This window comes from Burkholderia sp. MSMB1826, assembly GCF_001526325.1.
Classification (GTDB): domain Bacteria; phylum Pseudomonadota; class Gammaproteobacteria; order Burkholderiales; family Burkholderiaceae; genus Burkholderia.
This window is the reverse complement of the sequence record NZ_LOYN01000013.1, coordinates 113574-169263: the sequence shown is the minus strand read 5'-3', so window position 1 is coordinate 169263 and position 55690 is coordinate 113574. Positions and strand designations below refer to the sequence as shown.

53 protein-coding genes, 1 tRNA gene and 1 pseudogene (2 of these 55 only partly in view) are annotated in these 55690 nt (G+C 68.4%); 25 read left to right on the top strand and 30 right to left on the bottom strand.

Features of this window, described 5'->3' with window-relative positions; translation table 11 throughout:
* Positions 1 to 432 carry the 3' portion of a TetR family transcriptional regulator gene (locus tag WS95_RS06705; protein WP_059822925.1) on the top strand. The gene continues 210 nt to the left of window position 1, outside the view, so the window shows 432 of its 642 coding nt (coding positions 211–642); the start codon falls outside the window, past its left edge; its stop codon occupies positions 430 to 432.
* A 35-nt stretch (positions 433 to 467) separates the two neighbouring features.
* Here WS95_RS06705 and WS95_RS06700 read toward each other — a convergent pair whose 3' ends face one another.
* Positions 468 to 1133 carry a cysteine hydrolase family protein gene (locus tag WS95_RS06700; RefSeq protein WP_034208269.1) on the bottom strand — a complete coding sequence of 222 codons (666 nt, stop codon included), beginning with the start codon at positions 1131 to 1133 and terminating at the stop codon, positions 468 to 470.
* A 150-nt stretch (positions 1134 to 1283) separates the two neighbouring features.
* Here WS95_RS06700 and WS95_RS06695 point away from each other — a divergent pair, with 150 nt between their 5' ends.
* A complete protein-coding gene (locus WS95_RS06695; RefSeq protein WP_034208270.1) occupies positions 1284 to 2285 on the top strand; it encodes a helix-turn-helix domain-containing protein in 1002 nt (333 codons plus the stop codon).
* A gap of 51 nt (positions 2286 to 2336) precedes the next feature.
* Here the strand turns inward: WS95_RS06695 and WS95_RS06690 are convergent, their stop codons facing one another.
* From WS95_RS06690 to WS95_RS06665, 6 genes are all read right to left on the bottom strand, one after another.
* Positions 2337 to 3044: a CoxG family protein gene (locus WS95_RS06690; RefSeq protein ID WP_059780566.1), complete on the bottom strand. Its 708-nt coding sequence runs from the start codon at positions 3042 to 3044 to the stop codon at positions 2337 to 2339.
* A gap of 28 nt (positions 3045 to 3072) precedes the next feature.
* On the bottom strand, positions 3073 to 3432 hold the full coding sequence (locus tag WS95_RS06685; protein WP_059780565.1) for a DUF427 domain-containing protein: 360 nt from the start codon (positions 3430 to 3432) through the stop codon (positions 3073 to 3075).
* Between the two features lie 129 nt (positions 3433 to 3561).
* Positions 3562 to 3990 (bottom strand): carboxypeptidase-like regulatory domain-containing protein, encoded by a 429-nt coding sequence (locus WS95_RS06680; protein WP_059780564.1) that lies wholly within the window; start codon positions 3988 to 3990, stop codon positions 3562 to 3564.
* 103 nt (positions 3991 to 4093) lie between these two features.
* Positions 4094 to 5578: a DegQ family serine endoprotease gene (locus tag WS95_RS06675; protein WP_034208274.1), complete on the bottom strand. Its 1485-nt coding sequence runs from the start codon at positions 5576 to 5578 to the stop codon at positions 4094 to 4096.
* A 126-nt stretch (positions 5579 to 5704) separates the two neighbouring features.
* Positions 5705 to 7051, bottom strand: a complete 1347-nt coding sequence (locus WS95_RS06670) for an ATP-binding protein (RefSeq protein WP_059822924.1) — start codon at positions 7049 to 7051, stop codon at positions 5705 to 5707.
* Positions 7052 to 7054: 3 nt separating this feature from the next.
* The gene (locus tag WS95_RS06665; RefSeq protein ID WP_006481728.1) at positions 7055 to 7717 is read right to left on the bottom strand and encodes a response regulator; all 663 of its coding nucleotides are present in this window, start codon (positions 7715 to 7717) and stop codon (positions 7055 to 7057) included.
* 187 nt (positions 7718 to 7904) lie between these two features.
* On the opposite strand from WS95_RS06665, the gene dacB reads away from it, so the two are divergent.
* The 3 genes from dacB (at position 7905) to WS95_RS06650 (ending at position 11961) form a co-directional block, all read left to right on the top strand.
* On the top strand, positions 7905 to 9437 hold the full coding sequence (dacB, locus tag WS95_RS06660; protein ID WP_059822923.1) for a D-alanyl-D-alanine carboxypeptidase/D-alanyl-D-alanine endopeptidase: 1533 nt from the start codon (positions 7905 to 7907) through the stop codon (positions 9435 to 9437).
* 367 nt (positions 9438 to 9804) lie between these two features.
* Positions 9805 to 10719: a sterol desaturase family protein gene (locus WS95_RS06655; protein ID WP_059780561.1), complete on the top strand. Its 915-nt coding sequence runs from the start codon at positions 9805 to 9807 to the stop codon at positions 10717 to 10719.
* Positions 10720 to 10815: 96 nt separating this feature from the next.
* The gene (locus WS95_RS06650; protein WP_034208278.1) at positions 10816 to 11961 is read left to right on the top strand and encodes an SGNH/GDSL hydrolase family protein; all 1146 of its coding nucleotides are present in this window, start codon (positions 10816 to 10818) and stop codon (positions 11959 to 11961) included.
* An 81-nt stretch (positions 11962 to 12042) separates the two neighbouring features.
* Here WS95_RS06650 and WS95_RS06645 read toward each other — a convergent pair whose 3' ends face one another.
* The 6 genes from WS95_RS06645 to pyk form a co-directional block, all read right to left on the bottom strand.
* Positions 12043 to 13071 carry an L-threonylcarbamoyladenylate synthase gene (locus WS95_RS06645; RefSeq protein ID WP_059822921.1) on the bottom strand — a complete coding sequence of 343 codons (1029 nt, stop codon included), beginning with the start codon at positions 13069 to 13071 and terminating at the stop codon, positions 12043 to 12045.
* Positions 13072 to 13082: 11 nt separating this feature from the next.
* Complete coding sequence (locus tag WS95_RS06640) at positions 13083 to 14279, bottom strand: 5-(carboxyamino)imidazole ribonucleotide synthase (RefSeq protein ID WP_059780559.1); 1197 nt, start codon at positions 14277 to 14279, stop codon at positions 13083 to 13085.
* Between the two features lie 90 nt (positions 14280 to 14369).
* Complete coding sequence (gene purE / locus WS95_RS06635; protein WP_034208281.1) at positions 14370 to 14891, bottom strand: 5-(carboxyamino)imidazole ribonucleotide mutase; 522 nt, start codon at positions 14889 to 14891, stop codon at positions 14370 to 14372.
* A gap of 65 nt (positions 14892 to 14956) precedes the next feature.
* A complete protein-coding gene (locus tag WS95_RS06630; RefSeq protein ID WP_034208282.1) occupies positions 14957 to 15847 on the bottom strand; it encodes a phosphoribosylaminoimidazolesuccinocarboxamide synthase in 891 nt (296 codons plus the stop codon).
* A 233-nt stretch (positions 15848 to 16080) separates the two neighbouring features.
* Positions 16081 to 17145, bottom strand: coding sequence for a class II fructose-bisphosphate aldolase (fba, locus tag WS95_RS06625; RefSeq protein ID WP_006481730.1), 1065 nt, complete (start codon positions 17143 to 17145; stop codon positions 16081 to 16083).
* 317 nt (positions 17146 to 17462) lie between these two features.
* On the bottom strand, positions 17463 to 18899 hold the full coding sequence (pyk, locus tag WS95_RS06620; RefSeq protein ID WP_034208283.1) for a pyruvate kinase: 1437 nt from the start codon (positions 18897 to 18899) through the stop codon (positions 17463 to 17465).
* On the opposite strand from pyk, the gene WS95_RS35610 reads away from it, so the two are divergent.
* Entirely contained in the window at positions 18898 to 19026 is a 129-nt protein-coding gene (locus WS95_RS35610; RefSeq protein ID WP_023476234.1) for a hypothetical protein, read from the top strand. The two genes, pyk and WS95_RS35610, sit on opposite strands and share 2 nt — an antisense overlap.
* Positions 19027 to 19183: 157 nt before the next feature.
* On the opposite strand, the gene WS95_RS06615 is transcribed toward WS95_RS35610, so the two are convergent.
* From WS95_RS06615 to WS95_RS06605, 3 genes are all read right to left on the bottom strand, one after another.
* Entirely contained in the window at positions 19184 to 20380 is a 1197-nt protein-coding gene (locus WS95_RS06615; protein WP_034208284.1) for a phosphoglycerate kinase, read from the bottom strand.
* Between the two features lie 280 nt (positions 20381 to 20660).
* Positions 20661 to 20984, bottom strand: coding sequence for an AzlD domain-containing protein (locus tag WS95_RS06610; RefSeq protein ID WP_034208285.1), 324 nt, complete (start codon positions 20982 to 20984; stop codon positions 20661 to 20663).
* Positions 20981 to 21736 (bottom strand): AzlC family ABC transporter permease, encoded by a 756-nt coding sequence (locus tag WS95_RS06605; protein ID WP_059822919.1) that lies wholly within the window; start codon positions 21734 to 21736, stop codon positions 20981 to 20983. Before WS95_RS06605 ends, WS95_RS06610 begins: the two co-directional genes overlap by 4 nt.
* A 208-nt stretch (positions 21737 to 21944) precedes the next feature.
* Between WS95_RS06605 and WS95_RS06600 the strand changes: the two genes are divergently transcribed.
* The 6 genes from WS95_RS06600 to WS95_RS06575 all read left to right on the top strand — a co-directional run bounded on the left by WS95_RS06600 (position 21945) and on the right by WS95_RS06575 (position 26503).
* The gene (locus WS95_RS06600; protein WP_027785311.1) at positions 21945 to 22868 is read left to right on the top strand and encodes a branched-chain amino acid transaminase; all 924 of its coding nucleotides are present in this window, start codon (positions 21945 to 21947) and stop codon (positions 22866 to 22868) included.
* 50 nt (positions 22869 to 22918) lie between these two features.
* A complete protein-coding gene (locus tag WS95_RS06595; protein ID WP_006482499.1) occupies positions 22919 to 23113 on the top strand; it encodes a zinc-finger domain-containing protein in 195 nt (64 codons plus the stop codon).
* A 139-nt stretch (positions 23114 to 23252) separates the two neighbouring features.
* On the top strand, positions 23253 to 24290 hold the full coding sequence (gene waaF, locus WS95_RS06590; RefSeq protein ID WP_034208288.1) for a lipopolysaccharide heptosyltransferase II: 1038 nt from the start codon (positions 23253 to 23255) through the stop codon (positions 24288 to 24290).
* A 115-nt stretch (positions 24291 to 24405) separates the two neighbouring features.
* Complete coding sequence (locus tag WS95_RS06585) at positions 24406 to 24852, top strand: nuclear transport factor 2 family protein (RefSeq protein ID WP_006477934.1); 447 nt, start codon at positions 24406 to 24408, stop codon at positions 24850 to 24852.
* Positions 24853 to 24885: 33 nt separating this feature from the next.
* Positions 24886 to 25923: a hydrolase gene (locus tag WS95_RS06580; protein ID WP_059780555.1), complete on the top strand. Its 1038-nt coding sequence runs from the start codon at positions 24886 to 24888 to the stop codon at positions 25921 to 25923.
* Positions 25916 to 26503: a DUF2946 family protein gene (locus WS95_RS06575; protein WP_034208290.1), complete on the top strand. Its 588-nt coding sequence runs from the start codon at positions 25916 to 25918 to the stop codon at positions 26501 to 26503. Before WS95_RS06580 ends, WS95_RS06575 begins: the two co-directional genes overlap by 8 nt.
* 58 nt (positions 26504 to 26561) lie before the next feature.
* On the opposite strand, the gene WS95_RS06570 is transcribed toward WS95_RS06575, so the two are convergent.
* Positions 26562 to 28256, bottom strand: coding sequence for a M48 family metalloprotease (locus tag WS95_RS06570; protein WP_059822918.1), 1695 nt, complete (start codon positions 28254 to 28256; stop codon positions 26562 to 26564).
* A gap of 269 nt (positions 28257 to 28525) precedes the next feature.
* Between WS95_RS06570 and moaC the strand changes: the two genes are divergently transcribed.
* Positions 28526 to 29014, top strand: coding sequence for a cyclic pyranopterin monophosphate synthase MoaC (gene moaC / locus WS95_RS06565; protein ID WP_027789220.1), 489 nt, complete (start codon positions 28526 to 28528; stop codon positions 29012 to 29014).
* A gap of 354 nt (positions 29015 to 29368) precedes the next feature.
* Here the strand turns inward: moaC and WS95_RS06560 are convergent, their stop codons facing one another.
* From WS95_RS06560 to recA, 9 genes are all read right to left on the bottom strand, one after another.
* Positions 29369 to 29719 (bottom strand): TonB family protein, encoded by a 351-nt coding sequence (locus tag WS95_RS06560; RefSeq protein ID WP_059780552.1) that lies wholly within the window; start codon positions 29717 to 29719, stop codon positions 29369 to 29371.
* Positions 29720 to 30188: 469 nt separating this feature from the next.
* Entirely contained in the window at positions 30189 to 31967 is a 1779-nt protein-coding gene (locus WS95_RS06555) for a PglL family O-oligosaccharyltransferase (protein WP_059822916.1), read from the bottom strand.
* A 154-nt stretch (positions 31968 to 32121) separates the two neighbouring features.
* Entirely contained in the window at positions 32122 to 32718 is a 597-nt protein-coding gene (locus WS95_RS06550) for a pilin (RefSeq protein WP_059822915.1), read from the bottom strand.
* A gap of 102 nt (positions 32719 to 32820) precedes the next feature.
* Positions 32821 to 33525 carry a TerC family protein gene (locus WS95_RS06545; RefSeq protein ID WP_034208295.1) on the bottom strand — a complete coding sequence of 235 codons (705 nt, stop codon included), beginning with the start codon at positions 33523 to 33525 and terminating at the stop codon, positions 32821 to 32823.
* 157 nt (positions 33526 to 33682) lie between these two features.
* Positions 33683 to 34564, bottom strand: a complete 882-nt coding sequence (gene sucD / locus WS95_RS06540; RefSeq protein WP_006477916.1) for a succinate--CoA ligase subunit alpha — start codon at positions 34562 to 34564, stop codon at positions 33683 to 33685.
* 68 nt (positions 34565 to 34632) lie between these two features.
* A complete protein-coding gene (gene sucC, locus WS95_RS06535) occupies positions 34633 to 35799 on the bottom strand; it encodes an ADP-forming succinate--CoA ligase subunit beta (protein ID WP_034208296.1) in 1167 nt (388 codons plus the stop codon).
* 68 nt (positions 35800 to 35867) lie between these two features.
* Positions 35868 to 36476: a DUF2889 domain-containing protein gene (locus WS95_RS06530; RefSeq protein WP_034208297.1), complete on the bottom strand. Its 609-nt coding sequence runs from the start codon at positions 36474 to 36476 to the stop codon at positions 35868 to 35870.
* A gap of 145 nt (positions 36477 to 36621) precedes the next feature.
* Positions 36622 to 37485 (bottom strand): recombination regulator RecX, encoded by an 864-nt coding sequence (gene recX, locus WS95_RS06525; protein ID WP_059822913.1) that lies wholly within the window; start codon positions 37483 to 37485, stop codon positions 36622 to 36624.
* Positions 37485 to 38555: a recombinase RecA gene (gene recA / locus WS95_RS06520; protein ID WP_034208299.1), complete on the bottom strand. Its 1071-nt coding sequence runs from the start codon at positions 38553 to 38555 to the stop codon at positions 37485 to 37487. Before recA ends, recX begins: the two co-directional genes overlap by 1 nt.
* A 188-nt stretch (positions 38556 to 38743) precedes the next feature.
* Between recA and WS95_RS06515 the strand changes: the two genes are divergently transcribed.
* The 6 genes from WS95_RS06515 (at position 38744) to WS95_RS06490 (ending at position 46778) form a co-directional block, all read left to right on the top strand.
* Positions 38744 to 39472 carry a response regulator transcription factor gene (locus WS95_RS06515; protein ID WP_006497347.1) on the top strand — a complete coding sequence of 243 codons (729 nt, stop codon included), beginning with the start codon at positions 38744 to 38746 and terminating at the stop codon, positions 39470 to 39472.
* Between the two features lie 17 nt (positions 39473 to 39489).
* Entirely contained in the window at positions 39490 to 41037 is a 1548-nt protein-coding gene (locus tag WS95_RS06510; protein WP_059822912.1) for a sensor histidine kinase, read from the top strand.
* A 227-nt stretch (positions 41038 to 41264) separates the two neighbouring features.
* Positions 41265 to 42923, top strand: coding sequence for an MFS transporter (locus WS95_RS06505; RefSeq protein ID WP_059822910.1), 1659 nt, complete (start codon positions 41265 to 41267; stop codon positions 42921 to 42923).
* 159 nt (positions 42924 to 43082) lie between these two features.
* A tRNA-Met gene (locus WS95_RS06500) sits at positions 43083 to 43159 on the top strand.
* A 510-nt stretch (positions 43160 to 43669) separates the two neighbouring features.
* Positions 43670 to 45862 (top strand): hypothetical protein, encoded by a 2193-nt coding sequence (locus WS95_RS06495; RefSeq protein ID WP_156444442.1) that lies wholly within the window; start codon positions 43670 to 43672, stop codon positions 45860 to 45862.
* A gap of 142 nt (positions 45863 to 46004) precedes the next feature.
* Positions 46005 to 46778: a hypothetical protein gene (locus tag WS95_RS06490; RefSeq protein WP_059780544.1), complete on the top strand. Its 774-nt coding sequence runs from the start codon at positions 46005 to 46007 to the stop codon at positions 46776 to 46778.
* 97 nt (positions 46779 to 46875) lie between these two features.
* Here the strand turns inward: WS95_RS06490 and WS95_RS06485 are convergent, their stop codons facing one another.
* Together WS95_RS06485 and WS95_RS06480 are read right to left on the bottom strand one after the other, a co-directional pair.
* Positions 46876 to 47847 (bottom strand): LysR family transcriptional regulator, encoded by a 972-nt coding sequence (locus tag WS95_RS06485; protein ID WP_034208303.1) that lies wholly within the window; start codon positions 47845 to 47847, stop codon positions 46876 to 46878.
* 175 nt (positions 47848 to 48022) lie between these two features.
* Entirely contained in the window at positions 48023 to 48997 is a 975-nt protein-coding gene (locus WS95_RS06480) for a GlxA family transcriptional regulator (RefSeq protein WP_034208304.1), read from the bottom strand.
* Between the two features lie 118 nt (positions 48998 to 49115).
* On the opposite strand from WS95_RS06480, the gene WS95_RS06475 reads away from it, so the two are divergent.
* The 4 genes and pseudogenes from WS95_RS06475 (at position 49116) to WS95_RS06465 (ending at position 53686) form a co-directional block, all read left to right on the top strand.
* Positions 49116 to 49799: a DJ-1/PfpI family protein gene (locus WS95_RS06475; RefSeq protein WP_059780543.1), complete on the top strand. Its 684-nt coding sequence runs from the start codon at positions 49116 to 49118 to the stop codon at positions 49797 to 49799.
* Positions 49800 to 49858: 59 nt separating this feature from the next.
* Positions 49859 to 50170, top strand: coding sequence for a cupin (locus tag WS95_RS06470; RefSeq protein WP_059822932.1), 312 nt, complete (start codon positions 49859 to 49861; stop codon positions 50168 to 50170).
* 30 nt (positions 50171 to 50200) lie between these two features.
* Positions 50201 to 50338 (top strand): annotated as a pseudogene (locus tag WS95_RS35605) (LysR family transcriptional regulator); the annotation flags it as partial.
* A 240-nt stretch (positions 50339 to 50578) separates the two neighbouring features.
* The gene (locus tag WS95_RS06465; protein ID WP_059822907.1) at positions 50579 to 53686 is read left to right on the top strand and encodes a transglycosylase domain-containing protein; all 3108 of its coding nucleotides are present in this window, start codon (positions 50579 to 50581) and stop codon (positions 53684 to 53686) included.
* 15 nt (positions 53687 to 53701) lie between these two features.
* On the opposite strand, the gene WS95_RS06460 is transcribed toward WS95_RS06465, so the two are convergent.
* A complete protein-coding gene (locus tag WS95_RS06460; RefSeq protein ID WP_059822905.1) occupies positions 53702 to 54073 on the bottom strand; it encodes a GFA family protein in 372 nt (123 codons plus the stop codon).
* Positions 54074 to 54221: 148 nt separating this feature from the next.
* Between WS95_RS06460 and WS95_RS06455 the strand changes: the two genes are divergently transcribed.
* On the top strand, positions 54222 to 54467 hold the full coding sequence (locus tag WS95_RS06455) for a DUF1272 domain-containing protein (RefSeq protein ID WP_059780572.1): 246 nt from the start codon (positions 54222 to 54224) through the stop codon (positions 54465 to 54467).
* Positions 54468 to 54495: 28 nt separating this feature from the next.
* Here the strand turns inward: WS95_RS06455 and WS95_RS06450 are convergent, their stop codons facing one another.
* Positions 54496 to 55179 (bottom strand): FadR/GntR family transcriptional regulator, encoded by a 684-nt coding sequence (locus tag WS95_RS06450; RefSeq protein ID WP_034208310.1) that lies wholly within the window; start codon positions 55177 to 55179, stop codon positions 54496 to 54498.
* Positions 55180 to 55325: 146 nt separating this feature from the next.
* Here WS95_RS06450 and dgoD point away from each other — a divergent pair, with 146 nt between their 5' ends.
* Positions 55326 to 55690, top strand: partial view of a galactonate dehydratase gene (gene dgoD, locus WS95_RS06445; protein WP_059780571.1) — the beginning only. 784 nt of this gene lie beyond the right edge of the window; the window shows 365 of its 1149 coding nt (coding positions 1–365); the start codon lies at positions 55326 to 55328; its stop codon lies beyond the right edge, outside the window.

Below are 55690 nucleotides of genomic sequence, written 5' to 3'. Positions count from 1 at the left end.
GACGAACTGAAGCGGATACCGCTCGACGCGCCGGGCGGCAATCCGCTCGACAAGGTGCGCCAGATCCTGATCTGGTGCCTGCTCGGCGTGCAGCGCGACCCGCAGCTGCGGCGCGTGTTCAGCATCCTGTTCATGAAGTGCGAGTACGTCGCGGACATGGAGCCGCTGCTGCAACGCAACCGCGCGGGGATGAGCGAGGCGCTGCACATGATCGACGCCGATCTCGCGGTGGCCGTGGAGCGCAAGCTGCTGCCGGAGCGGCTCGATACGTGGCGCGCGGCGCTGATGCTGCACACGCTCGTCAGCGGGTTCGTGCGCGACATGCTGATGCTGCCCGACGAAATCGACGCCGAGCAGCATGCGGAAAAGCTCGTCGACGGCTGCTTCGACATGCTGCGCTACAGCCCGGCGATGCTGAAGGACCGCGACTGACCGTGGCGTAGGGCGCGCCCGGTCGCCGTGCCGGGTCAGGCCGCCTTCGCGCGATGCGCGCGAGCCCGCCGGTTCGACGCGGCCACCGAATCGCGCGCCGGCATCGGCGCGCCGGCCAGCCCCGCGATCCACGCGTCGGTCGACATCACGGCCGCGAAATTCGACTGGAACACCACCGCGTATGCGCGGTGAATCTCCTCGGCGCTCGCCGCGCCCGCTTCGTTCTCGTAAGGCAGCGCGCCCGTCGCATCGTCCAGGTACTCGACCTTCAGCCCCGCATGCGCCGCGTGATAGACCGTCGACGCATTGCAGTTGTGCGTCATGTAGCCGGCCACCGCGAGCGTGTCGATGCCGTGCGCGTCGAGCCACGCGGCGAGATCGGTGCCGGCGAACGAGCTGGCCTGCGCCTTCTCGATCCGATGCGCGTACGGCCGGCTGGCGACCACCGCGTGCAGCGCGACGCCGTCGGTGCCGGGCGCGAAGATCGGCGCGCCGGCCGGCGCGACGTGCTGAACCACGATCACCGGCACGCCGGCCGCGTGCGCGGCGTCGATCGCGCGGCCGATGTTCGCGAGCGACACGTCGAGCGGCGGATATTCGATCGGCAGGTTGCCCGTCACGTATTCGTTCTGCACGTCGATCACGATCAGTGCGCGGCGGAAAGCGGGACGGGAAGCGGAATGCGGGACGGCGTTCGACATGGCGGGCTCCTGATCGGCGGCGCTGCCCCGCCCCGGAGCGGGGCGGCCAGCAGTGCGATGCGACGCATTGTCGGGCCGCGTGGCGGGCGCCGATAGTGGCCCGATAGCCATTCTTCGATAAAATCGGGCCATCGCTTTTCCGGAGCCGCCATGCTCGCCGCCGCGTCGCCCGCCCCATCCGTTCCGACCGTCGTCGCCGTGATCGCGTACGACGGCATCAGCCCGTTCCACCTGTCGGTGCCGTCGGTCGTGTTCGGCAAGGAGCGCGACGCGGACGCGTCGCCCGCGTTCGCGTTCCGCGTCTGCTCGGCCGAGCGCGGCCCGCTCGCGACGACGGGCGGCTTCACGATCGCCGCGCCGTACGGGCTCGATGCGCTCGACGATGCGGACATCGTCATCGTGCCCTCCTGGCGCGACCCCGACGAAGCGCCGCCCGACGCGCTGCTCGATGCCGTGCGCGCGGTCGCCGCGCGCGGCGCCGAACTCGTCGGCCTGTGTCTCGGCGCTTACGTGCTCGCCGCGGCCGGCCTGCTCGACGGCCGCCCGGCCACCACGCACTGGGCGTGGGCCGACGATTTCGCCCGGCGCTTTCCGCGCGTGAAACTCGATCCCGACGTGCTGTACGTGGACGACGGCAACCTGACGACGTCGGCCGGCACCGCCGCGGGGCTCGACTGCTGCCTGCACGTCGTGCGGCGGCGTTTCGGCTCGGACGCCGCGAACCGGATCGCGCGCCGCCTCGTGATCCCGCCGCACCGGCAGGGCGGCCAGGCCCAGTACGTGCCGCAGCCGGTCGCCGCACATCCGCGCGATGCGCGGCTCGCGGGCCTGCTCGACTGGGTGCGCGCCCATCTCGACGCCGCGCACAGCGTCGATTCGCTCGCCGAGCGCGTGCTGATGAGCCGGCGCACGTTCACGCGCCACTTCCGCCAGGCGACGGGCACGACCGTCACCGCGTGGCTGCAGGCCGAGCGGCTCGCGCGCGCGCGGCATCTGCTCGAAACCACCGGACAATCGATCGACGCGATCGCGCAGGCGGCCGGCTACGGCTCGAGCGTGTCGCTGCGCCAGCATTTCGCGGGCGCGCTCGGCACGTCGCCGTCTGCGTATCGAAGGGAATTTCGCGGCGCTGGAGCCGGCGCCGGACGGTGACGCCCGCCGCGCGGGCGGCGGGCAGGCCGCGACGCGGAGCCGGGCGGCCGGTCAGCCGCCGTTGAACCAGCGTGCCGCGTAAAGCAGCAGCGCGACGAACACGATCATCGCCGCCCAGGCCCACACGGGTATCGTGCCGGAATCGCGATGCCGGAGCGCGCTCGCCGCCCGCCCGCTCAGCGCGCCGCCGAGATGCGGCGGCAGCGCACGCTTCGTCGCGGCCACCAGCGATGCCGGCCGCAGAAATACGTGCTGGCGTCGCTGCGCGGATGAGTTCGCGCGATTCGGCGCGAGGCCGTGCTTCGCCTGCACGACCGCCCCGAACTCGCGGAAGAACGTGTCGGTCCATTCGCGCAGCGCATTGTCGATCTGCCGCCCCGGCAGTTCGGCGAGCGGCCCGCTCGCCGTCGCCCAGACCACGTACTCGATTCGCGTGGCGCTCGCATCGTCATCCGGCATCAGTGCGAGTTCGACCTGGCCGCGCAGTGCGCCGAGGCCGTCGGCCCGCGCCTTGAAGTTGAGCACGCGGCGCGGCCGCCCTTCCGCGTCCCCCTGCTCGGCGGCCGCATGCGCGCGCACGTCGTAGCGCGCACGCAGCGGACCGAGCGGCACCGTGATCGTCAGCGCGAACTCGCCGTGCGCGAGTTTCACGAACGATTCGCAATGGTCGAAGCTCGCCCGCAACAGCGCGAGATCCTCCAGCGCATCCCGCACGACAGGCGGCGCGAGCGGTACGCGTAACGTGTCGTTCAGTTCCATGACGCCTCCCCGATGAACGCGCGCCGCATCAGGACGTCTCGACGAGACTGTCGACCCGTGCGACATCGAAGGCGACGTAGTGCGCCAGCACGGCCGCCGCCTCGTTCGGTTCTTCGTAACTCCATGCGGCGTTCTCGATCACGCCGTCTTCCGTCTGCAAGTCGAAATGCACGGCCTGCCCCCTGAACGGGCAGGCCGACGTGACGCCCGATTTCACGAGCCGGCGCATGTTGACGTCGCTGCGCGGCAGGTAATGGATGTCCGGGAGCCCCGCTTCACGCACGGTCAGCGCGCCGTGCGAATCGGCATAGGTGATGCCGCGATGAATCACGCGCACGCGATGGCGGTTCGGCACGATTTCGAGTCGAGGGTCGGCTGCATCGGACATCGTTTCTCCTTCGGGCGGCCGCCAGGCCGGGGCAGGAAACGAAAAAGCCACGGCACGCATGCCGTGGCTTTCATTATGGGCGAAACTTCGTCCGAGTGCGCGCCCGGGCCCCGGGCCGCGCGCGGCGGGCTACTGCGCACTCCACTGGAACGCGGCTTTCGCGCCGCCCTTCGCGCCGACCGTGACGGCGCGCGATTCGTCGCTGCCCTGGTACGACGCATGCACCGTATAGCGCCCCGGCGGCAGCTTCACCAGCATGTACGGCCCGCGCGCGTCGGTCGCCAGCACCTCGGTGCCCTTGCCGTCGACGATCCGCACATGAACGTCGGCCAGGAACTCGCCGCCCTTGCCGGTGAAGCGCAGCGCCAGCGGCCACGACGCCTCGTTACGCTGGAATGCCGTCGACTGGTCCTTGCCGATACCGCCCGACACGTAGCTGACATCGCCTTGCTGGCTCGCGGCGGGCAGACCGTCCGACTGCGCGTACGCGCCGGTCGCGAGGCCGGCGGTCAGCGCCGCGGCGACGGCAAATCGGGACACGTTGCGTAGATATTGCATGGCTCTCTCCTTGGGGTCGGAACACATACGGGCGCAGCGTCACGCGGTCGCACGGCGACGGCGCCCGCCGCGGCCGGCCAGACCGGCCGTCGGCCGTGGCCGGTCAGCTCAGGTCGACCGGCACGAAGATCTGTGCATTATCGCGCTGGATCAGCAGAGCAAGACTGTTGCCCGCGCCCTTCACCGCGTCGCGCAACTGCTCGGGGCTCGTGACCGGGCGGCCGTTGACCGCGAGGATCACGTCGCCCGGCTGGATGCCCGCGTTGGCGGCCGGCCCGCCGGCCTGCTGCACGATCAGCCCGTGCGACAGGTTGCTGGCGCTGCGCTCCTGCGGCGACAGCGGACGCACCGCGACACCCAGGCGGCCCTGTTCGACCGGCCCGCCGTCGTTCGACGCGAGCTTCGCATCGGACATCGCGCCGAGCGTCACGCTGATCGACTTCTTCGACTTGTCGCGCCAGATCTGCAGGTCGGCCTTCGAACCCGGCTTCAGGTTCGCGATCTGCGCGGGCAGCGACGTCGAATCGGCGACCGGCGAACCGTTGACCGACAGAATCACGTCGCCCGGTTGCAGGCCGGCCTTCGCGGCCGGACCGTTGGCGTCGACCGAGCTGACGAGCGCGCCGTCCGGCTTCTGCAGTCCGAACGAACTCGCGAGCGTCTGGTTCAGCCCCTGCACGGCGACGCCGAGGCGGCCGCGGCTCACGTGGCCCGTCTTCACGAGCTCGTCCTTCACCTTGATCGCCTCGTTGATCGGGATCGCGAACGACAGGCCCTGGAAGCCGCCCGTCTGCGAGTAGATCATCGAGTTGATGCCGATCACCTCGCCCTGCAGGTTGAACAGCGGGCCGCCGGAGTTGCCGGGGTTCACCGGCACGTCGGTCTGGATGAACGGCGTGTAGTTCTCGTCCGGCAGCGCACGCGACTTCGCGCTGATGATGCCCGACGTGACCGTGTTGTCGAAGCCGTACGGCGAGCCGATCGCGACGACCCACTGGCCGACCTTGCTCTGCGCCGGGTCGCCGATCTTCACGGTCGGCAGGCCGCTCGCGTCGATTTTCAGCACGGCGACGTCGGACTGCTTGTCGGAGCCGACGACCTTCGCCTTGTATTCGCGCTTGTCGGTCAGCTTGACCGTGACGACGTTCGCGCCGTCGATCACGTGTGCATTGGTGAGAATGTATCCGTCGGAACTGACGATGAAGCCCGACCCGAGACTCGCGCTCGGCTGGTCGTCCGGCTGCGCGTCGCCGCCCATGCCCGGCACCTGGCCGTAGAAGTGCTTGAAGAACTGGTAGAACGGGTCGCTCGGATCGATCGGCAGTTGCGGTTGCGGCGCGCGCCGCGACACCTGCTTCACGACATGCTTCGCGCTGATGTTCACGACCGCCGGGCCGTAGGTCTCGACGAGCCCGGAGAAATCGGGAATGCCGGTCTTGGCCGCGGCTTCGGCCGGCATCAATGCGGCCGCCTGCGCGGGCGTGATGATCTGCGGATCGGCGCGGCGGGTGCCGGCGAAATAGCCGGCCGACAGGGCAGCCGCCACGGCGACCGCGACGGTGCCGCGCGCAAGGAATCGGGTGTTCATCGTAGGACCTCCTCTTTGTTAGGACGCAGCGTAACGACCCTGACTTAAAGGAGGCTTAATCAGCCTTAAGCGGGGCTTAAGCGGCTGCCGGCACCCGGCCCGCGCCGCCCTCGCCGGACGCCCCCTTCAGACGGATTCGGAAGGCTGCGGCGCCGGGGCCGGCATCTCGGCATCGCGGAACACGACGCTGACGAGCAGGCCGCCCGCGGCCGCATCGCCGAGCGACACCGTCGCGCCCTGCTGCGCGGCCACACGCTTGACGATCGCGAGCCCGAGCCCGCTGCCCGACACGTCGGTGCGCGCGCGCGCCGTGCTGTCGCGATAGAAGCGGTCGAACACGCGCTCGCGCTCGGCCGCCGGAATGCCCGGCCCGCTGTCGGCGATCTGCACGCAGGCGCGGCCGGCCGCGTCGCGCGTCAGCGACACGTCGATGCGGCCGCCGTCCGGCGTGTACTTCACCGCGTTGTCGAGCAGGTTGCCGAACATCACGCGCAGCGCGCCGACGTCCGCGACGACGCTCGCCGCACACGTTTCCTCGAAGCCGAGATCGATGTCGTGCCGCTGCGCGAGCGGCGCATGCGCGGCCACGCATTCGGCGAGCAGCGCCTGCAGGTCGACCGGTTCGCGCATCGTCGCGCCGTCCGGCTCGGCGCGCGCGAGCGCGAGCAGTTGCTCGGTGAGACGCGTCGCGCGCGACACGCCGTCCTGGAGATCCGCGATCGCCTCGCGGCGCGACGCATCGTCCTTCGCACGGGCGACGAGCTGCGCCTGGATCTGCACGGCCGCGAGCGGCGTGCGCAATTCGTGCGCGGCGTCGGCGACGAACGCCTTTTGCGTGTCGAGCGCCGCCGACAGCCGCGCGAGCAGCCCGTTCAGCGCGCGCACGAGCGGCTGCACCTCGAGCGGCAGGCGGCCGTCGGGCAGCGCATCGAGCGCTTCCGGCCGGCGCGCCTCGACCGCGCGCGTCACGCGGGCGAGCGGCGCGAGCCCGCGCCCGACGATCCCCCACACGGCCGCGCCGAGGAACGGCAGCAGCACGATCAGCGGCCACAGCGTGCGCAGCGCGACGTTCGCCGCCAGCCGGTTGCGCACCGACAGCGGCTGCGCGAGCTGCACGACGTTGTCGCCGACGATCGCGCCGTACACGCGCCATTCGCCGCGATCGGTGCGCTCGGTCGAGAAGCCGAGCTCCGCGCGCGGCGCGATCGGCGCGCGCGGATGCGAGAAGTACATCAGCACGCCGTTGCGATTCCAGATCTGGATCACGATGCCTTCGTCGCCGTTGGTGCGCGAACCGAACACCTGCGAGAACGGCTCCGACGGCAGCGCCGCGGCGATTTCCTGCAACTGGTAGTCGAACAGCTCGTTCGCTTCGGCGAGCGCCTGCCGGTAGATGAGCCAGCCCGCCATGCCCACGCCCGCGACGACGATCGCGAGCAGCCAGATCAGCAATTGATGACGAATCGACCGCACGCGTCAGCTTTCCTTGACGACCATGTAGCCGAGCCCGCGCACGTTGCGAATCAGGTCCGAGCCGAGCTTCTTGCGCAGCGCGTGGATATAGACCTCGACCGTGTTGCTGCCGATCTCCTCGCCCCAGCCGTACATCTTCTCCTCGAGCTGGCTCTTCGACAGCACCGCGCCCGGCCGCGCGAGCAGCGCCTCGAGCAGCGCGAACTCGCGCGCGGACAGCGCGACGGGCGCGCCGTCGAGCGTCACCTGGTGCGACGCGGGATCGAGCGTGAGCGCGCCGTGGCGGATCAGCGACTCGCTGCGCCCGGCCTGGCGGCGGATCAGCGCGCGCATGCGCGCGCCCAGCTCGTCGAGATCGAACGGCTTGACGAGGTAATCGTCGGCGCCGGCGTCGAGCCCCTTCACGCGATCGGCGACCGCGTCGCGCGCGGTGACGATCAGCACCGGCAACGCCAGCCCGCGCCCGCGCAGCGTGCGCAGCACGTCGATGCCGTCGCGCTTCGGCAGGCCGAGATCGAGCAGCAGCAGATCGTACGTCTCGCCGCCGAGCGCCGTGAGCGCGGCGTCGCCGTCCTGCACCCAGTCGACCGCGAAGCCGTCCGAGCGCAGCGCCTTGCGCACGCCTTCGGCAATCATTCGATCATCTTCGACAAGCAGAATCCGCATCGGGACAGGCATCCATGGGCGAGTCAAACACGGCGACCATTGTAGCGCCGCGCATCGCGTGCGCGGCACCGTGCAATGCAACAGTAAGGCGGATTGCAAGGGGCCAGCCCCGACTTGTCTCTACAATGTGCGCTTCGGCGCCCCCCGCGCGTCCTGCCCGAGCCCCCTGCTTTTCCCGTATTCGCCCATGCCGATTTCCGATCTTTCCGCCCGGTTCGTCCCCCGCGCCCGCGTCTGTCTGCGGGCGGCCGCCGTCGTCGCCACGTGCACGGCCCTCGCGTTCGCGCCGTCCGCGCAGGCCCGCAAGAAGTCCCACAAGGAAGCGCGCAAGACCGCCGTCGTGTCGCCGGCCGCGCGCGCGGCCGGCCTGCCGGCAACCGTGCTCGTCGCGCTGCAGCGCGCGAAGGTGCCGGCGTCGGCGATGAGCGTCGTCGTCGAGCGCGTCGGCGATCCGCAACCGCTGATCGCATGGAATGCGAGCCGGCCGATGCTGCCGGCCTCGACGATGAAGCTCGTGACGACCTTCGCGGGCCTGTCGATCCTCGGCCCCGACTACCGCTGGCGCACGACCGCGTACACGGACGGCACGGTCGACCCCGACGGCACGTTGCAAGGCAACCTGTACATCAAGGGCACCGGCGATCCGAAGCTCGTGCCCGAAGAACTGATCGACCTCGTCGACAAGCTGCGCAAGGCGGGCGTCAAGCGCGTGGCCGGCGGCCTCGTGCTCGACAAGAGCTATTTCGCTGCGTCGACGCGCGACCTGCCGTCGTTCGACGACGATGTCAGCGCGCCGTACAACGTCGGCCCCGATCCGTTGCTGTATGCATTCAAGGCCGTGTCGTTCACGGTCACGCCGGGCGATGACGGCAAGGTCGCCGTCGACGTGCTGCCGCCGCTCGCGAACCTGTCGATCGACAACCAGCTCGTCGAAGGCTCGGGTTCGTGCAGCGCGGCCGCCGCGGCTGCGCGCCCGACGCTGACGGCCGGCGGCGGGATCATGACCGCATCGTTCGCCGGCGACTACCCGCTGCGCTGCGGCGCGCACACGACCAACCTCGCGATCCTCGATCACACGACGTTCTTCGCACGCGGCTTCCTCGCGCTGTGGCAACAGGACGGCGGCACGATCGCGGGGCCCGTGAGCGAAGGCAAGGTGCCCGTCACCGCGCGGCCGCTCGCCGTGCATCACAGCCCGGTGCTCGGCAGCATCGTCTACGACATCAACAAGTTCAGCAACAACGTGATGGCGCGCAACTTGTTCCTCACGATCGGCGCGGTCAGCGGCAAGCCGCCCGCGACGCCCGAGCAGTCGAGCCGCGCGATCCAGGCGTTCCTGCAGAAAAACGGCATCGCGATGCCCGACCTCGTGCTCGAGAACGGCTCGGGGCTGTCGCGCGAAGAGCACGTGAGCGCGCTGTCGCTCGCCGCGCTGCTGCAGGCCGCGAACGCGAGCCCCGTCGCGCAGGCGTTCGTCGATTCGCTGCCGATCGCGGGCATCGACGGCACGATGAAGAACCGCCTCACCAACGCGGGCGTGCTCGGCAACGCGCACATCAAGACCGGCACGCTGCGCGACGTGCGCGCGATCGCCGGCTACGTCGCCGGTGCGGACGGCCAGAGCTACGTCGTCGTCAGCTTCATCAACAACGATCACGCGGAAGGCGCGCGCGCCGCGCACGACACGCTGCTCGAGTGGATCTACGCGGGCGCGCACTGACGATCCGTGCGGCGTGCAACGTGCGGCGTGCAACGTGCGGCATGCAGCGCGCAGCGGGCCGTCGCGACAGGGCGACCTACGCGCCCCACGCACCGCGTCGCCCGCGAAAATCTCGCGCCGCGCGGTTTGAAACGCCCGCGCCACCGTCGCGCGACGCCCCGTGCGCGCGCCGCGCCCGCAAAACGGGGCCGCACCGCCCGGCCCCGTGCAGTACGGGTTCCGTAGAAACCCTATCCTCTGAGGGAACCCTCTACGCTGCCCCCTCGCCTAGCGCGTGGCGATTGCGTAGGCTGTTGGCCTGACCGATATCTACAACGGGCCACACGCCCGGCCTCATGGCTTGCAGGGGAACGAAGGAGACACGCCCATGCGATTCGACGTCGAATTGCTTCTGCTCGCGCTGGCGCCCGTCTTCCTGCTCTGCATCGCGTGGGAGGCCTGGCACTTCGCCCGCACCCGCGCGCAGGACCGCATCTATGCGTGGCGCGACACGCTGTGCAACGCGGCGCTCGCGCTGATGCACCAGGGCGCCGACAAGATCGCCTGGTTGTTCGTGATTCCCGTCTATGCGTACTGCTACCGCCACTATCGCGTCTACACGTGGCACGACGGCTGGCTGTCGTTCGCGGTGCTGTTCGTCGCGCAGGACTTCCTCTACTACGTGTTTCATCGCGCGAGCCATCGCGTGCGCTGGCTGTGGGCCGCGCACGTCGTGCACCACTCGTCCGAACGGATGAATTTCTCGACCGCGTTCCGCCAGAGCCTGATGTACCCGATCGCGGGCATGTGGCTGTTCTGGCTGCCGCTCGCGTTCGTCGGCTTTCCGCCGCAACAGATCGTCGGCATCGTGCTGATCAACCTCGCGTTCCAGTTCTTCGTGCACACGCAGGCGATCGGCAAGCTCGGCTGGCTCGAATACGTGCTGAACACGCCGTCGATCCACCGCGCGCACCATGCACGCAACGCGCGCTACATCGACCGCAATTACGCAGGCGTCCTCGTGATCTGGGATCGCCTGTTCGGCAGCTATGTCGAGGAAACGCCCGACGATCCGCCGCGTTACGGAATCGTCGAGCGGCTCGGCTCGAACAACCCGCTCGTCGCGACGTTCCACGAGTGGGCGGCGATGGCGTCCGACGCGTGGCGCGTCGGCGGATGGCGCAACAAGCTGCGCGCGATTTTCGGCCCGCCCGAATGGGCGAGCGCTTATCATGCGCAGGTCGCCGAGGCCGCGAACCCGGATCCGCGCACCGTGCCGCAAGCGGTTGCGCGCGACCGATAAACCGTTTCAGCCAACGGCCGCCGCGCAGCCCGGAACCGAGCAGGCACGCGGCAGATGAGAAACACATCAGGGCCATATCTACGAGGAGATCGAACGATGCAGACACAACAACACGCACCTTCCCGCACGCGCCGGCGCATGCTGCGCACCGCGCAAGTCGCGATCGCCGGCGCCGCGCTCGCGCTGCTCGCCGCATGCGGCGGCGGCGACGACAACAACGGCAGCAGCGCGTCGAACACGCCGCCGTCGGGCGTGAAGATGCAGATCGTGTCGTTCGGCGACAGCCTGTCCGACGTCGGCACCTACTCGCAGATCAAGCTCGGCTTCGGCGGCGGCCGCTTCACGACCAACCCGGGCCAGGTCTGGACGCAGGACGTCGCCCAGTACTACGGCGACACGCTGCAGCCCGCGAACCAGGGCGGCTTCGGCATTCCGCTGCAGGCGACGGGCGGCCTCGGCTACGCGCAAGGCGGCTCGCGCGTGACGCTGCAGCCGGGCATCGGCCATGCGGACGCCAGCGTGCCGAACCCCGACTACGCCCAGGCGACGACGACGCCGATCGCCGACCAGGTCAAGCAGTACCTGACGCAGCACGGCAGCTTCAACGCCGGCCAGATCGTGCTGATCAACGGCGGCGCGAACGACATCTTCTACCAGGCCCAGGTCGCGCAGGCGCAAGGCAACACGCCGGCCGCGCAACTCGCGGCGGCGCAGGCGATCGGCCTGGCCGCGCAGCAGCTGGGCGGGATCGTCCAGCAGATCGTCGCGGCGGGCGCGACGCACGTGTTCGTCGCGAACGTGCCGGACATCGGCGGCACGCCGCTCGCGCTGCAAGGCGGCGCGAGCACGCAGGCCGCGTTCACGCAACTGTCGGGGCTGTTCAACAAGACGCTCGTCGGCACGCTCGCCGCGCTGAAGGTCGACCCGACGAAGTACGTGGTGGTCGATTCGTTCACGTGGCAGGACGGCATCGCGGCCAACTACCAGGCGAACGGCTTCAGCGTGTCGAATACGGACACCGCGTGCAACCTGAAGGCGATGGTGCAGGCCGCCACGCAGTACGGCGTCGCGAATGCGACCGCGTTCGGCTCGTCGCTGTTCTGCTCGCCGCAGACGTACACGGTCGCGAACGCGGACCAGACCTACATGTTCGCCGACACGGTCCACCCGACGACGCACCTGCACGCGCTGTTCGCGCAATACGTCCAACAGCAGATCGCGAAATCCGGCGTCGGCAAGTAAGCCGCCGGCCACGCACCCAAACGAAAACGCCCGACCGGTTCGCCGGTCGGGCGTTTTTCATTCGGCAGGCGCCTGCGTGCGTCAGTCGCGCGCTTCGAATGCCGCCGCCGCGCGGCCGAGGCGATCGTTGACCGCGATCCATTCGACGGTCTCGGGCAGCTTTTCGACGAGGATGCGCGCGACCTGCGCGCGATCGAGCGCCCGCAGCATCCCGTACAGGTCGCGTGCATAGGCCTGCGGGTCTTCCGGTGCCGCGACGAAATGCACGCCGTCGGCCTGCGCCCAGTGTCCTGCCCGCGACGCGCGGGCGACGAGCGCGACGCGCTCGCCGTCGGTTTGCGCGGCCGCGAGCAGCGGCTCGAGTGCGTCGAACGGCAGCAGCGCGAGCGGCGTGCGCGGCGCGTAATGCGCTTTCAGCGTGCCCGACGCGCGCGGCGCGGTCGCGTCGCTGCCGTCCGGCAGCTTCGGCGCGCGGCCGAGCACGTCGGCGATCTGCCGAGGCGTCACGTGGCCCGGGCGCAGCAGCGCCGGGAAGCCGCGCGACAGATCGAGGATCGTCGACTCGATGCCGACTTCCGATGCGCCGCCGTCGAGCACGTGCACGGTATCGCCGAATTCGTCGCGCACGTGTTGCGCGGTCGTCGGGCTCACGTGGCCGAACCGGTTCGCGGACGGCGCGGCCACGCCGCCGTGGCCGCCGCGCCGCGCGCTGAACGCGGCCAGCAACGCCTGCGCGACCGGATGCGACGGACAGCGCAGCCCGACCGAATCCTGCCCGCCGCTCACGGCATCCGGAATACGCGCATGACGCTTCAGAATCAGCGTGAGCGGCCCCGGCCAGAACGCATCGATCAGCGCGTGCGCGTCGGCCGGCAGATCGTCGGCCCAGTAGCCCGGATCGCCGCCGGGCGGCAGATGCACGATCACCGGATGGTTCGCGGGCCGCCCTTTCGCCGCATAGATGCGCGCGACGGCCTCGGGATTCGCCGCGTCGCCGCCGAGCCCGTAGACGGTTTCGGTCGGAAACGCGACGAGCTGGCCCGCGTCGAGCAACGCGGCGGCCGCGTCGATCTGCGCGGGCGTCACGTGCTTCGGGAGATCGATGGACATCGGCCCGCGCCTCAGTCGAGCGGCACGCGCAGCAGTTGCGCGCACGCGTTGGCGGCAGCGACGGCTTCGTCGCGCGTCTCGGCCGTGAAGTTCACGTGGCCCATCTTGCGGCCGACGCGCGCTTCTTCCTTGCCGTACAGGTGCAGGTGCGCGGCCGGCATCGCGGCGACCGCGTCCCACGGCGGCGTGACGGCATCGGCTGCCGCGCCGTCGGGAAACCACACGTCGCCGAGGATGTTCAGCATCGCGGCCGGCGAATGCTGGCGCGGGTTGCCGAGCGGCATGCGCGTCATCGCGCGCACCTGCTGCTCGAACTGGCTCGTTGCGCACGCATCGACCGTGTAGTGGCCGGAGTTGTGCGGGCGCGGCGCCATTTCGTTCGCGACGAACGAGCCGTCCTCCAGCACGAAGAACTCGACGCACAGCACGCCGACGTAGCCGAGCGTATCGGCGATCCGCACGGCCGCCTGCTGCGCCTCTTCGACGCGCGCGGCATCGGCCGCCGGCGCCGGCACGACCGTCAGCGCGAGGATGCCGTCGTGATGCACGTTCTGCGCGAGCGGGAAGGCGGCCGAGCGGCCGTCCGCGCCGCGCGCGATCAGCGCCGACACCTCGTATTTCAGCGGCAGGCGCTTCTCCAGCACGCACGGCACGCCGCCGAGCGCGGCATGCGCGTCGCGTGCTTCCTGCGCGGTGGCGACGCGCACCTGGCCCTTGCCGTCGTAGCCGAGGCGGGCCGTCTTCAGGATGCCCGGCAGCACCGCGTCGAGCGCGGCATCGTCGAGCGCGGCGAGCGCCGCCGCCGATTCGATCACGACGTGCGGCGCGACCGGCACGCCCGACGCCTCGATGAAACGCTTCTCCGCGATCCGGTCCTGCGCGACCGCGACGCAGCGGCCGGCCGGCGCGACGAACGTCGTGCGCGCGAGGAAATCGAGGCTCGCGGCCGGCACGTTCTCGAATTCCGTCGATACGGCCTCGCACAGGTCCGCCAGTTCGGCGAGTGCGGCTTCGTCGTCGTACGCCGCGCGCAGATGGCGATCGGCGACCGCGCCGGCGGGGCTCGCCGGATCGGGATCGAGCACGGCGACGCGATAGCCCATCGACTGGGCGGCAAAGCAGAACATGCGGCCGAGCTGGCCACCGCCGACCATGCCCAGCCACGCGCCGGGCAGGATCGGGGAAACGGAATCAGGAGTTGCGGTCATGTCAGTGGTCGGTCGCGGCGGAACGCGGAAATGCCCGCCGCAGTAGGAAAATCCGGCGCCGGCCGCATCGTGCGGCCGCGCGCCATGCCGTCATGCCAGCGGCGGCAGCACCATCGCGTGCGCGGCTTCGTTCTGGCGCACGCGGAACGCCGCGAGCCGGTTCGCGTAGTCGACCGAGTTGCCGGACAGGATCGACACCGCGAACAGCGCGGCGTTCGCGGCGCCGGCCTCGCCGATCGCGAACGTCGCGACGGGCACGCCCTTCGGCATCTGCACGATCGAGTGCAGCGAATCGACGCCCTTCAGGTACTTGCTCGCGACCGGCACGCCGAGCACCGGCACCGTGGTCTTCGCGGCCAGCATGCCGGGCAGGTGCGCGGCGCCGCCGGCGCCCGCGATGATCGCGCGCAGCCCGCGCTCGCGCGCCTTCTCCGCATAGTCGAACATCTCGTCGGGCATCCGGTGCGCGGACACGACCTTCGCTTCGTACGGCACGCCGAATTCCTGCAGGATCGCAACCGCGTTCTTCATCACGTCCCAGTCGGAACTCGAACCCATCAGCACGCCGACGAGCGGCGCGCTGTGCGTGTGGGCAGTTTGCTTTTCATTCATTTCGTGTGTTCCTGTCGACCGGAGCGAGTGCTTCAGCACTGACTCCGGTCCCATGCAAAGCTCCGTCAGGCGAGCGCCTGGCCCGTGATGCGCTCGAGCGCTTCCTGGTACTTCGCGGCCGTCTTCTCGACGACGTCGGCCGGCAGAGCCGGCGCCGGCGCCGTCTTGCCCCACGGCTGCGCCTCGAGCCAGTCGCGCACGAACTGCTTGTCGAACGACGGCGGGTTCGTGCCGACTTCGTACTGATCGGCCGGCCAGAAGCGCGACGAATCGGCGGTCAGCACTTCGTCCATCAGGTACAGCTTGCCGTGGTTGTCGAGGCCGAATTCGAACTTCGTGTCGGCGATGATGATGCCGCGCGTCGCCGCGTAATCGGCCGCTTCCTTGTACAGGCGAATCGAGATGTCGCGGATCGTCGCGGCCAGCTCGGTGCCGATGCGGCGCTCGGTTTCCTCGAACGTGATGTTCTCGTCGTGCTCGCCCATCTCGGCCTTCGCGGCCGGCGTGAAGATCGGCTCGGGCAGCTTCTGCGCGTTCTGCAGGCCTTCCGGCAGCTGCACGCCGCACACGGCGCCCGACGCCTGGTATTCCTTCCAGCCGCTGCCGGCCAGGTAGCCGCGCACGACCGCTTCGATCATGATCGGCTCGAGACGCTTGACGACCACGCCGCGGCCCTTCACCTGCTCGACCTCGTCGGCCGCGACGACCGCTTCCGGCGCGTCGCCCGTCAGGTGATTCGGCACGATGTGCGCGAGCTTGTCGAACCAGAAGTTCGCCATCTGGTTCAGCACGCGGCCCTTGTTCGGAATCGGCTCGCCCATCACCACGTCGAAGGCCGACAGGCGATCGGTCGTGACGATCAGGAGCTTGTCGTTGCCGACCGCGTAGTTATCGCGAACCTTGCCGCGACCGAGGAGCGGCAGCGAGCGGAGCGTGGATTCGTAAAGGGTAGACATCGTCTTTTCGCAGATAAGGAGCCAAACAAAAAGGGAAACGCCGTTCCCCGCGGCAGGCGGGAACGGCGGTCTTGCAATACGTCGGCGAACCGGCGGGCGCAGCGCCCGGACGGCTGCCGGCCGGCCCTCGTTCGGCCGGACGGAACGGCTGCCGGGGCCGGACCGGATCCGGCCGGCCTGGCGGCCCGCCCATGCCCGGCGGCAGAACCGGGCGGGGCAATCGTACTACAGTCTCAGCGCACGACCTGTGCGAGCGCGCCCGACTTGTACTGCTCGGCGATCTTGTCGAGCGACACCGGCTTGATCTTGCCGGCCTGGCCTTCGCAGCCGAACGCGAGGTAACGGTCGACGCAGACCTTCTTCGCGGCTTCGCGCGCGGGCTTCAGGTAGTCGCGCGGATCGAACTTGCCCGGATTCTCGAACAGGTAGCGGCGGATCGCGCCGGTGATCGCGAGACGCAAGTCGGTGTCGATGTTGATCTTGCGCACGCCGTGCTTGATGCCTTCCTGGATTTCCTCGACCGGCACGCCGTAGGTTTCCTTCATGTCGCCGCCGAATTCGCGGATCTCGGCCAGCAGTTCCTGCGGCACCGACGACGAACCGTGCATCACGAGGTGCGTGTTCGGGATGCGCGCGTGGATTTCCTTGATGCGCTGGATCGACAGGATGTCGCCCGTCGGCTTCTTCGAGAACTTGTACGCGCCGTGCGACGTGCCGATCGCGATCGCGAGCGCATCGCACTGCGTGAGCTTCACGAAGTCGGCGGCTTGCTCCGGATCGGTCAGCAGCTGCTCGCGGGTCATCGTGCCTTCCGCGCCGTGGCCGTCTTCCTTGTCGCCCTTCATCGTCTCGAGCGAGCCCAGCACGCCGAGCTCGGCTTCGACCGTCACGCCGATCGAGTGCGCCATCTCGACGACCTTGCGCGACACGTCGACGTTGTACTCGTACGACGCGACCGTCTTGCCGTCGGCTTCGAGCGAACCGTCCATCATCACGCTGGTGAAGCCGCTGCGGATCGCGGCCGTGCAGACCGCCGGCGACTGGCCGTGATCCTGGTGCATCACGACCGGAATGTGCGGATACGATTCGACCGCCGCTTCGATCAGGTGGCGCAGGAACGGCTCGCCCGCATACTTACGCGCGCCGGCCGATGCCTGCATGATCACGGGCGCGCCGACCTGATCCGCCGCCGCCATGATCGCCTGGACCTGCTCCAGGTTGTTCACGTTGAAGGCCGGCAGGCCGTAACCGTGCTCTGCCGCGTGGTCCAGCAATTGACGCATTGATACGAGAGGCATTGTGGAACTCCTTGGAATGAAAACCGGTGCGCCCTGACGCCGGCGCGGCGCTCGCTCCCGGTCCAGACCGGGGCGGCACGGCGCGGCTGAGCGTCGAATAGCCGCATTTTATCGCGAAGCGCCTCCGATTCCGACCGCCCGGTAGCGCCCGCTCGCAATTTGTTACGTTCGCACGGCACAATCCGGCCAAAAAGGAGAAAAAAAGCCGCGCGGGGCTTCGGACCCCGCGCGGCTTTCGCGCAAAAAACGGTGCCGGATCGATTCCGGCCGAGCCGGGCCGCAGGCCGCGAGCCGGCTCGATGCGGCTCGGGCGACGCTCAATAATGCTCGCCGACCCGCACGATCTTCAGCGTGTTGGTGCCGCCCGCCTGCCCCATCGGCTCGCCGACGGTCAGCACGACCATGTCGCCGTGCTGCACGTAACCCTGCTTGACGACGATCTCGAGCGCCGCCTGCAGCGCCGAATCGCGGTCGCTGTTGAAGTCGACGTGCAGCGGCGTCACGTTGCGGTACAGCGCCATCGTGCGCTCGCTGCCGACGCGCGGCGTCAGCGCGAAGATCGGCACGTGCGTGTAGTGGCGCGACATCCACAGCGCGGTCGCGCCCGATTCGGTCAGCGCGACGATCGCCTTCGCGCCGAGGTGATACGCGGTGAACAGCGCGCCCATCGCGATCGACTGGTCGATCCGCGTGAACGTGCGGTCGAGGAAATCCTTGTCCAGCTCGACGTGCTCCGACTTTTCCGCCTCGACGCATACGGCCGCCATCGTCTCGATCGTGACGACCGGGTACTTGCCGGCGGCCGTCTCGGCCGACAGCATCACCGCGTCGGTGCCGTCGAGCACCGCGTTCGCGACGTCCGACACTTCCGCGCGGGTCGGCACCGGTGCGTAGATCATCGATTCCATCATCTGCGTCGCGGTGATCACGAGCTTGTTCGACTCGCGCGCCATCCGGATCATCCGCTTCTGCAACGCCGGCACGGCCGCGTTGCCCACTTCCACCGCGAGGTCGCCGCGCGCGACCATGATGCCGTCGGATGCGTCGAGGATGCTCTGCAGCGCCGGAATCGCTTCCGCGCGCTCGATCTTCGCGATCATCTTCGGCTTGATGCCGTACGGCGCACCCGCGATGTTCGCGAGCTGGCGCGCCATTTCCATGTCGGTGGCGTTCTTCGGGAACGACACGGCCACCAGGTCCGCGCCGAGCGACATCGCGGTGCGGATGTCCTCCATGTCCTTCGCGGTCAGCGCCGGAGCCGACAGGCCGCCGCCCTGGCGGTTGATCCCCTTGTTGTTCGACAGCTCGCCGCCCACCTTGACGGTCGTGTGAATCTCGTCGCCGAGCACGCGCTCGACGGTCAGCACGATCAGCCCGTCGTTCAGCAGCAGCAGGTCGCCCGGCTTCAGATCGCGCGGCAGTTCCTTGTAGTCGAGGCCGACGCGCTCGTCGTTGCCGAGTTCGCAGCCCGCATCGAGGATGAACGGCTGCCCCGGCACGAGCGTGGTCTTGCCGTTCTCGAACTTGCCGACGCGGATCTTCGGGCCCTGGAGGTCGGCCATGATCGCGATCTCGCGGCCGACCTTGCGGGCGGCCTCGCGCACCATTTCGGCGCGCTGGCGGTGATCGTCGGCCGTGCCGTGCGAAAAATTGAGCCGCACGACGTCGAGGCCCGCCTGCATCATCTGCAGCAGAGTCTCCGGCGAACTGGAGGCCGGGCCGATCGTGGCGACTATCTTGGTGGCGCGCTGCATGAAACTCCTCATCTGGATCAAGGTGGATGCGCTGGGTGAAACGCTGCGAGAGCCGGAAGCGGCAGGCCCAGCGGCGGCCGCTCCGGGGAGCGTGCCGGTGCTTGCGCCCGGCATCGCTTTGTTCTGAATCTCGTGGTGCTGCACGGCCGCGTCGCCGGCGGCCGCCGGTGCGCGCGGGGCGGTGTTCGCCCGCGCGGGCGCGCGTTTGCGCTTGCCCGCGCCGGCCGGCTGCTCCGCTTTCGCGGAGCGCGCGGCCTTCGTCGCCCCTGCGCGCGTCGCCACGCTCAGGCCGCCCGCGTTTCGAGCACTTCCACCGCCGGCAGCTTCTTCCCCTCGAGGAACTCGAGGAAGGCGCCGCCGCCCGTCGAGATGTAGCTGACCTGGTCGTGGATGCCGTACTTCGCGATGGCCGCGAGCGTGTCGCCGCCGCCCGCGATCGAGAACGCGGACGACTTGGCGATCGCTTCGGCGAGCGTCTTCGTGCCGTTGCCGAACTGGTCGAACTCGAACACGCCGACCGGGCCGTTCCAGACGATCGTGCCGGCCTTCTCGAGCTGGCTGGCGAGTGCCTTGGCCGTATCGGGGCCGATGTCGAGAATCATGTCGTCCGCTTCGATGTCGGCGACCTGCTTCACCGTGGCCGCGGCCGTCGGCGAGAACTCCTTGGCGGTGACCACGTCGGTGGGGATCGGCACCGACGCGCCGCGCTCGCGCGCTTCGTCGATGATCGCCTTCGCCTCGGCGACGAGATCGGCTTCCGCGAGCGACTTGCCGATCGACAGGCCGGCCGCGAGCATGAACGTGTTCGCGATGCCGCCGCCGACGATCAACTGGTCGACCTTGCCGGCCAGCGACTTCAGGATGGTCAGCTTGGTCGACACCTTGGAACCGGCGACGATCGCGACCAGCGGGCGCGCCGGGTTGCCGAGCGCCTTGCCGAGCGCGTCGAGTTCGGCCGCCAGCAGCGGGCCCGCGCACGCGACGGGCGCGTACTTCGCGATCCCGTGCGTGGTCGCTTCCGCGCGGTGCGCGGTGCCGAACGCGTCGTTCACGTACACGTCGCAGAGCTTCGCCATCTTTTGCGCGAGCTCGTCCGAATTCTTCTTCTCGCCCTTGTTCACGCGGCAGTTCTCGAGCAGCACGACCTGGCCCGGCGCGACGTTCACGCCGTTCTCGACCCAGTTCGACACGAGCGGCACGTCGCGGCCGAGCAGTTCGCCCAGACGCTTCGCGACCGGCGCGAGCGAGTCTTCCGGCTTGAATTCGCCTTCGGTCGGACGGCCGAGGTGCGACGTGACCATCACGGCCGCGCCGGCGTCGAGCGCGGCCCGGATGGCCGGCACGGACGCGCGCACGCGCGTGTCCTCGGTGATGTTGCCGTGATCGTCCTGCGGGACGTTCAGGTCGGCACGGATGAACACCCGCTTGCCGGCGAGCTGGCCGGCGGCGATCAGGTCGGTGAGACGCTTGACTTGGCTCATGTTGAACAGATTGAAGTAGTGGATGGGGAAAGGGGGTTCACGCTGGACGTGCGCGGGCTGCCGCGAAAGGGCGCCGGATGCGGCCGTGGCTGGCGGTTCGCATGACGCGCACGGGTAAAAAATCTCGAACGGGCATTCTAGCCGATCCATCCGGCAGACTGACCCGTGCGGCGGCGAATTCCGCCTATTTGGGATCGCGTGCGACCGGCGCCATGATGCTGCGACGCAGCAACGTCCGGGCCGCTCCAGTCGGCGCGCGGCCGGCCCGGGCGGCGAATCGTCAGAAGATCAGGCGCAGCGCGGTGAACACGAGCATGCCGACGACGATCGTGCCGAGCATGCTGCGCCGCCACAAAAACCAGCCGAGGCCGGCGAGCGCCGCGTAGAGCGGATGATTGGACAGCCCGAACGACAGCCCCGCCGGCGTTTCGAGCACGTCGGGCAGCACGACGGCGACCAGCGCGGCGGCCGGCGCGTAGCGCAGCGCGCGCTGCGCGCGTTCGGGCAGCACGGTGCGCTCGCCGCCGATCAGGAACAGCGCGCGCGTGACGGCCGTGACGATCGTCATTCCGACGATGACGATCCAGATCTCGGTCGCGCTCATTCAATGTCCTTTTCGTGCACGGTTTCGGTCCGGATGCGCCGCCAGTCGGCGCGCTCGACGAAGAAATCGGCCGCGCAGCCGGCCGCCAGCGCGGCGAACACCGCCAGCGGCAGCGCGAGCCGGTACGGCAGGTCGAACGCGATCAGCGCCACGATCCCGGCGACCGCGACGGCCGCGAGCGTCGAACGGTTCGCGACCGCCGACACCATGATCGGGATCAGCGCGAGCGTGCCGGCCAGCTCCAGCCCCCAGCTCGCGGGAAAGATGCTCGCGAGCAGGATGCCGGCGAGCGACGACACCTGCCACGACGCCCAGCTCGCGAGCGCCATCCCCCAGAAATACGCCTCCTTGCCCGGCACGCGGCCGTACGCGAAGCCCTGTTTCTGGAACAGCAGGTAGATCACGTCGCCGTTGAAATAGCCGATCGCGACGCGCCGCCACAGCGGCAGGTAGGAAAAATGGGGCGCCAGCCCGGCGCTGAAGATCACGAAGCGCAGGTTGACCATCGCGGCCGTGAGCAGCACGGTCCAGATCGGCAGCTTCGCCGCGAGGAGCGGCAGCACCGCGAGCTGCGACGAGCCCGCGTAGACGAACAGCGACATCGCGCTCGCCTGCCCGAGCGTCATCACCGACTTGCTCATCGCGATGCCGGTGACGAGGCCCCAGGACAGGATCGCCATCAGTGTCGGGGAATAGTCGCGCGCGCCCTGGATCAGCGCGAAGCGGTCGGTGGCGGACAATCGAGCGAGCATGGGAAAGGCGGGCCGCAGCGGGCGGTTCGTCCGGGCGCCGGCGTCTCCCGCCGGCAAGGCCCGTCGTTATTGGAATCGGTACCGGCCGATTATAGCCCCGACCCTGTGCCGACCGACCGGATCGCCGCCAAATGACGCTAAAATAAGCGTCTTTCCGGCTCAACGCTGCATACAACCCGCAGCACCCCACCGCTTCCAGGAGAATCCTATGTCAATGGCCGACCGCGACGGCAAGATCTGGATGGACGGCAAGCTGATCGACTGGCGCGACGCCAAGATCCACGTCCTGACCCACACGCTGCATTACGGCATGGGCGTCTTCGAGGGCGTACGCGCGTACAAGGCGGCCGACGGCAGCACCGCGATCTTCCGCCTGCGCGAGCACACCAAGCGTCTGCTGAATTCGGCGAAGATCTTCCAGATGGACGTGCCGTTCGACCGCGAAACGCTCGAAGCCGCGCAACTCGCGGTCGTGCGCGAGAACCGGCTCGAGTCGTGCTACCTGCGCCCGATCATCTGGGTCGGCTCGGAAAAGCTCGGCGTGGCCGCGAAGGGCAACACGATCCACGTCGCGATCGCCGCGTGGCCGTGGGGCGCGTACCTCGGCGAAGAAGGCCTCGCGAAGGGCATCCGCGTGAAGACGTCGTCGTTCACGCGCCACCACGTGAACGTGTCGATGGTGCGCGCGAAGGCGTCGGGCTGGTACGTGAACTCGATTCTCGCGAACCAGGAAGCGACGGCCGACGGCTACGACGAAGCGCTGCTGCTCGACGTCGACGGCTACGTGTCCGAAGGCTCGGGCGAGAACTTCTTCCTCGTGAACAACGGCAAGCTGTACACGCCCGACCTGTCGTCGTGCCTCGACGGCATCACGCGCGACACGGTCATCACGCTCGCGAAGGACGCCGGCATCGACGTGATCGAGAAGCGCATCACGCGCGACGAGGTCTACACGGCCGACGAAGCGTTCTTCACCGGCACGGCCGCCGAAGTCACGCCGATCCGCGAGCTCGACAACCGCACGATCGGCAGCGGCGCGCGCGGCCCCGTCACGGAAAAGCTCCAGTCGGCGTTTTTCGATATCGTGTCGGGCAAGAATGCGAAGTACGCGCACTGGCTGACGAAGGTCTGAGCGCGCCGCGCGACCGACCGCCCCACACAAGAGTGATAAGAGAAAGTCTCATGAGTGAAATCAAGGAAATGCCGCTGGTCGAGCTGACGGCCAAGGATCTTCCCGCCTACTGCCCGAACCCGGCCATGACGCGCTGGAATGCGCACCCGCGCGTGTTCATCGACGTGTCGCACGGCGAGGCGCGCTGCCCGTACTGCGGCACGCGCTACAAGCTGCGCGACGGCGAGGTCGTCAAGGGCCACTGAGCCCCACCGGCCGGGCCCGAGGGCCTTCGATCCGCAAGGCGGCGCAGCCGGAGGTCCGGCGCGCCGCCCTTCCCCATTCTGGCAACCCGAACGCGGCGCCCGTGCGCCGTGCTTCATTACGACATCGGAAGTCGACCTGATGCGTCGAGCGCTGGTTATCGCACCGAACTGGATCGGTGACGCATTGATGGCGCAGCCGCTTTTTGCGCTGCTGAGAAAGCTCCATCCCCGCATCGCGATCGATGCCGTCGCACCCTCGTGGGTCGCGCCCGTGCTCGAGCGGATGCCCGAGATCCACGATGTCTACGCGACCGATCTCGCGCACGGCAAGCTGCAGCTGCTGCGCCGCTGGCAGCTCGCGAGCGACCTGCGCGACGTCGGCTACGACGCGGCGTACGTGCTGCCGAATTCGCTGAAGTCCGCGGTGATCCCGTGGCTCGCGAACATCCCGCTGCGGATCGGCTATACGGGCGAGCACCGCTACGGGCTGCTGAACGTGCGGCACGCGAATCCGACCAAGTCGGGCGAGCGCCCGCCGATGACGACCCACTACGCGGCGCTCGCCTACGCGCCGGGGGCGAAGCTGCCCGAGTCGATGAAGACGCTGCCCGCGCCGCGCCTGGACGCCGACCTGAACGAGACGGCGCGCGTGTCCGCCCGCTTCAATCTCGATACGCGCAAGCCGCTCGTCGTGTTCTGCCCCGGCGCCGAATACGGTCCGGCCAAGCGCTGGCCGCCCGAGCATTTCGCGTCGCTCGCGACCATCGTCCACCAGTCGTTCCCGTATACGCAGATCGTCGCGCTCGGCTCGCAGAAGGATGCCGCGGCCGCGCAGGCAATCGCCGACCACGCGCCGAACGTGCGCAACCTGTGCGGGCAGACGTCGCTGTCCGAGGCGTGCGCGCTGATCGCGCGCGCGAACGCCGTCGTCACCAACGATTCGGGGCTGATGCACGTCGCCGCCGCGCTGCGCCGGCCGCTCGTCGCGTTGTACGGATCGACCGATCCGCGCCACACCCCTCCGCTGTCGGACCTGGCGAAGGTACAATGGCTGCATCTCGAATGCAGTCCCTGCTTCGAACGCGAGTGCCCGCTCGGCCACCTGAAGTGCCTGCGCGAACTCGGTCCCGAGCAGGTATTCGGCGATTTGCGCGGCATGCTCGTCGGGCAGCGCTGACCCTGACCGGCGGCGTCGCACGGCGCGCCGGGCAATCCGATTCACCGGTGCGCGGCGGCTCGATCCGGGCCGCCATGCTGAATACGGCGCGCGATGCGCGCGAGAGACAACCCCGATGCCACGTTTTGCCCGCCTTTTCGAAGCCGCTGCCGATACGCTGAACGCCTACTACCAGGCCGTCGCGGATGCCAATCTCGACGCGCTGCTGGCGTTGTGGATCGACGAGGATTTCGCCAGCTGCGTATGGGCGGACGGCGAGCATCTGCACGGCCTCGACCAGATCCGCGGCGGGCTCGCCAACCGGCTCGCGACGCGCCCGGTCACGATCGAGCCGCTCGACATCCGCGTGTACGACAGCCTCGGCACGGTCGTCTACACGATCGCCGAAGCGCATCAGCAGGCCGACCTGACGGCCGAACCCGACATGGTTTTCGCGACGTACGTGATGATTCACGAACGCGGCGAGTGGCGTATCGCGCACATCCACGCGAGCCCGATTCCTGAACAAGCGGCCGGACAATTCGCCGCGAAGATCCGTCACGGGCAGGGTCCGCTGCACTGACGAAGAACGAAGCAACGCATTAGCGGGGCGATCATGAGTACGGCTTCTCCGCCCACCTCGCCGCTGACCGGGGCCCCGGCCCCCGACGACGATTCATTGCGCTATCGCGCACCGCGCTGGCTGCCCAACAGCCATGTGCAAACCATCGTGCCCGCGCTGTTCGCGCGGCGTCCGGTTGTCGCTTACCGGCGAGAGCGATGGGAAACCCCCGACCACGACTTCATCGATCTCGACTGGGTCGCGCATCTCGACAGCGCGGCGCCGGCGCCCGACGCGCCGCTGTTCGTGCTGTTCCACGGCCTCGAAGGCAGCTCCGGATCGCACTACGCGCTCGCGATGATGGCGGCCGCGCGCGCGAAGGGGTGGCACGCGGTCGTCCCGCACTTCCGCAGTTGCAGCGGCGAGATCAACCGCCAGCCGCGCTTCTACCATCTCGCCGACAGCGCCGAGGTCGACTGGATCCTGCGCCGGCTCGCCGCGCAACATCGCGGGCCGCTGGTCGCGGCCGGCGTGTCGCTCGGCGGCAACGTGCTGCTGCGCTGGCTCGGCGAGCACCGCAGCGACACGTCGATCGTGCATGCCGCCGCCGCGATCTCGACGCCGATCGACGTGCACGCCGGTGGTCGCGCGCTGTCGCAGGGGTTCGCGATGGTCTATACGCGCAGCTTCCTGAAGACGCTCAAGCGCAAGGCGCTCGCCAAGCTCGACCAGTATCCGGGGCTGTTCGACCGCGAAGCGATGCTGCAGGCCGTGACGATGCGCGACTTCGACGAGGTCGTGACCGCGCCGCTGCACGGTTTCGCGAACGCGGACGACTACTGGACGAAGGCGACCACCCGGCCGCTGCTGCCCGCGATCGACGTGCCGACGCTGATCCTCAACGCCCGCAACGATCCGTTCCTGCCCGAATCGGCGCTGCCGGGGCCCGCCGACGTGTCGCCGGCCGTCGAGCTCGACCAGCCCGCGCACGGCGGTCACGCGGGCTTCATGACCGGGCCGTTCCCCGGCCGCCTCGACTGGCTGTCGGCGCGGGTGTTCGGCTATTGCTCGAAATTCGTCGACCATGGATGACATCGTCAGGCAGGCGCTCGCCAAATGGCCGAACGTGCCGGATTGCACCGGCTGGCTGCTGCTCGACCGGCGCGGCGCCTGGCGGCTGCGCGACGACGCGGCGCAGGCGGCCGGCGAGCTCGGCTCGCCGATCCGGCATGCGGCACTGAACGCGTTCATCGGCCGCAACTACGCGTGCGACGAGCACGGCCAGTGGTTCTTCCAGAACGGGCCGCAGCGCGTGTACGTCGAGCTCGCGTATACGCCGTGGGTCGTGCGGCTCGCCGAACGCGACGGGCAGCTTGCGCTCACCGACCAAACGGGCGCCCCGTTCGAACCGGACGCGGTCTGGCTCGACGACGGCGGCGGCGTGCTGTTTCGCGATGCCGGCCCTCCCGCACGCATCGCGGCGCTGCACGATCACGACCTCGGCTTGTTTGCCGATCATGCGGACTTCGACGCGACACCGCCCGTGCTGCGCTGGCGCGACGGGCGCACGCTGACGCTCGGCCAGCTCGCTCGCGCCGACGTGCCGGCGACGTTCGGGTTCGTCGCGAGTCCCGCGCAGCGGGCGCGCGATGCGTCGGACGACGGCCGCTGACGTGCGATCGCCGTAGCCCGCGTGTCACTCGTGTCACGCCTGCCCGCCCGACGGGCCGCTATCCGCGCCCGTTCTTCTCGTCGTCGCGCTCTTCCTTGTAGCGCGCCTCGAATTCCAGCAGCCGCGCGCCGATGATCGACTGCTCGTAGAACGATACGTCCTTCGCGTCGCGCGCTTCCTTCAGTTGCCGGATCGCCGACGGCCACGCGCCGTCGAGCGCCAGTTTCTCCGCCAGCGCCCGGCGCCGCGCGAGCACGTCGCCCTTGCCGTCGCTCGCCTTCGCGAGGTAATCCCACCAGTCCGGCTGTTCGGGGTCGGCCTTGGCCTGCGCCCGTGCGAGCGTCTGCGCTTCGGCGAAGCGGCGGGCGGCGATCAGCGCCTGCAGGTGCGCGACGATCGCCGCGTGCGACGCCGGCCAGCGCCGCTGCGCGAGCGCCGAGAGCCGTACCGCGTCGTCGGTTCGGCCCGCGCGGCGGGCGATGTCGGCGGCCAGCACGTCGAGGCTCGGCGAACTGCTCGCCGGATCGTCGTCGCGCCGCTCGCGCGCATCGAACGCGCTGCGCGCCGACGCGAGCGCCTTGTCCGCCGCGTCGTACTGGCCGAGCAGCGTGTTCGCGAGCGCGATGCCGTACCAGTTCGCCGCGACGTTCGGCGCCGTGCGATCGTCGATCTCGAGCTGCATCCGGCGCGCCTCGGCCGAGATGTCGGTCGGCGCCCGGTTCTGCAGGACGCGCAGCCGCGCGCGCACGAACCCGTATTCGGCCGACTGGCGCGGCTGCCGGTACGGCGCGCGCCGTGCACGGTCCTCCATGTCGGCAATCCGCTCGCCGGTCAGCGGGTGCGTGCGCGCATAGGCCGGCACGCCCGCATCGCCCATCGACGCACGATCGAGCCGCTCGAAGAAGCCCGGCATCCCGTACGGGTCGTAGCCGGCCCCCGCGAGCAACTGGAAGCCGACGCGGTCGGCCTCGCGCTCGGCCGACCGCGAGAAGCGCAACTGGTTGTCGACCGCATACGCCTGCCCGCCCATCGCGATCGCGCTGCCGAGATCGCCGCTGCGCGCGAGCACGCCGGCCAGCACGCCGAGCAGCATCGTCGCGAGCGCCGTATAGCCGGTCTTCTCGCTCGCGCCGATCATCCGCGCGATGTGCCGCTGCAGCACGTGGCCCATCTCGTGGCCGACCACCGATGCGAGCTCCGACTCCGTCTGCGTCGTCACCACCAGCCCGCTGTTGATCCCGATGAAGCCGCCCGGCATCGAGAACGCATTGATCTGCGGATCGCGCACTGGGAACAGGTCGAAGTCCGGCGTGTAGCCGCCGATGTAGCGCGCCGTCGCCGCGGCCGCGAGCCGCGCCGCCATCGCATTCAGGTAGTCGCGCACGAGCCAGTCGTCGAGATAGTCTGGATCGCGCCGCACTTCGCGCATCACGCGCTCGCCGAGCCGGCGCTCGGCTCGCGGCGTCAGCGAACCGCCGGAGCCGTCGCCGAGATCGGGCAGCTCCAGCGCACGCAGCGGCGCGCGCAGGCTCGTGACCGGCGCCGACGCACCGCCCGCGTCCGAAAACCGGCTCTCCGCGCCGCCGTACGTGCCGAACACGCCGGTCGCGATGCCGGACGGCACGGTGGAAATCGACGCCGCGCCGCCGCCCGCCGGCTCGAGCGGCGGCGCGGATGCGCTCTGTGCATGGCCGCCCGGCGGCAGCGCGAGCGCCGCCGACAGCGACACAGCAAGCAACTGTTTGACACGCATGGCAGGATGAAAACGACGCCGTCCCGCGCACCCGGCGCGCAGCGCGGCGTTTGGTCTGAATATTCGGGTCATTGTACCGGCGCCGCGACGACTGTCCCGTGCCGCGCATGCGTCATCTGCGCCTGCGGCAACGCGAACGCCGCTGCTATGATAGGCGCCCGTTGAGAGGTTGGATCGGTTCGTCGCGCCGGTATGGAGTCCGGTGGCCTGCCGATCGCGAAGCAGGATCGAGGCACGTGCGCGCGCACGCCGTTCCACTAGAGGAAGCCATGTCAGGACTCACCCATTTCGACGCCGCCGGCCACGCCCACATGGTCGACGTCGGCGGCAAGCAGGAAACGCAACGCATCGCGATCGCGCGCGGCACGATCCGGATGCTGCCGGCCACGTTCGCGCTGATTCGCGACGGCAAGGCCAAGAAAGGCGACGTGCTCGGCGTCGCGCGCATCGCGGCGATCCAGGGCGCGAAGCGCACGGCCGATCTCATTCCGCTGTGCCACCCGCTCGCGCTGACGCGCGTGGCCGTCGACTTCGAACTCGACGACGCGCTGCCGGGCGTGCATTGCGTCGCGCAAGTGGAGACGTTCGGCCGGACCGGCGTCGAGATGGAAGCGCTGACGGCCGTCCAGGTCGGACTGCTGACCGTCTACGACATGTGCAAGGCGGTCGATCGCGGGATGGTGATCACGGACGTGAGCGTGCGGGAAAAGCGCGGCGGGAAGTCGGGGGACTGGAAGGCGGAAGACGTCGCCGGCTGAGCGCACGCCGCGACGCACTCGCGCGCAGCTCGTGGGGAATCGATGGTTGTCGTGATTTCCCGGTCGAACGACAGACCATCAGGAAACCACGTCGCCGATGGGGAGCGATTCGGTGAAATGCGTTGCGCCGCTGCCGTATGCGTGCCCCGGTGCGCCACCGTGCCGGCAGCTATCCGTTCCCATGTGAACCGGCCCTGACGGGCAAGCGCGGGAAAACACCGTCACGATGCGTTGATCGACGGACGCGCGACGGCTTCGCGTCATTCGGCGCCACGCCGGACTGTCGCGGCACGAACCCGATACCCCGGAACTGAATCTGGACCGCGCGCCACGGCGCGGCGCCCGCCCCCGGCGTCACTGCCCGCGCTGCGGTTCGAACACGAACGGCTGGGTCAGCAAGAAAGGGTTCGCGGTCGCGCCAGTCTGCACGCACGTGGCGTGCGTCATCGCTTCGACGGCCGCGCGATCGGCCGCCGCATTGCGGCTGCTCGTCGTCACGGTGACGTTCTGCGCTTCGCCGGTTGTCGTCATCAACGCACGCACCAGCACGGTCGCCGGACGCGTGAGCGGCTTCGCGGTATCCGGATAGACGGCACGCGGAATGTGGCAGGTCAGCTTGCTTTCCTGCGACGACGACAGCATCGCGCAGCCGGAAAACAGCATCGCGACGGCGGGCAGGATCAGGTAGGTCGAGCGAATGGCCATGGTCGAATATCGTTCTTCAGCACTGTCTGGGCACACGCGCCGCGCGACGGAAGCCTTCCCCGCCCGCATCGCGTATGTCTCGCTGCGCCGCGGCCATCGGACCGGCGCCCCGTTACGGCCGCACGGCCGAGCGATGCTCGACCGCGATCCTGCCCGGCGAAATGCCCGGATAGCCGGGAGGTTTTCCGTGTTCGCACCGGCTACGCCCCGCGCCGGCGCGCACGCCAGCGCTTTCGCGCATTGTGCACGCGCCGCCCGGCCAGCGGCGGCGATTTGACAATGGTTGACGCGAATCGCCGCCCATTCGACCGGAATCCGCGCGATCCGCGACGTAATCGATGGCCGACCGGAGCGGCACGCTACGCGCCGCGTCGTGTTGCGCCGACGTCAGCCGCCTTCGGCGCGACGCAACAGACGCCGGCATTCCCCGTTCCGGCGTGCGCGACGTGCACGACGTGCACGACGTGCGTCAATCCGAATCGTCGTCGTCCGAATCGTCGCCCTCGTCGGCCGGCGCTTCCCCGTACTTCGCGACGACGGCCGCCCTGAACGCCTTCAGTGCCGGCTCCTGGTCGCACAGCTTGTACAACGAGGCCAGTTGCTGCGGCCAGTCCTTCAATTCCTTCGCAAACACGTGCAGGCGCGCGACGGTATCGAGGGCGTCGGCTTCGCGGCCGGCCAGCGCCTGCAGTACCGCGTAGCGGCGCAGCACCGTCTCGCCCGGCAGCAGCGCGATCGCGCGCTCGTGCGCGGCGAGCTTGGCCGGCAAATCGTCCGGCGAAATCGGGAGCAGCGTCGCCGCACCGTAATCGCCCCACGCGCCGAACAGCAGCGACGGCGCATCGCGGTACTGCGCGGCCGGGCTGCTGCCGTAATAGAGCACTTCCGCGCGCTGGTAGTCGCGCAGCACCGGCACCGCCGCCAGCACGCCGCCGAACGACAGCACCGCGAACAGCCCGAATGCCGCACGCCCCGGCAGGATGCGCAGCGGCTTCACCTCGAGCAGCCCGATCACGAACATCGCCGGCAGCAGGAAGAACATGTATTGCTGCGGATATTCGACGAGCGCATGCATCAGCAGGATGCCGATCAGCGCGAAGCCGAACACGCGCATGCTCGACTGCGGCCCCCGCACCGCGCGCACGAACCACGTGACGAGCGCGACGGCGAGCACGCCGAGCCCGACGAGACCGGACTTCGCGAGCAGGTCGATGAAGATGTCGTGCGAATTGTTCGCGATCTCGACGCCGCCGAGCGTGCGCACGAGCGCAAACTGGTGCGACGGGAATTCGCCCCAACCGACGCCGAGCAGCGGATGCTCGCGGAACATCGCGAGCCCGTACTTCCACAACGCGAGGCGCGGCGCGATCTGCCCGGCATCGCGCATCCGGTCGGCGGCCGACTCCGCGAGATTCAGGTGGTAGTGCACGTTGGCCCAGCGCACCGCGACGTTCACCGCGACGAACGCGACGGCGAGCACGACAGGTATCAGCCACGCACGCGCATTGCCCGGCGTGCGGCGCGATTCGACCCACGCCATCCAGAAGCCCGCGACGACCATCACCGCGACCTGCAGCCACGGCCCGCGCGACACCGTCAGCGCGAGACCGACCGACAGCACGAGCGACAGCGCGAGCCACGCCCACACCGCGAGCCGGCGAGTCTGCACCAGATACAGCGCGCCCGCGAGCGCAAAGGCGATGTAGCTGGCCAGGTGATTCGCCTGCGCCATGTTGCCGTATGGACGGCGGTCGACCGCGATGTTGTACACCACGACGAACGGCGACACGGCCGACTCGAGGTGGAACAACTGCACGATCTGGGTACCGACGGCGAACACGCCGCCGACGAGCAGCGCACCGGCCATCATCCGCGACACGGTTTCCGCCATGCCGTCGCGCGCCAGCGCGTAGCCGGCCTGCATGGCAACCAGCGCGGCCGCGAGATAACCGACCGCCAGCCAGTTCATCGACGGCACCTTGAGCGGGATCAGCGCGACCTGCGCGATCAACACCGCCGCGAAGCCGAGCGGCGCGACGAACGCAGCCGGCGCGGCAAACGGCTGGGTCGGGCGGCCGGTGCGCGCAAGCAGCACGACGGATACGCCCACCAGCAGATACAGCACCAGTGCGGAAAACTCGGAATAGAAGGTCGGGATCGGATACGTGTGATTCGTGATCGCGTACGGCACGATCAGGGCGACAGCCAGCGCAACGAGCGACAACGAACGGGAAAAAGTAGAAGGCATGAGCGAACCGGATGTCAGCAACCGGCGCACTATACAAAACTTTCCCTGCTCTGTGCGGGGCTGTCGCTCCGCGAGCCGGCGCGGGGGCGCAGCCCCCGCCGGCCGAATCGGCGGGCGGCAGGCCGCATGCGCGGCCGCCCCCTTCTGCGCCGCCTTATGCGCGGCACTCCGCCGGTGCATATTTCGCGGGCAGCGTCGCGGCGGCGCCCGGCAACGGCCCCGCTCCCGGCGCCGGCAGCGACGACGCGTCCTTGCCGGCGGCGAAGCACTCCCATGCAATCGCGCCCGCCTGTATCGTCCCCTTTTTGAGCGGCACGCGCGCGGTGGGCGCATCGGCCTTGTCCGGCGCAGACGGCACGAGCACCAGCGTATTCGCGCCGGCCACGGCGACGCGGGTGGTGAACGCGACCGTGATCTGGCCGGTCGCGCCGTCGATCGCGACGGATTCGACGTTGCGGGTCGCGGCAGGCGGGCTATAGCCGCCGTCGAGGCTCGCACCGCTCGCGGCATTGTCGGCGACCGCGAGCCGCGCGGACGACGCGAGCGCAAGCCCCTCGCCGACGCGCGACCGCGCGAGGTAATCCTGGTACGCGGGAATCGCATAGGCTGCGACGACGCCGACGATCGCGAGCACGATCATCAGTTCGATCAGCGTGAAGCCGGCCGGCCGCCAGCGCGGCGACGGCCGACTCGCGCGCCGGAGATCGGCGGCAACGCGACGGAACAGGGAAACGGAAAAGGCTTCGAACATGACAGGCTCCGGAAACGAAAAACGCCTGCCGATACAGGCAGGCGTCTCGATCGTAGCCAGCGGGCCGCGAGGCCGACAGTCGGCCGGACGGCCAGTCAGCCGTCAGTGCGCGTGGGGCACGCTGCGGCGTTTCCTGAGCGCGTAACCGATCGCGACGACGAACAGCGCGCCGGCGATGCTCGCGCCGTATACCACCGACGGCGTATCGAGCACCGGCCAGCGATCGCCGACCGGGTCGTTCACGATCAGCCCGCCCGCGATCCAGCCGAGCAGCCCGGCGCCGAACGCCACGACGACCGGGAAACGATCGAGCAGCTTCAGCACCAGCGTGCTGCCCCATACGATGATCGGCACGCTGACGACGAGCCCGAAGATCACGAGCGCGATCCGGTGCGACGGATCGGCCTGCTCGGCGGCGCCGGCGATCGCGATCACGTTGTCGAGGCTCATGACCGCATCGGCGATCACGATCGTCTTGACGGCGTCCCACAGCCGGTCGGCCGGCTTGATGTCGTCGTGCGCGTCGGCGGCCGGCGCCATCAGCTTGATGCCGATCCACAGCAGCAGCAACCCGCCGCCGAGCTTCAGGAACGGCACGTCGAGCAGCGCGACCGCGAACGTGATCAGCGCGACACGCAGCAGGATCGCCCCCGCGGTGCCCCAGACGACCCCGCGCAGCCGCTGGTTCGCCGGCAGGTTGCGGCACGCAAGCGCGATCACGACCGCGTTGTCGCCGCCGAGCAGGATATCGATGATGACGATCTGGAGAATGGCGCCCCAGTGCAGCGAGGTCAGGAATTCGAGCATGGCGGTGAGGACAGGACGGCGGCCGCCTCGCGGGCGACCCGGTTCATCGCCGGCACATGCACGACGCATGCCCGGTGCTTACGAATTCATTGCGCGAGCATAACAAAAAACGCCGGCAAAGCCGGCGTTTTCTGCAGGACGAGCCCGACGGAAATTATTACAGCGCCTTCTTCAGCAGACGGCCCATTTCCGACGGGTTGCGCGTGACGGTGATGCCGCACGCTTCCATGATTTCCAGCTTCGCTTCGGCCGTATCCGCACCGCCCGAGATCAGCGCGCCGGCGTGGCCCATGCGCTTGCCCGGAGGCGCCGTGACGCCGGCGATGAAGCCGACGACCGGCTTCTTCATGTTGTCCTTGATCCACTCGGCGGCATTGGCTTCGTCCGGACCGCCGATTTCGCCGATCATCACGACCGCATCCGTATCCGGATCGTCGTTGAACATCTTCATCACGTCGATGTGCTTCAGACCGTTGATCGGGTCGCCGCCGATACCGACTGCCGACGATTGGCCGAGGCCCAGTGCCGTCAGTTGCGCAACGGCTTCATACGTCAGCGTGCCCGAACGCGACACGACGCCGATGCGGCCCTTGCGGTGGATGTGACCCGGCATGATGCCGATCTTCAGTTCGTCCGGCGTGATCGTGCCCGGGCAGTTCGGCCCGAGCAGCAGCGTCTTGCGGCCTTCGCGACGCATGCGGTCCTTCACTTCGATCATGTCACGGACGGGAATGCCTTCCGTGATGCAGATCGCGAGATCGAGGTCGGCTTCGACCGCTTCCCAGATCGCAGCCGCTGCGCCTGCCGGCGGAACGTAGATGACCGACACGGTCGCGCCGGTTTCCGCCTTCGCTTCCTTGACGCTCGCGTAGATCGGAATGCCTTCGAAATCTTCGCCGGCCTTCTTCGGGTTCACGCCCGCGACGAATGCTTCGCGGCCGTTTGCGTATTCACGGCAGGCGCGCGTATGGAACTGACCGGTTTTGCCGGTAATGCCCTGCGTGATGACCTTCGTGTCCTTGTTGATCAGAATCGACATGTATTTTGACCTCTGTTCGATTGGCGTCGCGAGCTAACCGCGCCGCCATGCGTGTTCATTGAGCGCGCTTACTTGCCTGCGGCAGCCGCGACGACCTTCTGCGCAGCCTCTTCCATGCTGTCGGCCGAGATGATCGGCAGGCCCGAATCGGCCAGCATCTTCTTGCCGAGGTCTTCGTTCGTGCCCTTCATGCGCACGACGAGCGGCACGTTCAGGTTCACGGCCTTCGAACCGGCGATCACGCCTTCCGCGATCACGTCGCAGCGCATGATGCCGCCGAAGATGTTCACGAGGATCGCCTTCAGGTCCGGGTTCTTCAGCATCAGCTTGAACGCTTCGGTGACCTTCTCGGTCGTCGCGCCACCGCCGACGTCCAGGAAGTTCGCCGGCTCGCCGCCGAACAGCTTGATGGTGTCCATCGTCGCCATCGCGAGGCCTGCGCCGTTCACGAGGCAGCCGATGTTGCCGTCGAGCGAGATGTACGCGAGGTCGAACTTCGACGCTTCGATTTCAGCCGGATCTTCTTCGTCCAGATCGCGGTACGCGACGATTTCCGGGTGGCGGAACAGCGCGTTCGAGTCGAAGTTGAACTTCGCGTCGAGTGCGGTGACCTTGCCGTCGCCGGAGACGTTCAGCGGGTTGATTTCAGCCAGCGATGCGTCGGTTTCCCAGAACGCCTTGTACAGACCTTGCAGGATCGCGCGTGCTTGCGGAATCGAAGCGGCCGGCACGCCGATCTTCGCGGCGAGGTCGTCGGCCTGGGCGTCCAGCAGGCCCGTCGACGGCTCGACGATGACCTTGTGGATCAGTTCCGGGTGCTTTTCGGCGACTTCTTCGATGTCCATGCCGCCTTCGCTCGAACCCATCAGCACGATCTTCTGCGAGATGCGGTCGACGACGAGGCTGACATACAGTTCCTGCTTGATGTCGGCGCCTTCCTCGATCATCAGGCGGTTGACCTTCTGGCCTTCCGGGCCCGTCTGGTGCGTGACGAGCTGCATGCCGAGGATCTGGCTCGCGTATTCGCGCACCTGCTCGATCGACTTCGCCACCTTCACGCCGCCGCCCTTGCCACGGCCACCCGCGTGAATCTGAGCCTTCACGACCCAAACCGGGCCGCCGAGCTCTTCCGCCACCTTGACGGCCTCGTCCACCGAGAACGCCGGCTTGCCGCGCGGTACCGCGACGCCGAATTTCCGCAGGATTTCCTTACCCTGGTACTCGTGAATCTTCATGCGTGATTCCCTTCAGTCTGAGAGTTGGATGAAATGTCGCTTGAGACGCTTCTTCGAATGATTTCCGTTCATTCCTTCGTGCTGCCTTCACCGGGCAGATCCGGCCGAATCGGGCCATACCAGCGCGGGTAGTACTGCCGCACGACCTCGCCGTCGAATCGCAGCGCGCGGCAGCGGCCGAGCTGGAACGGCGGTTCGGCGTGCACGCCGTCATGGGCCGGCCCTTCGCCGCCCTCCTCGCGCACGTTCCACACGTCACCGGCGAACGCCTGGATCGCGGCCGTCGGCAGCACGGCGCACAGTTCGGTGAGATGGGAACAGCCTGCGACGCCGGCGAGCAGCCGGTTCGCGTTGCGGCGGAAATTGCGGAAGAGATTGAGCCCGACGAGGGCCCGATAGGCGGGAGTGGCGGATTGACAGTGACCGGGATAGGGCACCCATTCCGAAGACGCTTCGGCGTCGACGACATTGAGGTCACGATCGATGGTCACGCGCAGCCAGAGTTCGTGGATCGGCAGGCCCTGGGGCCGGATGCCCGACGCAAGCGCGACATCGCGCGGCTTGTGGTCGGTCAGGCAGGCTTCGATGTCCCACAAGCCGTCGCCGCGCTCGTAGGCTTCCGCTCGGATTGCGCGTCGATGTCGCAACTGACGGGGCACGGGCTCGGATAGCGGCATGCTGGAGGTTGAGGCCGAAGAGGAAAACCCGTGGATTTTAGCATATTGGGTATTTGAGACAGTTTGCCGCGACGGCGGGTATTCCCGCCTGCCGGAAGCGGTTGCAATGCAGCAAAATCGCGCGCCACGCGCGCGACCGGGCGCGTCAGTCGTCGATCGGGAAATCGTCGCCGATTTTCAGCAACTTCACGATGGTCGCACTCGAGAAGCCGCGCGCGGCAAGGAAACGCGTCTGCTTCGCACGCTCGGCCGGCGTTTGCGGCAGTGCACCGAATTTCTTGCGCCAGACGGCCTGCGCGCGCGTCAATTCGGTCTCGCGCAATTGGGCATGCACCTCTTCGACGAGGCCGTCGCCGACCGCATGGCGCTTCAGCTCGCTGACGATGCGCGCGACGCCGACGCGCGACGCGCGACGATGCACGAGGCTCTCGGCGAAGCGCGCGTCGGACAGCCAGCCTTCCTTTTCCAGCGCATCGAGCACCGGCTCGACGGCTTCGTCCTCGCCGACGTAGGGGGCGAGCTTGCGCGCGAGCTCCGCACGGCTGTATTCGCGCCTCGACAGATAGCCGAGCGCGCGCCCCTTCAATGAGCGCGGCGGCTTCGACGACTTGCGCTCGCCTGCGCCCGGCGCGTCGCTCGAAGCAGCGCCCGACGGCGCACCGGCTGCACGGCGTGTACGGCGCGGATGCTGGCTGCTGCGCGTATAGACATCTTCTGCCGCGGGCGAATCGGCTGGGCGATCGCCCGGAAAGCGGACACCGGACACGCGACGGCGCGAGCGATCGTGTGCGTCGAACGACTCGTCGTCGTCGAACGGATCGTCCGGTGCGGCAATCTCAAACGAAACGAGGGCATCGTCGGATGCCCTCGTCGCGGTGCGGTTCGCGGCGTTGCCGCCTGCGTCACGCCGATCGGCGCCCGAGGATCCGGCTCGCCGGCCGGAGCGCCCCGCCCTTTCGGGCATGTCGCGCTCCGCCGGCTCGCCAGTCTGACCTCGGCGCACAACCATTACTCTTCTTCGTCCAACGCCTCGGCTTCGTTGCCTACGCCATCGGGCATGCTGACGACACCGAGCGATTCGCGGATGCGGTTCTCGATCTCGCGCGCGATTTCCGGATTTTCGCGCAGGAATTCACGCGCGTTGTCCTTGCCCTGACCGATCTTCTCACCGTTGTAGCTGTACCAGGCACCGGCCTTGTCGACGATCTTCGCCTGCACGCCGAGATCGATGATCTCGCCCTGACGCGAAATGCCCTCGCCATACAGGATGTCGAAGATCGCCTCGCGGAACGGCGGCGACACCTTGTTCTTGACGACCTTCACGCGGGTTTCGTTGCCGATCACCTCGTCGTTCTTCTTGATCGAGCCGATCCGGCGGATGTCGAGGCGCACCGACGCATAAAACTTGAGCGCGTTGCCGCCCGTCGTGGTTTCGGGGTTGCCGAACATCACGCCGATCTTCATCCGGATCTGGTTGATGAAGATCACGAGGCAGTTCGTGCGCTTGATCGTGCCGGTGAGCTTGCGCAGCGCCTGCGACATCAGGCGCGCCTGCAGACCCGGCAGCGAATCGCCCATTTCGCCTTCGATTTCGGCCTTCGGCACGAGCGCCGCGACCGAGTCGATGACGATCATGTCGATCGAACCCGAGCGCACCAGCGCGTCGGTAATTTCCAGCGCCTGCTCGCCGGTATCCGGCTGCGAGATCAGCAGTTCCGGCACATTGACGCCGAGCTTGGACGCGTACTGGACGTCGAGCGCGTGCTCGGCGTCGATGAAGGCAGCCGTGCCGCCCAGCTTCTGCAGTTCGGCGATGACCTGCAGCGTGAGCGTGGTTTTACCGGACGATTCCGGACCGTAAATCTCGACCACCCGGCCGCGCGGCAGGCCGCCGACGCCGAGCGCGATATCGAGACCCAGCGAGCCCGTGGAGACGACCTGGATGTCTTCCTTCGCTTCGCCGTCGCCCATCCGCATGATCGACCCTTTGCCGAACTGCTTCTCGATCTGTGCGAGTGCGGCCGCCAGCGCCTTGCTCTTCTCGGCGGTCATCCCGGAGCCCTTCTTGCTATCTTCCATGAATCGTCCTTTGCTATGATGAGCAGCGTCTGTCAGAGGCGCGCCCGCTTCAAGCGCTGCCCACGAATGCAGACACTGTATAAAAAAACAGTGTTTTATGCAAGCCCGCAATGCAGGCTGCGTCGTACACGGATAATTTCGGAGACAGCCGCGCCGGCATGCACGCCCGCCGGCCATCGGTCAGCAACATGCGAATCCTCATCGCCGAAGACGACAGCATACTCGCGGACGGCCTCACCCGGTCACTCCGCCAATCGGGCTATGCCGTCGATCACGTGAAGAGCGGCGTCGACGCCGACACCGCGCTGTCGATGCAGACTTTCGACCTGCTGATCCTCGATCTCGGGCTGCCGAAAATGTCCGGCCTCGACGTGCTCAAGCGCCTGCGCGCGCGCAATTCCAATCTGCCCGTGCTGATCCTGACCGCCGCCGACAGCGTCGACGAACGCGTGAAGGGGCTCGATCTCGGCGCCGACGACTACATGGCCAAGCCGTTCGCGCTCAACGAGCTCGAGGCGCGCGTGCGCGCGCTGACCCGGCGCGGCGCCGGCGGCGGTCCGACCGTCGTGCGCCATGGCTCGCTCGCATTCGACCAGGTCGGGCGCATCGCGTACGCGAACGATCACGTGCTCGATCTCTCCGCGCGCGAACTCGGCCTGCTCGAGGTGCTGCTGCAGCGGATCGGCCGCCTCGTGTCGAAGGAACAGCTCGTCGATCACCTGTGCGAATGGGGCGAGGAAGTCAGCAACAACGCGATCGAAGTCTACGTGCACCGGCTGCGCAAGAAGATCGAACCGAGCGGCGTGCGGATCTCGACCGTGCGCGGCCTCGGCTATTGCCTCGAGAAGGTCGCGCCCGCGACGCCGGCCGACACGGCGGCGCCCCAGCCCGCGGCGGCCGGCACGCCGCTGCGCTGACGCCGGGCGGCGCCGCGATGGCCACGCCGGCCCATTCCCGCCACCCGACCGGCGCGCCGTCGTCGGCTGCCGACGAGGCGCGCGACGCGCGCTACGAGAACCCGTTCGCGCCGCCCGACGAAACCGAATCGCCCGAAACGCCGCGCCCGCGCTCGCTGTTCGGCGAAATCCTCGACTGGATGCTCGCGCCGCTGCTGCTGCTGTGGCCGATGAGCATCGCCGTCACCTATCTCGTCGCGAAGACGATCGCGAACGGCCCGTTCGACCGCGCGCTCGAGACCAACGCGTACGTGCTTGCGCGGCAGATCCATCCGGTCAACGGCGTCGCCGAGCTGACGCTGCCGGAGCAAACGCGCGACTTCCTGCGCGCGGACAACATCGACAGCGTCTACTTCCAGGTGCTCGGCACGCGCGGCGAGCTGGTCGCGGGCGAGGCCGACATGCCGCTGCCGCGCGACGAGGACCGCCCGCCGCCGGGCGTCGTCGTGTTCCGCGACGACCTGCTGCGCGGCAACGACGTGCGCGTCGCGTATACGACCGTCGCGCTGCCGCAGGCGAGCGGCGCGCAGCCCGTGCTCGTGCAGGTCGGCGAGACGCTCGACAAGCGCAACGCGCTCGCGAACGACATCATCAAGGGCGTGATCCTGCCGCAATTCGTGATCCTGCCGCTCGCGATCCTGCTCGTCTGGTTCGGGCTGTCGCGCGGGCTCGCCCCGCTCAACGCGCTGCAGGCGCACATTCGCGCGCGGCGGCCGGACGACCTGTCGCCCGTCGAGGCGCAGCGCGCGCCGCCCGAGATCGAACCGCTCGTCACGTCGTTCAACGACCTGCTCGCGCGCCTCGAACAGAACATGGCGCTGCAAAAACGCTTCATCGCCGACGCCGCGCACCAGATGAAGACGCCGCTCGCGGGCCTGCGCACGCAGGCCGAGTTCGCGCTGCGCCATCCGGTGCCGCCCGACGTGCAGCGCTCGCTCGAGCAGATCGCGACGAGCTCCGAGCAGGCCGCGCGGCTCGTCACGCAACTGCTGGCGCTCGCGCGCGCCGAGAACCGCGCGAGCGGGCTCACGTTCGAGCCGGTCGAGATCGCCGCGCTCGCGCGGCGCACGGTGCGCGACTGGGTACAGGCCGCGCTCGCGAAACGCATGGACCTCGGGTACGAAGGCCCGGACGACGACGCGCCGCTCGATGTCGACGGCAACCCGGTGATGCTGCGCGAGATGCTCGGCAACCTGGTCGACAACGCGATCCGCTATACGCCGGAAGGCGGCCGCATCACCGTACGCGTGCGCGCCGAGCCCGCGGCGCGGCGCGTGCATCTCGAAGTCGAGGATACCGGCCCCGGCATCCCGGCCGGCGAGCGCGAGCGCGTCGTCGAGCGCTTCTACCGGATCCTCGGCCGCGAAGGCGACGGCAGCGGCCTCGGGCTCGCGATCGTGCGCGAGATCGCCACGCAGCACGGCGGCACGCTGACGCTCGACGATCACGTCTACCAGCACGCGCCGCGCCTCGCCGGCACGCTCGTGCGCATCAGCCTGCCGCTCGCCGTCCCTGCCCCGGATTAACCCTGATGTGCACCGCCGCGGCTCGGCGCAAATCCGTCGAAACCGGCGATTTACCGGACGTTCGCACCATGATCGGGCCGCGAAATGGCCGATTCGACACGGGTTAACGCGCAGTCGGTTTGTACGCGCGAGTCAGTGCGCCGTAAGTTTCCGTGCCAATAATCGTCGACAGGCCCGCCCCTCCCAAGGCGGCCGCACATCTATATCAAGGGACTTGGAGACGATTCATGGCAACGTTAGGCGGGCAAATTTCGCACTCGCCGATGACGGGCGAAGAGAAGAAGGTGATCTTCGCGTCGTCGCTCGGCACCGTGTTCGAGTGGTACGACTTTTACCTGGCCGGCTCGCTCGCGGCCTACATCAGCAAGAGCTTCTTCTCCGGCGTCAATCCGACCGCCGCGTTCATCTTCACGCTGCTCGGCTTCGCCGCCGGCTTCGCGGTGCGGCCGTTCGGCGCGATCGTGTTCGGCCGGCTCGGCGACCTCGTCGGCCGCAAGCACACGTTCCTCGTGACGATCGTGATCATGGGCGTGTCGACGTTCGTGGTCGGCTTCCTGCCCGGCTACGCGTCGATCGGCATCGCCGCCCCCGTGATCTTCATCGCGATGCGGCTGCTGCAGGGCCTCGCGCTCGGCGGCGAGTACGGCGGCGCGGCGACCTACGTCGCCGAGCACGCGCCGGCCAACCGGCGCGGCTTCTACACCGCATGGATCCAGACGACGGCCACGCTCGGCCTGTTCCTGTCGCTGCTCGTGATCCTCGGCGTGCGCACGTTCGTCGGCGAGGAGGCGTTCGGCAACTGGGGCTGGCGCGTGCCGTTCGTCGCGTCGATCCTGCTGCTCGCGGTGTCGGTGTGGATTCGGCTGCAACTGAACGAATCGCCGGTGTTCCTGCGCATCAAGGCGGAAGGCAAGACGTCGAAGGCGCCGCTGACCGAAGCGTTCGGCCAGTGGAAGAACCTGAAGATCGTGATCCTCGCGCTCGTCGGCCTGACGGCCGGCCAGGCCGTCGTGTGGTACACGGGCCAGTTCTACGCGCTGTTCTTCCTCACGCAGACGCTGAAGGTCGACGGCGCCAGCGCGAACATCCTGATCGCGATCGCGCTCCTGATCGGCACGCCGTTCTTCCTGTTCTTCGGTTCGCTGTCGGACAAGATCGGCCGCAAGCCGATCATCCTCGCGGGCTGCCTGATCGCGGCGCTGACCTACTTCCCGCTGTTCAAGGCGCTCACGCACTACGCGAATCCGCAGCTCGAACTCGCGACGCAGAAGGCGCCGATCACGGTCGTCGCCGATCCGGCCACCTGCTCGTTCCAGTTCAACCCGGTCGGCACGTCGAAGTTCACCAGCTCGTGCGACATCGCGAAGAGCGCGCTCGCGAAGGCCGGCCTGAACTACGAGAACGTCGCGGCGCCGGCCGGAACGCCGGCCGAAATCAAGGTCGGCGACACGGTGATCCAGACCTACGACGGCAAGGCGGCCGACGCGAAGGCGCAGGGCGCGGCGTTCGACAAGACGCTCGCGGCGACGCTGAAGGGGGCCGGCTACCCGGCGAAGGCCGACCCGGCGCAACTGAACTGGCCGATGACGATCGTGATCCTGACGATCCTCGTGATCTACGTGACGATGGTCTACGGCCCGATCGCCGCGATGCTGGTCGAGATGTTCCCGACGCGGATCCGCTACACGTCGATGTCGCTGCCCTATCACATCGGCAACGGCTGGTTCGGCGGCTTCCTGCCCGCGACCGCGTTCGCGATCGTCGCGGCGAAGGGCAACATCTATTCGGGACTCTGGTATCCGATCGCGATCGCGCTGGCGACCTTCGTGATCGGCCTGCTGTTCGTCAAGGAGACGAAGGACTCGGACATCTACGCGCAGGATTGATGTCGGGCGCGAAGCGGAGACGGCCGGCGGAGGGGCTCCTTCCGGTGGCCGCCTCCCGCCCGCGATGAAGGCCGGCACGGGTCGCCGGCAACTTTTTTCGGGAAAGACGGAAAAAAGGTATTGACAGCCGGCCAGCCGATCGACATAATTCAAGTCTTCGGCGAATTAGCTCAGTCGGTTAGAGCGACGGAATCATAATCCGCAGGTCCGGGGTTCGAATCCCTGATTCGCCACCAAATGCGAAAAGCCGCTGTTTCGAAAGGAACAGCGGCTTTTTTCATTGCTGCATGCTTCAACGCCGCCCTCATCTGTCGATGAACGCCCAAAGGCACGATCGCGCGCGTCCGGTCTAGCGGGTTCCGGAATCGCGATGCGCATATCTGCATCGACCGGCATGAACCGTTCTGGCGTGCCGTGACCTCCATCCACGACCCGTTTCCTTCCCCAAGTTTGTCGCTCCCGCGGCGCGATCGTCGACCAGGCGGCCCTCCACCGGCGTCTGCAGGCGACGAGCGAGATCGCGAACCGCACAGCCCGTGAACCGGACACCACGAACTTCGTTCGAGATCGATGTGCGACTCGTACTCGCCGATACGAGCAATCCAGATCGTCGATACCGGCATACGGCGATAGCAAGCGGCCGAAATTTAATAGCGCGCGTAATGGCGGCCGTATGCCACGCCACGAGCACGAAGCCGCGCTTAGAATCGGAACCTCCCAATATCCGCCGCATCCGGGCAAAAACTGTGAAAAACCGCCTCGCATGCTTCCTACTGGGCTTGATCGGCGCAACGATTCCGCTCGCCTGCTCGGCCGCCCCTATGCCGGCCGCCACCGTCGACGGCATGCAGTGGCGATTCGTGCAGTTGCATAACACCGGGCACGACGATGACTACGAGGTCGCCGCCCGTCGCAATGAACAGGTTCTGGTCTGGGACAACGGCAAGAACCGGCAAGCGTATGCGGGAACCGTGTACCTGCTGGTATCCGCCCCGTTCGATCAGGTGCAGCCACGGGTGCAGGGCGTGCTGCAACGGACGAGCCCCGTGACGGCCCGTGTCGACAACTGGCAGTTGCAGAACTTGCCGCCCCCGTGGGACAAGGTGCTGTTGTCGCGCCGGCCGGACCTCCGTACGGCCATCGCCGAACAGGAGGTCATGCCGAAGCTGCAGCAGGCGCTGCAACAAGGTGCCATCACCCGTCCTGAACTGGACTGGCGCATGGATCATGCTCGTGCGCGCGTCGACCGGCTGTCCCAGGGCTCCCGCGTGCCTGCGCTTCAGGCCACCTATACGTACTGGGATGCTCGCCAGGATCACAGCGACGGCATCACCGGTCAGTACCGGAGCACGCTGTTCGTCAGGGTGCAGGATGCAAGCGCCATCTTCGGGCATCCGGCGACGATCGTTCAGTTCGGTCGCAGCGATACCCGGCCCAATCCCGACTACAGCCTGTGGAAGGCACTGACGCTGCAGGACCTGGACGTGTTCAGCGGCAACCGGACCCAGTCCAGCCGGACGGGCATATCGGTCGTCCCGGCCGACGTGTTCACGGCATTGACCGATGCGCTGTCCGCGATGCCGGGCAAGCTGGAAATCGCCGCGTCGCCGGCCGCATGGCAGTTGCCCTCGACACCGTCGATACCGGCCCCTGCGATCAACCTGGCGGTACCGGACCCAAGTGCCCCGGTGCTGAAGCCCCGGCTCATCCGCTGGGACACATTGGTGACCGATCCGTCTCAACGCACGCTGCTGTATCCGCATGACATCCTCGGCCTGCCGGACGGCAGCATGCTGTTCAGCGCCCAGGTGAGCGACAGCCGCGGCTGGAACGAGTACGTGTGGCGGCTGCACGAAGTCGATGGTGCGTTGCGTGCGGACGAGGTCTGGCGAGGCAAATCCGGCCCGCGACGAATGATGATCAACGGCGACGGCAGCGCCGTCTGGTTCGACGGCCAGCCGGACACCGACGGCAAGCCATGCCTGTACCGCTATGACGTCACGAGCCGCAAGGTCGATCGTCATGAAATCGTCTGGCCGAACGAAACCAGCTGGCGTGACTATCAGATGAGCGATCTGCACTGGATCCTCGCAGACGATCTGCCGGCCAATTTCCGGCACGACATCCGGCATGGCGAGCAGGCGTCCAACCCGCTCGGCTCCGAGTACCTGACCGTGCAGCGGCCGGCGTCGGCGCCATCGGGTACCGACGATCCATGGCCATTCGTCACCACGCTGTCGTCAGTACGCCAGTCGCTGATGGACGACATCAACGGCGGCGGCAATCCACTGATCTGGCCGGTACGCTGGCGACCTTCCGGGAGCTACTGGACGGAGGATCCGCAGGGGCTCGCCGAACTGGATGCCCGTACCGGCCGCACGCTGCGCGCGATCGCGCTGCCCCAGCGCTTCGGCTCGCCGGATCCCGACAACGCCACCGGCATCGCACAATGGGTACCCGAGCCTCTCGGCTCGCCGCAGGGTCAATGGATTGCGACCGGCTTCGTGCTGCTGCTCGACGACGACGGCAGCATGCCGCCGCCGGTCAAGTACCCCGGCCCGAAACGCGCCCGCTTCGTCGGCATGCACGTCGTGGATCTCAAGAGCGGTCACGTGCTGTCGGCGCTGCTTGGCCCTGCCGACGACTTCAAGGCCGCCGCGCGTTCGGCGAACGGGCGCTTCCTTGCGATGGGCACGACCTCGACCGCGGGCAGCAGGACGCACCGTGTCGCGCTCTGGGAGGTCGCACAGGGCCGGACGCCCGTGCAGCTCGACGCGTCGTCGTTACCGACGGACAACGAGATCCGCGCGCTGGCCTTTTCGTGGGACGGTTCGGCACTGTGGGCGCTGGGCACGCACGAACTGCTGCTGTGGCAATTGCCCGCTGCGCTGCGCGATCGCGCGACGCGACGCGCTGTGCCGGATCAATCCCGCAATTGAGGCGATGATCTCACCCGGCGAGCGGCGCCGGCTTCCGCCATCTGCGAAAATCGGCATCGCGTTCGACCGCCCGGGCCGCCGTTGGCTCCCATGGCCGAAATCCGCCGTTGCCGAATCGACAATGACAATAACCGAGGGCTAGATGAAGGACCGTAACGAATCGACAAGCGACAAGCGCCGTGGACGCGCGAGACGACGCTGGCTGATGGCCGGTGTCGCAGGCGCGGCGGCCGTGCTGATTGGCATGCGCGTCATTCCTGCGCGAGACGACCTGGACAAAAGCAAGATCGACGCGATCCTGAAGGTCGCGCTCGCCGACAAGAACACCGTTCCGACCGACGCCTGCGTCAGCCTGGCCGGCGCCGAACTTCCCGCTGACGTCAACGCGAAGGATTTGCTGAGAGTCGATGGCGTGGTGAGAAAAGACGTGCAGGCATTGATCGACCGCGGCCTGATTACCGTGAAATTCAATGCAGGCAAAGGGCGGCCGACCGTGAGGAACCCGGACTACGAGTCGCGCGACACCCATGTCCCGTTGAGCCATATCGCTCTAACCCCGTTCGGAAAGACGTTCTACCGGTATCGGGAATTCGAAACGACCGACGGATCGGTTCCCGGTGGGCGGGCGCTACACATGGTGAACTTGTTCTGTGCACACGTGACCTACGGTGGCGTCGCGAAATTCATGGAGCCTTCCAAGAACCCGTTCGACGACAATCCGCACCTGGTCTCGTGGGTCAATTTCCGATGGAAACCGGATCGGCAAGCGACACCGTGGCTAACCGATCCGGATCTCCTGGACGCCCTGTCGTTCTATCCCGAGCAGGACGGCTGGGCGAACCGGGGAATTCTGCTCGAACGGGACGACAACGGACATTGGGCGCTCGGCGACAATCCATACACGATCCGCTGGTAGGCGCGGCATAAGACGTGGCGGCTTGGCGCCCGACGATCGACGGGATGAGGCAATTCACGGCATGCCTCATCGCTTTCGTCCATACCCGGTCGCCACCTTACGCCGCCACCACCTTTTTCTGCGGCTTCGCTTGCACCCCCACCTTCCCCCGCCAATTCTCCCCACCCTCCAGCGCCGGCGTCGACTCGAACACCTCCGCGATCCAGTCGGCGAACACGCGCACCTTCTGCGACAGATGCCGGTTGTGCGGATACACGATCGAGATCGGCTTCGGCTTCGGATTGCAGTCCGGCAGCACCTCGACCAGCGAGCCGTCGAGCAGGTTCGGCAGCACCATGAACAGCGTCGGCTGGATCATCCCGAAGCCTTCGAGCCCGCACGTCACGTAGGCATCCGAATCGTTGACCGTGACGCTGCCGTTCATCCGCACCTCGAACGGCTTGCCGTCGATCATGAACACCCACGGAATCGCCCGCGCACCGTGGCTCGAACGGAAATTCACCGCATGATGATCGACGAGATCGGCAATCTCGTTCGGCTCGCCGTGACGGGCGAGGTAATCGGGCGACGCGCACGTCACGCGCTTCAGCATCCCGATGCGCCGCGCGACCATCGACGAATCCTCGAGCGGCCCGACCCGGATCATGCAGTCGATGCCTTCCTCGACCGGATCGACGTAGCGGTCGGACAGCCCCAGTTCGAGCGTGATGTCCGGATAGCGCTGCCGGAAGATCGACAGCGACGGCAGCACGATGCGGCGCCCGAGCGAACTGGGCATGTGGACGCGCAGCACGCCGCTCGGCTTGCGGTTGCCGGCCTGGAAGCTCGCGTCGGCCTCGGCGATCTCCGCGATGATCTTCATGCAATGCTCGTAGTACGCGGCGCCCTCCGGCGTCAGCGACAGCCGGCGCGTCGTCCGGTGCATCAGGCGCACGCCGAGCAGCGCTTCGAGATTCTGGATGATGGTCGTCACCGACGCACGCGGCATCGCAAGCGTGTCAGCCGCCCGCGTGAAGCTGTTCGCGTCGACCACGCGGGTAAAAACTTCCATTGCCTGGATGCGGTCCATGCTGCTTCCCCCTTCGAATCGCCAACGGAACAGAATAGAGCGCGCGGCGGGCGCGGCACAAGCCCCCGCCCATTGTTCTCCGATCCTGAATAGTTTCGACGCTTCGGACTGGAAACCGACCGATTTCCGTTCAGTTCCGGGCGCCGCCGCGCCGGCCCCGCTCAGCCGCCGTACGTTACCGCACGAACCGCTCGCGATACGCCTGCGGCGACACGCCGAGCACGCGCACGAAACTGCGCCGCAGCGTCTCCTCGGAACCGAAGCCGCAACGCCCGGCAATCCGCTTGACGGGCCACGCCGTTTCGCCGAGCAGGCGTTGCGCCGCCTCGACGCGGATCTGCTCGACCGCGCGCGCGGGCGTGCGGCCGGTCTCCGCGCGATAGTGGCGCACGAAGCTGCGCTCGCTCATGCTCACGCGTTCGGCGAGCGCGGGCACCGACAGGTCGGCCGTCAGGTGCTCGGCCATCCATGCGTGCAGCTCGCCGAACCGGTCGGCGGTGCGCTGCATCGACAGCATCGTGCTGAACTGCGCCTGCCCGCCCGGGCGCTTCAGGAACACGACGAGTTCGCGCGCGACGTCGAGCGCGGTCGCCCGCCCGAGATCCTCCTCGACCAACGCGAGCGCGAGATCGATGCCGGCCGTCACGCCGGCCGACGTCCACAGCGCGCCTTCGCGGATGAAGATCGGGTCCGGCTCGACGCGCACGTTCGGGTAGCGCGCCGCGAATTCGTCGCAGCGCGCCCAATGCGTGACCGCGCGCCGCCCGTCGAGCAAGCCGGCCTCGGCGAGCAGGAACGCGCCGGTGCAGACCGACGCCACGCGCCGTGCGCGTCCGGCCTGCTGCCGCACCCACCGCACCACCTGCGCATCCTTCGACGCCGCATGCACGCCCTTGCCGCCGGCGACGATCAGCGTATCCGGATGGCGCGCGGCCGCGCGCAGCGACTCGGCCATCACGACGAGGCCCGACGAGGTCTCGACGGGCCCCGCTTCGACGGCCACGACGCGCGGCGCATACGGCGCCGGCTGCCCGCGCTCCAGCGCGAGCTCGTTGACCGACGCGAACACCTGCAGCGGCCCCGTCACGTCGAGCAGTTGCGCACGGGCAAACGCGAGGATCAGGATCGAACGCGGGGCGGCGGCAGGCATGGCGATTGGCTGAAAACGTGGGTGATATGGCAATTTCGCCAAACACTACGCGCCTAGAATCGATCTGTCCATCCCGTGCCGAACGGCGCACGTTCCCTTCCCCTCACGGAGCCTTCGCATGACCCTGCATATCGGCCTTCTCGTCTTTCCCGGCGTCCAGCAACTCGACCTCACCGGCCCGCACGACGTGCTCGCGTCGCTGCCCGACGCGGCCGTCCATCTGGTGTGGAAGTCGCGCGACGCGGTCGCGTCGAGCAGCGGCCTCGCGCTCGCGCCGACCTGTACGTTCGACGACTGCCCGCCGCTCGACGTGATCTGCATCCCCGGCGGGATCGGCATCAACGAACTGCTGCTCGATGCCGAAACGATCGCGTTCGTGCAACGGCGCGCGGCCACCGCGCGCTACGTGACGTCGGTCTGCACGGGCTCGCTGCTGCTCGGCGTGGCCGGCCTGCTGCGCGGGCGGCGCGCGACGACGCACTGGCGGTTCCACGCGCTGCTCGAACCGCTGGGTGCGATCCCCGTGCGCGAGCGCGTCGTGCGCGACGGCAACCTGGTCACGGGCGGCGGCGTGACGGCCGGCATCGATTTCGCGCTGACGATCGCCGCCGAGCTGGTCGGCGATGAAGAAGCGCAGGCGATCCAGCTGCAGCTCGAATACGCGCCCGCGCCGCCGTTCGACGCCGGCTCGCCCGACACCGCGCCGGCCGCGGTCGTGGCGCGCGTCACCGAGCGTTCGGCGGCCGGCTTCGCGAAGCGCAAGCAGATCGTCGAGCAGGCGCTGCGCGCCACGTCGCGCTGAATGCGGATGGCGGAAAAATCACGGAAAAACGGCGCACACGCGTGCCGGAGAACACATCGATGAACATCATCCGGAGCACCGCATTCACGGCGGACCGCGCGTGGGACGCCCTCGACATCGCGAATCTGAACGGCATCACGGTGCGGCTGCACTGGACCGACCAGCCCTATCGCTGGCATGTGAACGACGGCGAGGAGGTGTTCGCGGTGCTCGATGGCCGCGTCGAGATGCGCTATCGCGACGCAGGCGTCGAGCACGCGACGGTGCTCGAAACGGGCGACCTCTTCCACGCGACGGTCGGCACCGAGCACGTCGCGCATCCGCTCGGCGTCGCACGCATCCTCGTGATCGAGACCGAAGGCAGCGTCTGACGGCAGGCGCGCGCGCATCGATGCCGCGACGACGGCCGGCTGCTCGCGCTGCTGCCCGGCTATCGGCTCGAGTCCCTCGAGATGAACGTCGCGTACCCGAGCCGCCGGCACTTTCCGCGCAAGGCCCGGCTTTTCGTCGATCACCTGATCGACCATTTCGTCAGTTGAATGAACGACGAAATCGCGCACCATTTTTCACGCCGACTCGCCGTCGCCCGCCCCTCGCACCGCCGGGACGGCCCGCCGGCAGGCACTTGACGGCCACAGGCCCGTCGCTCGCCCGGGATGGGCACGCCTGTTGCGCCGGCGCATCTCGGTAGTCGACGCCCTTGGCAGCCCGCCGCGGAGGACTACACTAATCCTTAATGGGGTGCGGCCGGATAACCGCGCCCTCAGGGAGACGCCGCCATGAATCGGCCGCTGAATCGCATCCTGCCGCGCGTGACCGGTCCGGCATCGGTCTGGACATGGGTCAAGTGGTCTTTGCTCGCCGCATTGCTGATCGCGGTGGCGATCGTCGCGCGGCTCGTGCAGACCGAGATCGAAACGTCCCGGCTGCAGGCGCACTACCTGTCCGAGCTGGCCCGCGACGTCGGCTACACGGTCGAAGCGGGGCCGAGCGATCACATCCGCTTCCCCGCCGACGGCCCGTACGACCGGCGCTTCGGCTACGCGATGATTCCCGCGTTCCAGCAACGGCTGCTCGCACGCGGCTTCGTCGTCAGCGAACAGGCGCGCGATTCGCAGCGGATGCTGTCGCTCGGCCAGCGCGGGCTGTTTCTCCCTTACGAAGAGAAAGACCAGACGGGCTTGATGCTGTTCGATTCGACCGGCTCGCCGCTGTTCGCGACCGTGTTTCCGCAGCGCGTCTATGCCGACTTCGACACGGTGCCGCGCGTGATCGTCGATTCGCTGCTGTTCATCGAGGATCGCTACCTCCTCGATGCGAACGAACCGAACCGCAACCCGGCGATCGACTGGGGGCGCTTCGGCCGCGCGCTCGCCGACCAGGCGCTGCACGTCGTCAACCGTCACCAGGCGCGCCCGGGCGGCAGCACGCTCGCGACGCAGATCGAGAAGTTCCGCCATTCGCCCGAGGGCCGCACCGCGACGCCGCCCGAGAAGCTGCGGCAGATCGCCTCCGCGTCGGTACGCGCCTACCTGAACGGCCCGCAGACGATGCTCGCGCGCCGCACGATCGTCGTGCGCTACCTGAACTCGGTGCCGCTCGCCGCGCGGCCGCACGTGGGCGAAATCACCGGCATCGGCGACGGTCTGGCCGCGTGGTACGGGCGCGACTTCACCGACGTGAACCGCGTGCTGTCCGCGCCGACGACCGGCGACAACGTCGACCAGCAGGGCAAGACGTTCCGCGAGGTGTTGTCGCTGCTGATCGCGCAGCGCGCGCCGTCGTACTTCCTCAACCGCGGCTATCCGGCGCTGCAGAAGCTGACCGACAGCTACCTGCGGCTGCTGTCGAACGGCGGCGTGATCTCGCCCGCGCTGCGCGACGCCGCGCTCGCCGCGCAGATCGACCGCAGCGCGCCGCCGGCCGCCGCGCGCGTGCAGTCGTTCGTGTCGCGCAAGGCCGTGACGTCCGCGCGCGCGTCGTTGCTGTCGGCGCTCGGCATCGGCGACCTGTACCAGCTCGACCAGCTCGACCTGCAGGCCACCAGCACCCTCGACAACGGCGTGCAGCAGGCGGTCGCCCAGCGGCTCGCGCAGGCGTCGACGCGCGAAGGCGCGCAGGCCGCCGGCCTGTACGGTTTCGAGATGCTCGCGCCGAAGGACGACCCGTCGCATCTCACGTACAGCTTCACGCTGTACGAACACCGCAACGGCGCGAACCTGCTGCGCGTGCAGACCGACAGCGTGAACCAGCCGTTCGACGTGAATCGCGGCGGCCGCATCAACCTCGGCTCGACCGCGAAGCTGCGCACGCTGATCACGTACCTGCAGATCGTGGCCGACCTGCATGCGCGCTATGCGAACCTGTCGAACGCGGAGCTGGCGCGCGTGAAGCCCGATCCGATCGACGGGCTGTCGCGCTGGGCGCTCGACTACCTGTCGCATACGCACGACCGCTCGCTGCAGGCGATGCTCGATGCGGCCGTCGAACGCAGGTATTCGGCGAGCCCGGACGTGTTCTACACGGGCGGCGGCGCGCAGGTGTTCTCCAACTTCGAGAAGTCGGACAACGGCCGCATCATGACGCTGCACGCGGCGTTCGAGCACTCGGTGAACCTCGTGTTCGTGCGGCTGATGCGCGACATCGTCCACTACGAGACGCTGCAGGCGGCCGGCCCGTCGTCGTCGTGGCTCGGCGATCCCGCGCAGCGCCAGCATTACCTGCAGCAATTCGTCGACGGCGAAAGCCAGGTATACGTGAAGCGCTACTACACGCGCTATGCGGGCAAGGCGCCCGACGACGCGCTCGCGCTGATGCTGCGCGACGTACGCAAGTCGCCGCCGAAGATCGCGACGGTGCTGCGCAGCGTCGCGCCGAACGAATCGCTCGCGTGGTTCGATGCGCAGATGCGCGCGCAACTGAAAGGCACGCCGGCCGCGACGCTGTCCGACGACGATCTCGCGGCGCTCTATGCGAAGTACGCGATCGACCGCTTCAACCTCAACGACCGCGGCTATATCGCGAGCGTCCATCCGCTCGCGCTGTGGACGCTCAACTACCTGCGCGCGCACCCGGGCGCAGCGCTCGCCGACGTTCAGCGCGACAGCCGCGATGCGCGTTTCTACACGTATTCGTGGCTGTACAAGACCCGCTACCACGCGACGCAGGACCGGCGCATCCGCCGCATGGTCGAGCTGCGCGCGTATGCGGAAATCACGAAGTCGTGGCGCGCGCTCGGCTACCCGTTCGCGGAAGTGACGCCGTCCTATGCGGCCGCGATCGGCGCATCGGGCGACCAGCCCGACGCGCTCGCGAAATTGATCGGCCTGATCGCGAACGGCGGCCGGAAGGCGCCGACCGAGACGATCACGCGGCTCGATTTCGCGAAAGGCACGCCGTACGAAACCCGCTTCGTCCGCGCGGCCGCGCAGCCGCAGCCGATGCTGGCGCCGGAGATCGTCAACGTCGCGCACACGCTGCTGCGCGACGTCGTGCTCCACGGCACCGCACGCCGCCTCGCGGGCGGGCTCACGCTGCCGGACGGCAAGACGCTCGACGTGTACGGCAAGACGGGGACGGGCGATCAGCGCTTCAACGTCTATGCGCGCGGCGCGCGGCTGATCGAGTCGCGCAAGGTCAACCGCAGCGGCACCTTCGTGTTCGCGATCGGCGACCGGTTCTTCGGCGTGCTGACGGCGACCGCGCACGAGCCGTATGCGGCGCGCTACGACTTCACGAGCGCGATGGCCGTGCAGTTGCTGAAGTCGATGGCGCCCGCGCTCGCGCCGCTGATCGAACGCCCGGCCGACGCCGGCACGCGCACCGCCGGACCCGCACCGCAGGCGGAAACACCCGCGCCGAACGCGGCCGCCGTGCAACCGTCCTGATCCGATGGCGGCGCATCAGCGCCCGCGCCGGCGCGCCGCTGAGCGCGAGCGGCCGTCGTAGTGCGTGACGGGCAGCGCGTCGAGGTCGACGCCCTCGAGGCAGCGCACGTTGATCGCGGCCATCGCGGTGCCGTCCGGGTGGACGCCTTCGCCGAACGCATGAATCCCGCAGCGCTTGCAGAAGCGATGCCGGATCACGTGCTGGTTGAACATGTAGGTCGCCAGATTCTCGTCGGGCGTCAGCAGCTTCATGCGGTCGCGCGGCACGAACCACATCAGCGCACCCTTGCGCCGGCAGATCGAGCAGTTGCACGCCATCACGCCCTGCAGGTCGCCTTGCGCGTCGAACGTCACGTCGCCGCAGTGACAGCTTCCGCGATAAAGCATGGTCGTCTCCTGGTGCGGCCCGTGCGCGTCGCCGGCGCCCGGGCGGGACGCCGTTGGCCGGGCCGATCCAAACGCGTACAGTAGCGCTCGCATGCGCCGCACGCAATGTCCGGGCGGCGCCCATCCCTCACCGACCCAGGAGACCGTCATGCTCGAACTGCGCCCCGGCTGCGAATGCTGCGACAAGGACTTGCCGCCCGATTCGGCGGAAGCGCGCATCTGTACATTCGAGTGCACGTTTTGCGCGACCTGCGCGGACGACGTGCTGAAGGGCCGCTGCCCGAACTGCGGCGGCGACCTGGTCGCGCGCCCGCGGCGACCGGCGAGCCTGCTCGCGAAGTACCCGGCGTCGACGGAACGCATCCACAAGCCGGGCGGCTGCGCGAACGCCTGACGGCGCGACACCGGCCGCCCCGCTCCCGTCACGACGCTTCGATGCGCGCGCGCGTCACCGCGAGCAGCGTCGCCATCGCGCGGCGCGCGCCGTCCTCGTCGCGCACGCGGATCGCGTCGCTGACGGCCGTATGCTCGGCAAGCGACGCGTTGTACACGTCCGCCCGACGCGCGTTCAGTTGCAGTTGCGCCTCGAGCGTGCGATCGATCAGCGCGCCGAGCGGCACCAGCAGCTCGTTGCCGCCGGCCTCCAGCACGCTCAGGTGAAAGCGCAGGTCGGCGCGCACCCATTCGTCGACGTTGCGCGCGGCGGCCATCGCGCGCGCCGCGCCCTCGATCGCGTCGAACGCGTCCGGCGTATGCGTGCGCGCGGCCAGCGCGGCCGCGTACGGCTCGATCATCTCGCGCATCTCCTGCAGCTTCAGCGCGAACGCGAGCGGCGGCGCGACGCGCGCATACCAGTCGAGCAGATCGGCATCGAGCAGGTTCCACGCACGGCGCGGCCGCACGCGCGTGCCGACTTTCGGCCGCGATTCGACCAACCCCTTCGACGTCAGCGTGCGCAACGCCTCGCGCATCACCGTGCGGCTCACGCCGTACATCTCCATCAGGTCGGGTTCCCTCGGCAGCAGCGATTCGGGCGGATAGTCGCCGCGCAGGATCGCGGTCGCGAGCCGGAAGGCCGTCTGTCCATGCAGGTCGCGTTGAATGATCGTTCTCCGTCGGGCGGGGTGCCCACTATCTGCACATTAATGCTATTAATACTATTTTTTATTCGACTACGCTAGGATAACCGCGAAAGCACGGATCGCGCGCCGCGTTCGCACGGCCGCACCGGTCAATCATGGAGACCCGCGTCATGAAAATCACCCGCCTCGAAACTTTCGTCGTCCCGCCCCGCTGGCTGTTCCTCAAGATCGAAACCGACGAGGGCATCGTCGGCTGGGGCGAGCCGGTCGTCGAAGGTCGCGCGCACACGGTCGAGGCCGCCGTGCACGAACTGGCCGACTACCTCGTCGGCCGCGACCCGCGCTTGATCGAGGATCACTGGCAGGTGATGTACCGCGCGGGCTTCTACCGCGGCGGCCCGATCATGATGAGCGCGATCGCCGGCGTCGACCAGGCGCTGTGGGACATCAAGGGCAAGCATCACGGCGTGCCGGTGCACGCGCTGCTGGGCGGCCAGGTGCGCGACCGCATCAAGGTGTATTCGTGGATCGGCGG

What these genes read in the sequence shown, in the direction of transcription:
- WS95_RS06655 (WP_059780561.1), top strand. Translation starts at nt 9,805, where the DNA reads ATGCGATTCGACGTCGAATTGCTTCTGCTCGCGCTGGCGCCCGTCTTC.
- sucC (WP_034208296.1), bottom strand. Translation starts at nt 35,799, where the DNA reads ATGAAGATTCACGAGTACCAGGGTAAGGAAATCCTGCGGAAATTCGGC.
- purE (WP_034208281.1), bottom strand. Translation starts at nt 14,891, where the DNA reads ATGAATGAAAAGCAAACTGCCCACACGCACAGCGCGCCGCTCGTCGGC.
- WS95_RS06630 (WP_034208282.1), bottom strand. Translation starts at nt 15,847, where the DNA reads ATGTCTACCCTTTACGAATCCACGCTCCGCTCGCTGCCGCTCCTCGGT.
- WS95_RS06680 (WP_059780564.1), bottom strand. Translation starts at nt 3,990, where the DNA reads ATGCAATATCTACGCAACGTGTCCCGATTTGCCGTCGCCGCGGCGCTG.
- WS95_RS06695 (WP_034208270.1), top strand. Translation starts at nt 1,284, where the DNA reads ATGCTCGCCGCCGCGTCGCCCGCCCCATCCGTTCCGACCGTCGTCGCC.
- WS95_RS06615 (WP_034208284.1), bottom strand. Translation starts at nt 20,380, where the DNA reads ATGAGCCAAGTCAAGCGTCTCACCGACCTGATCGCCGCCGGCCAGCTC.
- WS95_RS06600 (WP_027785311.1), top strand. Translation starts at nt 21,945, where the DNA reads ATGTCAATGGCCGACCGCGACGGCAAGATCTGGATGGACGGCAAGCTG.
- WS95_RS06455 (WP_059780572.1), top strand. Translation starts at nt 54,222, where the DNA reads ATGCTCGAACTGCGCCCCGGCTGCGAATGCTGCGACAAGGACTTGCCG.
- WS95_RS06650 (WP_034208278.1), top strand. Translation starts at nt 10,816, where the DNA reads ATGCAGACACAACAACACGCACCTTCCCGCACGCGCCGGCGCATGCTG.
- recX (WP_059822913.1), bottom strand. Translation starts at nt 37,485, where the DNA reads ATGGTTGTGCGCCGAGGTCAGACTGGCGAGCCGGCGGAGCGCGACATG.
- waaF (WP_034208288.1), top strand. Translation starts at nt 23,253, where the DNA reads ATGCGTCGAGCGCTGGTTATCGCACCGAACTGGATCGGTGACGCATTG.
- WS95_RS06510 (WP_059822912.1), top strand. Translation starts at nt 39,490, where the DNA reads ATGGCCACGCCGGCCCATTCCCGCCACCCGACCGGCGCGCCGTCGTCG.
- dacB (WP_059822923.1), top strand. Translation starts at nt 7,905, where the DNA reads ATGCCGATTTCCGATCTTTCCGCCCGGTTCGTCCCCCGCGCCCGCGTC.
- WS95_RS06475 (WP_059780543.1), top strand. Translation starts at nt 49,116, where the DNA reads ATGACCCTGCATATCGGCCTTCTCGTCTTTCCCGGCGTCCAGCAACTC.
- sucD (WP_006477916.1), bottom strand. Translation starts at nt 34,564, where the DNA reads ATGTCGATTCTGATCAACAAGGACACGAAGGTCATCACGCAGGGCATT.
- WS95_RS06675 (WP_034208274.1), bottom strand. Translation starts at nt 5,578, where the DNA reads ATGAACACCCGATTCCTTGCGCGCGGCACCGTCGCGGTCGCCGTGGCG.
- WS95_RS06480 (WP_034208304.1), bottom strand. Translation starts at nt 48,997, where the DNA reads ATGCCTGCCGCCGCCCCGCGTTCGATCCTGATCCTCGCGTTTGCCCGT.
- WS95_RS06700 (WP_034208269.1), bottom strand. Translation starts at nt 1,133, where the DNA reads ATGTCGAACGCCGTCCCGCATTCCGCTTCCCGTCCCGCTTTCCGCCGC.
- WS95_RS06685 (WP_059780565.1), bottom strand. Translation starts at nt 3,432, where the DNA reads ATGTCCGATGCAGCCGACCCTCGACTCGAAATCGTGCCGAACCGCCAT.
- WS95_RS06530 (WP_034208297.1), bottom strand. Translation starts at nt 36,476, where the DNA reads ATGCCGCTATCCGAGCCCGTGCCCCGTCAGTTGCGACATCGACGCGCA.
- WS95_RS06550 (WP_059822915.1), bottom strand. Translation starts at nt 32,718, where the DNA reads ATGTTCGAAGCCTTTTCCGTTTCCCTGTTCCGTCGCGTTGCCGCCGAT.
- moaC (WP_027789220.1), top strand. Translation starts at nt 28,526, where the DNA reads ATGTCAGGACTCACCCATTTCGACGCCGCCGGCCACGCCCACATGGTC.
- WS95_RS06645 (WP_059822921.1), bottom strand. Translation starts at nt 13,071, where the DNA reads ATGTCCATCGATCTCCCGAAGCACGTGACGCCCGCGCAGATCGACGCG.
- WS95_RS06690 (WP_059780566.1), bottom strand. Translation starts at nt 3,044, where the DNA reads ATGGAACTGAACGACACGTTACGCGTACCGCTCGCGCCGCCTGTCGTG.
- recA (WP_034208299.1), bottom strand. Translation starts at nt 38,555, where the DNA reads ATGGAAGATAGCAAGAAGGGCTCCGGGATGACCGCCGAGAAGAGCAAG.
- WS95_RS06570 (WP_059822918.1), bottom strand. Translation starts at nt 28,256, where the DNA reads ATGCGTGTCAAACAGTTGCTTGCTGTGTCGCTGTCGGCGGCGCTCGCG.
- WS95_RS06465 (WP_059822907.1), top strand. Translation starts at nt 50,579, where the DNA reads ATGAATCGGCCGCTGAATCGCATCCTGCCGCGCGTGACCGGTCCGGCA.
- WS95_RS35610 (WP_023476234.1), top strand. Translation starts at nt 18,898, where the DNA reads ATGAAACTCCTCATCTGGATCAAGGTGGATGCGCTGGGTGAAACGCTG.
- fba (WP_006481730.1), bottom strand. Translation starts at nt 17,145, where the DNA reads ATGCCTCTCGTATCAATGCGTCAATTGCTGGACCACGCGGCAGAGCAC.
- pyk (WP_034208283.1), bottom strand. Translation starts at nt 18,899, where the DNA reads ATGCAGCGCGCCACCAAGATAGTCGCCACGATCGGCCCGGCCTCCAGT.
- WS95_RS06585 (WP_006477934.1), top strand. Translation starts at nt 24,406, where the DNA reads ATGCCACGTTTTGCCCGCCTTTTCGAAGCCGCTGCCGATACGCTGAAC.
- WS95_RS06470 (WP_059822932.1), top strand. Translation starts at nt 49,859, where the DNA reads ATGAACATCATCCGGAGCACCGCATTCACGGCGGACCGCGCGTGGGAC.
- WS95_RS06580 (WP_059780555.1), top strand. Translation starts at nt 24,886, where the DNA reads ATGAGTACGGCTTCTCCGCCCACCTCGCCGCTGACCGGGGCCCCGGCC.
- WS95_RS06460 (WP_059822905.1), bottom strand. Translation starts at nt 54,073, where the DNA reads ATGCTTTATCGCGGAAGCTGTCACTGCGGCGACGTGACGTTCGACGCG.
- WS95_RS06605 (WP_059822919.1), bottom strand. Translation starts at nt 21,736, where the DNA reads ATGCTCGCTCGATTGTCCGCCACCGACCGCTTCGCGCTGATCCAGGGC.
- WS95_RS06545 (WP_034208295.1), bottom strand. Translation starts at nt 33,525, where the DNA reads ATGCTCGAATTCCTGACCTCGCTGCACTGGGGCGCCATTCTCCAGATC.
- WS95_RS06505 (WP_059822910.1), top strand. Translation starts at nt 41,265, where the DNA reads ATGGCAACGTTAGGCGGGCAAATTTCGCACTCGCCGATGACGGGCGAA.
- WS95_RS06595 (WP_006482499.1), top strand. Translation starts at nt 22,919, where the DNA reads ATGAGTGAAATCAAGGAAATGCCGCTGGTCGAGCTGACGGCCAAGGAT.
- WS95_RS06485 (WP_034208303.1), bottom strand. Translation starts at nt 47,847, where the DNA reads ATGGACCGCATCCAGGCAATGGAAGTTTTTACCCGCGTGGTCGACGCG.
- WS95_RS06575 (WP_034208290.1), top strand. Translation starts at nt 25,916, where the DNA reads ATGGATGACATCGTCAGGCAGGCGCTCGCCAAATGGCCGAACGTGCCG.
- WS95_RS06665 (WP_006481728.1), bottom strand. Translation starts at nt 7,717, where the DNA reads ATGCGGATTCTGCTTGTCGAAGATGATCGAATGATTGCCGAAGGCGTG.
- WS95_RS06560 (WP_059780552.1), bottom strand. Translation starts at nt 29,719, where the DNA reads ATGGCCATTCGCTCGACCTACCTGATCCTGCCCGCCGTCGCGATGCTG.
- WS95_RS06515 (WP_006497347.1), top strand. Translation starts at nt 38,744, where the DNA reads ATGCGAATCCTCATCGCCGAAGACGACAGCATACTCGCGGACGGCCTC.
- WS95_RS06640 (WP_059780559.1), bottom strand. Translation starts at nt 14,279, where the DNA reads ATGACCGCAACTCCTGATTCCGTTTCCCCGATCCTGCCCGGCGCGTGG.
- WS95_RS06555 (WP_059822916.1), bottom strand. Translation starts at nt 31,967, where the DNA reads ATGCCTTCTACTTTTTCCCGTTCGTTGTCGCTCGTTGCGCTGGCTGTC.
- WS95_RS06490 (WP_059780544.1), top strand. Translation starts at nt 46,005, where the DNA reads ATGAAGGACCGTAACGAATCGACAAGCGACAAGCGCCGTGGACGCGCG.
- WS95_RS06610 (WP_034208285.1), bottom strand. Translation starts at nt 20,984, where the DNA reads ATGAGCGCGACCGAGATCTGGATCGTCATCGTCGGAATGACGATCGTC.